Genomic DNA, 57,671 nt, shown 5'->3' with positions numbered 1-57,671 from the left:
AAGGCGCTGTAGGCAGCGTCTAGTGTGAATGCTCGCAAGGCTTGTTCGCGCGAGAGCAATTCTTTAGGACGCCAACCTTGCTCAGGTAAGCCTTGATGGTCTTGACGTGTGATAGCGCTATAAAGACCATGGAAAGGGTTCGCAAGCTCCACGGGAAAGTCTGAACCCGCTGCCACACGAGAGCCTTGCTCTAGAAATGTACGCCACGCATAAGCGCCTGCTAGTTGTGAGTCGCTTAAGCGTTGCTCGGCCATATGCATATCAGAGGTGGCATGAACCGGCTGCATAGAAGGAATAATCTTAAGTGCTTTAAAACGCGGGATATCATCGGTATCAACAATTTGCGCATGCTCAATACGGTTACGTAGCAAAATACCACCTGTGCGTTTAAAGACATTCTCGTATGCGTTAAGCACTATTTGGTTCGCTCTGTCGCCTATAGCGTGGGTATGAGCGGAGAAACCATGCTTAAAGCATAAACTGAAAATATCCTCGAGCTGTTGTTGGTCCTCAAGCATCAGGCCACGATGCCCCTTTCTGTCTGCATAGTCTTGCAGTAGGGCGGCGCCACGAGAGCCTAGCGCGCCATCCGCGTACACTTTCACACTGCGAATAGCCAACATGTCTTCATTATCATCGACTTTACCAGCTTTAAGCATGGTCTCGAGCTTGTCATCGGTGGCCCCGAGCATAGCGTAAATGCGCAGCGGAAGGTTGTTGTTTTTGGCGCGTTGTTTATACAGTTGCCACGTATCAAAATCGATGCCGGCATCATGGGCGCTGGTAATACCTAAGCTTAATAAATGTTGACCGGCTTTATCTAAGGCTGTGGCGAGAGCTTTCTCGCTGCGCTTGGGAATGTGTGCTGTGATCAACTGCTCTGCTTTATCTATAAATACGCCGCTCGGACTCCCTTCGGCAGTGCGTATTATTTCACCTCCGGCCGGGCTTGTTACCTCACTATCAAGACCTGCTAACTCCATGGCTTTGGAGTTGACCCAAATAGCATGACCATCTACGCGACTTAATACCACGGGTCGGTCGCTTACGAACTTGTCTAAATCAGCGGCACTGGCGAAGGTTTTTCCTGGCCAAAGTTCCTGGTTCCAGCCACGACCTATAATCCATGGCTGTTCAGACTGTGCGGCGAACGCTTGAAGACGCTTGCCCACCTCTGCAACCGAGGTTGCACCGCGTAAATCAAGCTGCATTAGGTTTTGCCCTAAGCCAATGATATGACCGTGTGCATCGATAAGGCCAGGAAGTAGCACCTTACCTTGGCCGTCGATGCGCTTTGCATCTGGGTAGCTTTTACTAAGTTGTGCTTTGCCGCGATTGATCACTCGGCCATCTTTAATCACTAAGGTTGCAAAGGTCTCAAGCTCGCCTTTTTGAGTGGGTGTATAGCCTTTTATATTATGAATAACCGTGGTTTGTGCCAATACTGTGCAAGGTATAGAGCACATCATTAATAGTGCAACGAGTTTGTTTTTCATCATTTTTATCCTCTGTTAGCAGCTTTGTGAATGTAGCAAATTTATACGCAAGGGAACAGCCAGGAAGGGGAGGATAATTAGGCAGCAACAAAAAGGGCCGCTAAAGCGGCCCTTATCATCATCAGCACTTGGCTGTTTAAACCTTAAAGCGGTCTACAGACTGGCGCAACTCTTCAGCGAGCTTGGCCACTTCAGTACTTGACTCTGAAGTCTGGTCGGCCCCTTGAGCTGTCTGCTCAGCGATAGAAACAATTTGCTCCAAGCGCTCACTTATTTCTTGCGACACTTGCTGTTGCTCCATCGCTGCCGATGAGATTTGCTCGCTGACATCGTGTGCAGTGGCAACGGCGTGAGTGATTGAGTCTAGTGCAGTGGTCGCATGTTCACTTTGCTCAACACAGGACTCGGCTTGTTGACGGCCTTTTGACATCGCTTCTACAGCAGCTTGAGCGCCGGTTTGTAGCGATTCAATCATGTTTTGAATCTCTTGCGTCGACTCTTGTGTCTTACTTGCCAACGAGCGTACTTCGTCAGCTACAACGGCAAAGCCTCGCCCTTGTTCGCCTGCTCGTGCGGCTTCGATTGCAGCATTCAATGCCAGGAGGTTAGTTTGCTCGGCAATGCCACGAATAACATCCAAGATACCGCCAATTGATGCGCTGTCTTGATGCAGCTGATTAATAACCTGTGAGGCGTTATCAACTTCAATAGCCAACTGTTCGATAGTCTCTTTGTTTTGGTTAGAGATCCCTTTAACACGGCTAGCTTCGCTGTCGGCATTCTTAATCTCGCTCAGTGCTTGTTGAGCACTGTCGTTCACTGCCTGAGAAGTACTACTCATTTCGGTTGTGGCAGTCGCGGCTTGCTCCACCTGAGCGCGCTGCGATTGGATTGCGTGGCTTGACTCAGAGGTGATGGTCGACGTCTGCTCTGATGCTGCAGCAAGTTGTGTTGAACGCGAGATGATGCCTTGAATCAAGGCTCGCAAGCTGTCAATTAGGGTATTACAACTGCGTGCTAGCTCACCGAATTCATCTTGTGCACTGTCGTCTAAGCGTTGCGTCATATCTCCTGAGGCAACAATATTAAGCACGCTGTTTACCTCACTCAATGGTTTAGTAATACGGCTTACGGTGAAATAAGCAACAATCACTGCGATGATGGTGGCTATGATCATGCCCAACCAAGTCCACAGGTTAGCGGCACTGACATCGGCACGTACACCTTCTTGTTGCTTGAAGGCAAGGTTATTCACTTGCTTCACTAAGGTGGTCAGGTTTTTGATCGCCTGCTCAGTGGTTACTTCTGAGTTTTCAAGATTAACCGTGGTTTTATCTAAGGTGTTAAGTAATTCCAACTTGTTTGCGGCAAGTGAACTTGAGCCTTTAACCGCATCGCTAATGGTACTCACATAGGTATTTAAATCACTGTAAAGCGACGCATCTTTAGCGCTTACAGCTTCTTCAATCAGCCCCATTGAGCGTTCAAGCTCGTCCATATAAAACAGTTGGTCGTTCTTAATAATTTCCAGCGTTTGCTTATTCTTAACAGACAGAATGTCGTTGCCTGTGGTGGCAATCGCGGTGAGGTTGTTTTCCAATTGCGTAACTGCCTGGTAAGCACGAGGTGAGTCTTCTTCTAGACCGTCTAAGTCAGAAATATCAAGAACCACAGAAATGGCATCTTCTGCGTTTAAGTCGATATCGTCAAACTGGCTGCGCAGTGTATTGCGAAGTGCCAGCGCTTTCGCTTTGTTGTTAAACAGCTGAGTGACTTGGCCCTCAAACTGGGTGTAAGTTTTTTCTACGGTTTGCGCGAGCTGTTTTAATTCTGGCTCATTAGCAACCACATCCATAAGGTTCGCCATGGACTTATCAAAGCGCTTTTGCTCTTTATTGTAAGCTTGCTTTAGCTCAGCAAGGGACTTTTCATCCTCGCTATTGTAGGCGCCCAATGCTGCTTTACTCATGAGCACAAATTCAACTTGTAGCTCAGAGCTTTTATCTAAAGCAGGTAAAGAAAGTTGGTTAACACTTTGCGTCGAGCTATCAATATTCGCAATGCGAACAAGAGAGTTGCCACCTATAACCAAAAGGAGGAGGGTGATAAAGATGAATCCACCCCAGATACGTTGACTCACAGTAAGCTTCATAGATGTTCCTAACTACATAAAATATCTTAACTTATCGGCAGGATTAAGGATAAATTAAGGTAACTATTGCTAAAATGTAACAACTTTTTGCGTTTTTATCAGCTTATTGCGATAAAAATTCGCATTGCTTTACAACTTTTTTCTTACTCTGCAAGTCCATCAGAGTCATGCTGCCACCCCAAACACATCCTGTGTCCAAAGCATGTACATTATCTCGCCCAGTTTTACCTTCTAGTGCCGCCCAGTGCCCAAATACAATGTCAAAATCATCATGCTGACGATGGCTGTGAGCAAACCAAGGTACAAGCTGATCATCGCACCCTGGTTTACCTTTTTCTTTTAGGTTTAAAGCACCGCTGGGTTCCACAAAGCGCATGCGGGTGAAACTATTGATAGTATAGACAAACTTTTCCATTTCGCTGAGAGAATCGCACCATTTTACAGGCCTGTTTTGATACATGTGCGCGAAATAATAAGCTGCGTCTTTTCCTTGATAACAGCGCTGCGCTTGTTGTGCTTGCTCAAGAGCTTGCGCAAGTGACCAATGTGGAGACAAACCAGCATGGCATACCAGAGTGTTTAGCGGCGCTAACCAAAGAGCTAAGGGTTGGTTACGTAAAAACGCGAGTAGGGAATCAAAATCGTCGGCGGCAAATAAAGGGGCGAGTTTATCTTTTGGGTTGGGTTCTTTATTTAATGCTGCACAAGCCAGTAGGTGTAAATCGTGATTACCTAAGGTGACACTCACACTGCCTTGCAATTGCACAAGTCGGCGCAGACATGACAGCGAGTCGGGACCGCGCGCAACGATATCACCAACACAATAGAGATGATCTTGGCTGGGGTTGAAATCAACACGCCGCAACAGTGCATCAAATTCATGATAACAGCCTTGCAGATCACCTATTGCGTATAACGCCATGAGCTTAGTGTAAAATGTTGGGGCAGTTTAGGCGGAAAACATCAATGGGCGCCTGGAACTCATTGCCAAATTCGCTGCGCATCACGTAGTAGCCTTGCATGGTGCCCACGGGAGTTTCCAACACTGCGCCACTGGTATAACTGTAACTTTCACCCGGGCCGATGGTTGGCTGCTCGCCAACCACGCCTTCACCTTCTACTTCGACTTCTTTGCCATTGGCGTCGGTGATAAGCCAATAACGACTGACGAGCTTGGCGCTACTCAGGCTGTGATTCTTTATCGTGATGTTATAAGCAAATACGTATTTGTCTTGCTCTGGCTCCGATTGACCTTCAACGTAGAAGGTCTCGACATTCACTTTAATCGCTGAATCTGTACTACTGCTTGTTGTCATATAACCAATTCGCAATCTCAATAAATTGTTGTAAACTCAGGCTTTCTGCTCGCAAACTTGGATCGATACCTAGGCCTTTTAGCTGCGATTCATCCAATAAATTGCTCAAGCTATTTCGCAGTGTCTTACGGCGCTGATTAAACGCTTCTAAACACACGGTATTAAGTAACTTAGTATCTTTAGCGCTGCGTTGTGCTTTGTCTTTCGGCACTAAGCGCACCACGGCCGAATCCACCTTAGGTGCTGGTTTAAAGCAATTAGGCGGCACTTCAATAACAGGAATGGCATGGCAGTAATATTGTGTCATTACGCTCAAACGGCCAAAGGCTTTGCTACCAGGACCTGCGACCATGCGATTAACCACCTCTTTTTGCAGCATAAAGTGCATATGCTCTACCTCATCAACGAAGTTGAATAGATGGAATAGCAGTGGTGTTGAAACATTGTAAGGCAGATTACCAAATATTTTTAATTTGGCGTCGTTGCGTAGCAGCGAGGAAAAATCGAATTTCATCGCATCGCCTTGATGTACCGTTAGCTTCGGCGCCATAAAAGGGTGGTGAATCAGGCGCTCGGCTAAGTCTTTATCAAGCTCAACCACGTTAAGGTGGTCGGTCAACTCGCACACCGGTTCGGTGATTGCGCCCAGACCTGGACCAATCTCGACTAGGTTATCGCCCGGACGCGGGTCGATAGCGGTGACTATTTTATCAATGACGGTTTCGTCATGAAGAAAGTTTTGCCCGAATCGCTTTCGAGCATAGTGGCCTAGGTGTAATTTATCTGTCATTGTCTCTTAGCTTTTTTGCTCGCCATTTTGATTGCTTCATTTAAAGCAACGCGAAAACTGCCAGCGTCTGCTTGGCCACTCGCAGCTAAGTCAAGGGCAGTGCCGTGATCGACTGAAGTGCGAATAAAAGGAAGGCCAAGGGTGATATTTACGGAATTTCCAAAACCCTTATATTTTAACACAGGCAACCCCTGATCGTGATACATCGCCAGTACTGCATCCGCCTCATTGAGGTATTTATCTTGGAAAAGGGTGTCGGCAGGAAGGGGGCCCACTAAGTTCATACCTTGTTGATTTAGCGCTTCCAAGGTCGGAGTGATCACTTCAATTTCTTCACGGCCAAGGTGCCCGCCTTCGCCAGCGTGTGGGTTTAAACCACAGACTAAAATGCGCGGTTTGGCAATTGCGAATTTAGTACGTAAATCGTGCTCAAGAATACCAATTACCTTTTTCAAGCGATCTTCTGTGATGGCTTTAGCAACATAGGCCAGCGGGATGTGTGTGGTGACTAACGCAACTCGCAGTCCTTGTGTTGCTAACAGCATCACGACATCCGGAGTATTTGATTGTTGTGCAAAATATTCGGTGTGCCCGCTAAAAGAAATACCCGCTTTATTAATGATACCTTTGTGAACTGGGCCTGTGACGATGGCATCGAACGTGCCATCCATGTTTTTCTCACAGGCTATACGCAGAGTATCAAGCACGTATTCGCCATTTTTCTCATCAAGTTCACCAGCCACCACAGGCGTTGCTAAATCGACTTGATGGATATACAACTCACCCGCTTCGCTGGGCTGGGCAGGAGCTTGCTCATCAAAAGGCGTTAACCGTAGCGGCAGACCCAGCGCTTTGGCTCGTTGTTGCAATAGCTTAGCATCAGCAATAGCGACCAGCTGTGCGGGCCACTGCTGCTGTGCTAATTCAAGCAATAAGTCCGGGCCTATGCCAGCCGGCTCCCCCGGAGTAATGGCGATACGTAAGGTCATAACCATTAATCCTCTGCGAAGATCTCAATGTGCGCTTGCTCGCGGATCTCCTGCTGGAACGCAAAGCTCTCTTCTTTGAACTTACGATTATAGAGCAGCTGCTGAGCACGGTTTTTCTTCGCTAAATCGGTTTTATCGGCGACGCGTTTATCTAACAGCTGCACGATGTGCCAGCCGAAAGTGGAACGGAACGGTTCACTGATCTCGCCTTTTTCTAGCGACATTAACGTATCGCGAAACGCAGGCACATAGGTAGTAGGGTCGGTCCAATCGTACTCACCACCCTTAAGTGCTGAGCCCGGATCTTCAGAGTACTCTTTCGCCAATTCGGCAAAGTCAGCATCACCGGCACGCAAGTCTTTGACAAAGCCTTCAAGCATTGAGCGTGCTTTCTCTTCACTCAATATAATTGAGGGCTTGAGAAGAATGTGACGTGAGCGCATCTCGACAGTTTCCACGACTTGGCGGCCACGCACGTCTTGTACTTTAATGATGTGAAAGCCCGCGCCACTGCGCAGTGGGCCAACAATCGTGTCTTTTTTCTTACCTTTGACTGCCTCGGCAAATAATGAAGGCATTTCATTGGTGCTCATCCACCCTAGCTGTCCACCTTCGAGCGCCTTCGAGCCACTGGATGAGGCGATTGCGATACGTTTAAACTCTCGGCCTTCTTCAAGTAAATCAATAACTTTAGCTGCACGGTCTTGCGCACTGGCAATTTCCTCTGGCGTTGCAGAGCTGGGAATATCGATAAGAATATGGCCAATATCATATTCCTCACTGTTGCCGCCTTGCTGCTCCATAATTTGCAAAAGGTTTTCAATCTCTTGCAAGCTAATGTAGATACGGCGATCGACGTTAGCGCGCAATACCTGCTGAGTGGTGATCTCTTTACGAATATCTTCACGGAATTGGGCGAAGCTTTCACCGGATGCTTCCACTGAGCGACGCATGTCGGCAATCGTACCGCCTTGGTCTTTTGCCATGGTTGCAAGAGTTTGATCAAGCTGGCCATCGGAGATTTCTAAGCCCATACGGTCGGCCATTTGCATCAGTAAGGTTTGATTGACGAGTCGCTCAATAGCTTGCACACGTAAAGCACTGTCAGTGGGAAGATCTTGACCACTTTCTTTGGCTTGTGCTTTTACTCGGTTAACAATGGCATCCACTTCACTTTCAAGGATCACCCCTTCGTTAACGATACCTACGACTTGGTCAATAAGTTGTTCTTGCGCTTGTACACCCTGAGATAACCCTAGGGCAAATAAAGTTGTTGCTAAAAAACGTCTGAATTTCATACTTTTTATTGCTTTAATTGGTAAGGAAATAGGGGCGACGGTAGCCAAAAATGCCTTCTCTAAGTAACTTTTGTGCATCATAACTGCTCTTGCCTCCAAGTCCTTTAAGGACAAATTTGATGCCGATCCCCGAGTCGAAGATGGCTTGCTCTTGGTTTATGCTTTGGTTTAAGTCCGTTTCTATTTGTCTGCGGCCAGTGATCTGCACTGCCCAACAACATGACTCATACTGTAAACCACTGAACACTTCGATGCTACGACCGGTTTCAATATCACGGTGGTAGCTGGCCACGAATTGCCAGTTATCGTCAATTGGGACACTGGTAAACATACCTATTTGCTCAATTGTATTCCCTGAGACATCGTTTGCATAGCGATGGTTCAACTGCACCAACTCATTATCGTCGCCCTTATAATCTAGGGTCACATGGGATTGGATTATTTGCTTGCCATCGGTGTCGTACTGAATGCCGCCAGAGAGATACCAACGACGGTGCCAGTGCCACATGGCTTCACCGGCGAATAACGCGTTGTAATTGTTTTCGCCGGCAAAGTCTTGCTCTGTGGGTTTAGCAGAATCAGAGAGATAGAATATTTGCCCGACACTGAGGTTAAATAATTCCTCATTTTGTTTATCAAAGATACGCGTTGTCGCCCCGAGGGTAATTTGGTTAGCCGCAGCGATGCGGTCTACACCGGAAAAGCGACGATCGCGGAACAGGCCATAAAAGTCGTCTTGGAGCTTGGTGGTATCAAACAGGCCAATGTTATTTTGGTCTTTGTTGGGGGTGTACAAATATTGAATTTGTGGTTCCAGGGTTTGAATACCATCTTCGACGAGTAAGCTGGTGTCGCGCTCGAAGTTAAGTTGGCTGTATAGGCGAACTTTCGGTAGAGTTCTGTTTACCGTTTGCTCATACTGCGTCCCTTCAAGATTACCTTGCTGGTCATAATAAGTGTGCAGCACACTGAACTCGGAGAGAAATGACCAAGCATAACGCTCTTCACTAAAACGCAGTTGCGGTTCTATGTGCACTCGTGTGGCTTCATCAATAGTTCGCGTGCTGTTACGGAAATGGCTCAACTCGCCGCTTACTGAAGCGTCAAACCAACCCAATTTATAGGCATTTGTCTGTGTAAAGCCGATGCGAGGCAAGGTTGTGTAGGACTCAAGGTGGTCGCCCAGGACTTCATAATCTTGCAATTGTATATCGGTGCGCCAACGCTCACCCAAATGGGTAAGAATCCCCGTACGGGCTAAGTGAGTGTCGGTCTTATTGGCGTAATTAGAATTCAAATCCGTGAGGTAGTTATCGTCACTCACATTAGTAATATCAACGCCTGCACGCCAGACATCACTAAAGTAGCTCTGCTGCTGCCAGTGGAATAAATAACGGTTTCCAAGCTCTCGCTCACTTTTATCTGAATCTAAGTATTCAAGCCCCAGCAAGCCTTGGCTGCTCGGGGTTAAATAGCGAAACTCTGACTGCAGCTGAATGCCTTTTTTGGACATATAGCGCGGCGTCAATGTGAGATCGTAATTGGGAGCCAAGTTGATGTAGTAAGGAGTGATAGTCTCCACGCCAAATCGGTTTGAGCTGGAAATCTGTGGTGCTAAAAATCCTGTTTTGCGTTTATCATCAATAGGAAAGGTAAAATAGGGCAGATACAAAACCGGAGTATCATAAATTTTCAGCGTGGCACCGTAAGTCTCGCCCCAACCTTCTTTTTGCGAAAGAATGATTTTATCGGCGCTGATTGCCCAGGTTTCGCTATCAACCGGGCAGGTCGTGAAGCTGGCATTACTCAGCTCTAAGGCGTCCTCATTAACTTGAAGTTGTTCAGCGCCACCACGGCCTTGCTGTTGAGTGAGCTGATAATCGGCACCAAGAAGGCTGATATTAGAGTCGTTTAAGCTTGCATTTAAGCCGCGACTGGTGATTTTTGAAACACCGTCTCGGTAAGTGAGCGGCCCAGTCGCATTTAATAAGCCTTGTTGTTTGTCAATCAGTGCCGACTGCGCTTGTAAGCTCATGGTGCGCGTATTGATGTTGACGTTGCCGTCAAACTGAGCACTATCTTGGCCTATTAATTCAACATCGTCGGAAACAATTTCTACTAGACCCAAGGGTAAGTTAGGGGCTTGCCAAGGCGCAGGGCGTGAAGCAGCTAAGCAGTGCGCTACCTTAATATTTTGTGATAACTGTTTTTTATCGGTATCTGTGTGCTCTTGCGCCGAAGCGGTATTGGCCGCAAGCTCTGCTGTACGCGCAAAAACGGCGCCTGCGCTGGCACCATACAGGGCGAGAATAACCATGCCCCACAATTTATTCATCGACTTCCCTTAAACTTAATGTTGCTTGCCAAGTGCACTGGAAATAAGCATGACATAATAAAGCAATTTTTCCGTAATTACATCCGCTGACAAAGCGATGTCAGCGGATAAGGGTTAAAAATTGTTAGCGATAAAAGCGCTAGGGTATATAACTAGCTGCGCTACTGGGTCATGCTTTCGCTTGTTAGTTCGATGATTTTTCGTCACTATGTGGTGCACATTGGTTTTCAGAGGTATTTTGGTGATGTGGGGCAAGCTTCTTGGTGCCTGCTTTGGCTTTATGTTTGGTAAGTTTCTTGGCGCCTTATTGGGGCTGTTCGTTGGGCACATGTTCGATAGAAGCTTAAAGCAGGACTTTGACCGTGCTGGCGGTTTTCGTGGCTTTTTTAATCACGAGGATGTATCTCAGCGCCAAGCCTTATTTTTCTCTAGTTGCTTTGCTGTCATGGGGCACATTGCGAAGTCCAACGGTCGCGTCAACGAGATGCATATTCGTGCAGCCACACAGTTTATGGATGAAATGGGCTTAAGTGGTGAGGACAAGCGCGAAGCTCAGCATGCATTTCGCGCGGGTAAAGAGGCTGATTTCTCCATGAATGCGACGCTGCGAGAGTTCCGCGAGCATTTTGCCGGGCGCTTCGATATGTTGCAGTTATTTTTGGAAATCCAAATTCAGATGGCCTTCAGTGATGGCCACTTAGCTGAGCAAGAAAAAGCGCTGTTGGAGCAGGTCGCCAAAGGGCTGGGTGTCAGTAAAACCCATTTTAACTTTATCCTCAAACGCTACCAAGCCGAATTTGCTTTTCGCCAACAGCAACAACGCTTTCAACAGCAGCAACGACAACATCATCAAGGGCGCACATCAAGTACCAGCGATGCCGGTATGAATCGTCGTCAGGCGTTGGATATTCTTGGTTTGGAAGAGGGAGCGGATGCGCGCACTGTAAAAAAGGCCTACCGCAAGTTGATGGCGCAGCACCACCCAGATAAGTTGGTATCCCAGGGCCTTCCTGAGCATATGATGAAGTTAGCACAAAAGAAAAGTCAGGATATCCAAGCGGCGTATGAGTACCTAAAGGCTTAGAATAAGCGCCGCAGAAAACCGTCGATTTCCGTTGCTAGGCGGTGTATTTGCTGCTGCTCACTAAGCTCAGCGAACAATGTACGTTGGCGGTAATCAAATTTTCTGTTTTTCTCTGCCCAGAGTTGTCGCTGTGGCCGTTGCTGTGTGGCCCAGCTATGATCAAAAGGGGTGTACACGTCGAGCACTGCAGGGGGCATCACTGATAAATTGGCGCTAATGTGATGGTGGCGAGCAGGGACTGGCAAGTAGGCGCCCACAGCAATAAACGCGTTAATATCCACCTGTAGATTATCGACAAAGTACTCACTGAGTAAGCCGGCGCTACGCCCAGCAGCGAACACACTAACCGCTTTGCCTTGCTCTTGTGCCCGCTCTAGTAGACTAACTAGTTGTGCGCTTAAGCGCTGTTGTTCTTTATCCAACAGCTCAGAGGAGATGGCTTGTTGATAGCCTGGGACATAACTGGGTTGCGGCTGCTCGGTTTCATCAGCAGGTTGTGGAGGCGGCTCCTGAGATTGCTGCGTTTGCTCTTGTTGCTGTTCTTCGTTAGCGTCTTGCTGGGCAGCTTCGCTCTGTTGCTCATCGTCACGTGTTGCTGGGCGGTTAACTAAGAGGTAGCTGCTGTAGCCACGCTCACTGAGCAGTGCCCGTAAAAAAATAAAACCACGTTGATTACCATAGGGGTCGTCGATGCTTGGGATCATAAGCACTACACCGCGATGCTCTGACGCCATATGTGGGCGAAACACCACATGAAACTCTTCCCCTTTGGCGAGCAGCGTTTGTGTCTCATCGAGGCTAGCTAAGTAATGCCTATCGAGGGTCGGGCTGGCATTGGTTGGCCATTGCACGAGCAACCCTATAAATATCAGTATCAATCGCAGCACAGACGTTAAACACCCTCTATTATTTTATATCTACATAGCTATCGGCCAACGCCATAAAAAGTTTAGAACGGGCACGAAGCGGTAAACTCCATCATCTCTTCGTTACTAGGATGGCGTAGTTGTAGCCAAGTGGCGTGTAGTTGTAGCCTATCTGCTCGCGCTTTGGCGCGTTCGTGGGCGTAAAGTCTATCGCCGAGGATCACATGTCCTAGGCTAAGCATATGTACGCGTAACTGGTGACTGCGCCCGGTGATCGGGGTGAGCTCAACGCGAGTGGCATCCTGCTCATAATCAAGCACCTGATAATGAGTGAGTGAGGGTTTCCCTCGGTCATGATCGACCATTTGCTTTGGCCGGTTCGGCCAGTCGCAAATAAGGGGCAAATCGACGCTACCACTTTGCTCTTTTAGGTGACCCTCAACCCGAGCAAGGTAACGCTTGGCCGTTTGCCGCTCTTGGAATTGCATACTTAGGTGGCGGTGTGCGGCTTTATTTAATGCCAGACAAATAACTCCGGAGGTAGCCATATCCAGTCGGTGCACAATTTTGGCGCTAGGAAAAACAAGGTTAGCCCGACGGATCACACAATCAGCATGCTTGGGGTCTTTACCGGGAACGCTGAGTAAACCACTGGGTTTATCCAGTACTAGTAAGTCATCATCTTGGTAAAGAATGCGCAGATAAGGAGTGCGCGGTGGATTATAGTGTAACAGCATGGCCAGCCCCGTTAGATAAGGCCGGCCATTTTAAAGAAATGCTTAGTGGCTGACAACGATTAAGCGAATGGCATCGAGTTTAACCTTGGCTTTGTCGATGTAATCATCCATTTGCTGCTTGTTATCACGATAATAACTGAGCTCCTCGTCACGAATATTCGGATTGATTTCTTTCAGGTTTTGCAGGCGAGTCAGCTCTGTATCCAGAGCCTGATGCATGCTCTGTTTGGCCTGTTCACGTAGCTGCTCCATGTGCACCTGCGCCTGCTCATTACCTTGCTCAATCAGCGGGTGAATGGCACTTTGTAATGCGTTCACGAGTTTCGAAGCCGTTTGTCTGCCAACGGCATTTAATTGCTGATTAAAGGTATCAAAGGCAACATTGGCGCTGAGGTCGTTACCGCCCTTATCCAGTAGTAGTCGTATGGGGGTCGGCGGTAAATAGCGGCCTAATTGTAATGATTTCGGAGCCATGGCTTCGGCGATGTAGACCAATTCAACAAAGAAGGTGCCGGCCGGCAGTTTTTTGTTTTTAAACAGCGCCACCGAAGCGGTGCCAAAATCGTCATCACAGATCATCTCCATCGCCCCTTCGACCATGGGGTGATCCCAACTGATAAAGTGCAAATCTTCTTGCGCAAGCGCCGTGTCTCTATCAAAAGTGACACTGATGCCTTCTTCTTTTAAGCAGGGGAAGGTGGCACCAAGCATGTGCTCAGTGGGTTTGAGGATAATGCTATTTTCGCCTTTGTCTTCTTGGTTTACACCCCAAATATCAAACACATTGATCATGTAGCTGGGCAGCTCAAAACTATGGTCTAAGGCATTGATATCCTGCACTAGGTGCTCAGACTGACCTTGGCCGCTGGAGTGCAGCTCTAATAACCGGTCACGTCCTGATTCCATTTGCGCTTTAAGCGCTAGATAACGCGCATGAACGCGCTGTATCAGTGCTTGCAGCGGTTCATCTTGGTAGCTGCCATCAGCCAGTAACGCAATGAGCTCATCGCCAAACTCTTGATTGAGAATATGCCCAGTGCTGGCAGTGTGTTCAAAGGCATTCAGGCCATGGTGATACCACTGCAGCAGGGTGTCTTGCGCAGTGTGTTGAAAATAAGGCACGTGAATTTTAATGTCTTCGCTTTGGCCGATACGATCTAAGCGGCCAATGCGCTGCTCTAGAAGGTCTGGGTTGAGCGGCAAGTCGAACAGCACGAGGTGGTGAGCGAACTGGAAGTTGCGCCCCTCAGAGCCAATCTCAGAACAAATAAGGACCTGAGCACTGTCTTCAATGTCGGCAAAGAATGCGGCGGCGCGGTCACGTTCAATAATGCTCATGCCTTCATGGAACAGTGCGGCCTTGATCCCCTCGCGTTCACGCAGTGCTTGCTCAAGGCTTAACGCGGTTTCGGCTTTAGCACAAATCACCAACATCTTTTGCGGCTTATTGGCGTTAAGGGTGTCGATAAGCCACTGTACCCGAGGGTCGAACTGTGTCCAGCTGCTGTCTTGACCCTCGAATTCTTGGAACATTTTCTCTGGGAACAGCGCGCGCATGGCGTTGAGCTCAGCCGGCCCTGAGCTGCCTAAACTGCCCATTACGTTCATCGCGGTTTGGTATTGCGACGGCATTGCCATTGGGTAGGTGTGCAAAATACGCTCGGGGTAGCCGCTTATGCCACTGCGGCTGTTACGGAATAAAATGCGCCCTGTGCCATGACGGTCCAGAAGCTGCTCTAACATGCTGGCTTTCGCTTGCTCATCGCCCTTAGCAATACCGGCAAGTAGTGCTTGCGCTTCGCTACCTAGCAGGTTGGTAAGTACTTGCTGTTGGTCAGTGCTCAGATCTTGTTCTTGGAGTACGCTATTGGCTGCGTCGGCAATGTCTTGATAATGTGATTCTTGGGCAACAAAGGCGTCGTAGTCATAGAACCTGTCAGGGTCGAGCAGTTTCAAACGGGCAAAGTGACTTTGGTGGCCAAGCTGATCTGGGGTGGCGGTAAGCAAAATAAGACCGGCAATATCGCGACTAAGCTCTTCAATGCGCTGATACTCGGTGCTGGGTTTATCCACCGACCAGCTTAGGTGATGCGCTTCATCAACCACCATAAGGTCCCAATCCGCCAAGGTTGCTTGTTCAAACCAGCGTTTTTTCTTGGTTAGGAATTCTAAGCTAGTGAGCACCAACTGTTCGGTCTCAAACACATTCGGGCTGTCGGCATAGGCTTCGGCGCAGCGCTCTTCATCAAAAATGGCAAACTGTAAGTTAAAGCGGCGCAGCATTTCTACTAGCCATTGATGTTGTAAATTCTCGGGCACGACTATGAGCACGCGCGCAGCGCGGCCGGTAAGCAACTGTTGGTGCAAAATCATACCGGCTTCAATGGTTTTACCTAGACCCACTTCATCGCTGAGTAACACGCGCGGGGCAAAACGTTGTCCCACCTCACGGGCAATATGCAATTGGTGCTCAATCAGGCTAGCGCGTTGCCCAATTAACCCTTTTAGTGGTGACTGCGCGCGCTGGTAGCGATGTTGCCACGTGTTGTAGCGCAGCGTGTAACGATCGAAGCGGTCTACTTGACCAGCAAAAAGCCTGTCTTGAGGCTTATTAAACTTAATAAAATGATCAAGAAAAGTTTCTTTGAGTTCCACCGGTTCGTCATTATCAAGACGTTTGCCTACGTAGGTATATAAGCCATCGCTTTGTGTTACTTCGCTGACCTCAAGTTCCCATTCATCAGCACTGCGAATAGTATCGCCAGGATTGAACTTTACACGGGTAACGGGGGCTTCACTTTGTGCATAGACCCGGTTTTCCCCGCTTGCAGGAAAAAGAATGCTGACTTGGCGTCCTTCCAATGCAACTACGGTACCTAATCCTAAATCGGACTCGGTATCACTGATCCAACGTTGACCTAAGGAAAAATTCATTACTTGCTCGACTCGACTTTGATTTACCTAGGCTTGAGCGCGTTGGCCCAAGCAAAAAAAGGCGGCTATATTAGCGTGCTCTTGATTGATTATCACCACAAAACGCAGAAAAGTTTCTACGCTTGTGTGTTTTATATACAGCAGCAAAAGAAGGGCATTTTTGCAAACAAAAAAGTGTGATTTTCACCGTCTTTTTTACTGTCATAAAAGCGTCTTTTGTAATCCATAGACTAAACTTGAAGTATGCCGCTACTGATTCAGGCTGTTTATTGAGCTGCGGCGGCATACATACAATAAAAGACAAATAGGAACGCGCTATGGACCAAGACCGCCACGCTACCAGTAGTAAAATGTATGTGCTCGACACCAACGTATTACTCCACGAACCCCTTGCTTTCCTCTCTTTCCAAGAACACGATGTAATTGTGCCAATGACTGTCCTCGAAGAGCTCGACCACATAAAAGACCGCAAACGTGATGTGAGTCGCGATGCACGAGTGGCTATTCGTGCACTCGATGAAGTATTGCGCGATGCCACCCCAGAGCAAATGTTGCAGGGGGTGTTATTGCCCAGTAATAAACGTGCACCAGAAGTGCCTCGGGGTAAGCTCATTATTGTTAATGATCACTTATTTGCAGATAGCATCTCTGGGCTGCCTGGTGATGAAAACGATCACCGCATCATTAACTGCGCGGTGTATCTGCAAAAACAGTACAGCGACGCCAAAGTGGTGCTAGTGACCAAAGATATCAACATGCGCCTTAAAGCCAAAGGTGCGGGTCTGCATTATGTTGAAGATTACCGTACAGACCAACTGATTGATGACATTACGTTACTGACCTCAGGGTATAAAAAAATAGAGGGTGATTTCTGGCAGCATGTCGGAGAGTGTGAAACCGAGCAGCAAGGGCGCGATGCGCTTCATCACGTTGCCAGAGAGTTGGTACCTGATGTATTTGCCAATGAATATTTGCTTGATGACAGTGGCCATTTCGCGGCTCGCGTAGTTGGCTATGATGAAGCACATATAACCCTAAAAGACCTAGGAGTCGAACGGCTATTGGCGCGCAGCGCCTGGGGCGTTAAACCAAAAAATATTTACCAAGGCATGGCCATGGACGCCTTGCTCGACCCAGATATCGAACTGGTGTTACTCACTGGCCCGGCAGGGTGCGGCAAAACTATTTTAGCCTTAGCGGCCGCCCTTGAAATGATCATCGAAAAAGGCATATACGACAAACTAATTGTGACCCGCAATACCCCTGAAATAGCGGAGTCTATAGGTTTTTTGCCGGGCACTGAGGAAGAAAAAATGGCGCCTTGGCTGGCAGCGATCACCGATTCTTTGGAGGTGTTGCACAAAGGCGATGAGAACCCGATTTCCAGTCGCAACTATATTATGGAAAAAGCCAATATTCAGTTTAAATCGGTGAACTTCATGCGTGGGCGTAGTATCCAAAATGCTGTGGTATTGCTTGATGAGAGTCAGAATTTAACAGCCTCACAGTTGAAAACGATCATCACGCGCTGCGGGGCGGGCACTAAATTGATTTGTTCGGGGAATCTGGCGCAAATAGACAGTAACTATCTGACCCCAGTGACATCGGGTTTGACCTATATCGTTGAGCGTTTTAAGCATTTCGAGGGCAGTGCCACCGTAAACCTAAACGGTGTGGTGCGCAGTCGCCTTGCTTCATTTGCTGAAGAAAACCTCTAAGCATACAAGCTGACTCACTGTGTATGTGGCTAATTTCTGCCATATATTCAGTGAATTGTTAGGTATTTATGTCTAAACTGGGTAAATACGTTAAATAGCGGGTTATACGTGATTAAAATCATACTTTATCATTGGTTTTGTGAGCGGTTTAGACAGATGGGACAATTAAATGAGGCCAGCGCGCATTCTTGTTGTCGATGATGACGAGTTAAATCGGGTGATTTTGGAAAAAACACTGAGCCCCAAGCACGACGTAATTTGTGTAGAAAGTGCTGAGGCCATGTTTGAGTGGCTAGCGACTAACAGTGTTGACCTGATCTTGCTGGACATAGTCATGCCCGGTATGGACGGCTACGAGGCGCTGCGTAAACTTAAGCATGATGAGCGCACCCAGCCTATTCCAGTCATTATCATTTCCGCCAATGATTCACTCGTCGATGAAGCTAAAGGCCTTGAGCTCGGTGCCATGGACTACATAACCAAACCCTTTGGTAGTGCCATAGTGCGCGCGCGAGTTAAAAACCAGCTGACTATCAAGCAAAAGAACGACCTGTTAGAGATGCTGGTCAGTATCGATGGCTTAACCGAAATCCCCAATCGCCGCTATTTTGATGAACAGCTCTCGCGGGAGTGGCGGCGTAGTGTCCGCGCTGGGTTGCCGTTATCTGTGGTGCTCATTGATATTGACTTTTTTAAACGCTACAACGATCACTATGGCCACCAACGCGGTGATGAGTGTTTGAAGAAAGTGGCTTCAACCTTGGTGGCCAATTGTCAACGTGGTAGTGACTTCGTCGCTCGCTATGGCGGAGAAGAATTTGCTGCTGTGCTGCCAGGGAGTGAAGAGGGGACAGCCATGGCGTTGGCACAAAAGCTAAAACGCGTTATAGAAGAGCTTAACGTGGCGCATATAGACTCGCCTGTTGCTGACCACGTCACTCTCAGTATAGGGGTGTCCACCTATCCTGGTTTTGGGGACGCGCAATCGGAATCACAGCTTATTGAGCGCGCTGACAGGGGGCTTTATAAAGCCAAGCAACAAGGGCGTAACACCATTGTATTTTTCGCATAAAAAAAGCCACCCCTGTGGGTGGCTGAACGTTTACAGCTTATTGATAAGCGCTTGGTAGGCGCTGTCACCTACACTGACTAAGGCGCCATCAGCAAACACCAAAGGGGTGCATTCGTCCTTTGAGATTTTGCCATCCGACTTTTTACTTTGCGTGGCGTAAAACAACACTTGGTAGTTGTCTTGTTGATGACGGAAAGATTCACTGAAATCTGGCGTTCCCAAAGAGTTTTTCACTTGCGCAAACCCCGTACCTAGCTGCAAGTCAGCAATGTATGTGCGGTTATCTTTTTGTTGCTGCTGCCAATCACTGCCAGCCCAACGAGCATCAGCATCGCCATCATTCACTGAAACAACACAGCCTCCCAATAAAGGAAGGGCGACTAAAGCGGCAATAAGTGTTTTTTTCATTGTTATATCCGTTATTAAGTATTGTTAACACCTAGGTAAGATAACAAATTTAATGCCAATATTTATTTGTCTTTATTATCATTAGGTTATGAAATGATTAAGTTGTCTCTTAGGCCTAGAAACCCATAGTTTAGTGAATCTAACTAACCTGATTGCGGATTTCACCATTGGCAAACCCAATAATATTCTTCGCCAATTGTTCAATGAGGCGGTCGCGGGCTTGGCGAGAGGCCCAAGCAATGTGTGGCGTGAGCAATAAGTTATGGCCTTGATATGCAATTAATGGGTTATCTGTGGTGGCAGGCTCACGTGTGAGCACATCTAACGCCGCACCGGCTATATCGCCTTGCTCTAGGGCCGCAACGAGCGCTTGTTCATCAATAATAGGGCCACGTGCTGTATTGATGAGCACTGCACTTGGTTTCATTAAAGCGAATGCGTCGGCGTTAAATAGTTGCTGAGTTTGTGGCGTTAAAGGACTATGAATAGAGACCACATCAGCGTTTTGCAGTGCCTGTTCAAAGCTAACCCGTCCTTCTCGTACTGGCTGTCCCTTACGCTCCGCAACAATGACCTTCATAGCGAAGGCTTCTGCAACGCGCGCCACCGCCTGACCTAACTCACCATAGCCGATGATAGCAAGGGTTTTATCGGCAAGCTCCTCAATGGCATAATCCAAGCGGCAAAACATATCACTTTGTTGCCAAGCACCTTGATGGCAGTCATTAATGTAGCGATGAATATTACCTAATAAGGCGTTGAGTAGGGCGAAGGTGTGCTGCACCACTGAGGCGGTAGAGTAGCCAGCAACATTACATACTGTGATGCCTTGCTCGGCTGCACCTTGTAAGTCGATATTGTTGGTGCCGGTGGCAGCAACACAAATCAATTTGAGCTTAGGTAGCGATTGCATGTGTTCAGCATTAATCACTACTTTATTGCTAATAATAACCTCGGCATCTTGGCAACGAGTAACAACGGACTGTGGCTCAGTTAGCTCATAAGCATGGAAGTCTCCGAGTTGCTCCAGTGGGGCTAAGCTATTGTCACCTAAAGTTTTTGCATCAAGTAGTACTATGTTCATAACTCTCTTCTTTCATTTGGCCAGTTAGACAAAGTAGGCGTTAAAATACGGTGGTTTAGCACTAGTCTTTCATGGTGACTTGGCGGACGCAAAAAAAATATTGACCTTGGAGTTAACACTAAGGTCTACAATCAGTGACAGTTAAATAACTGCGAGAAAAACTAATGCGAATTTCAGAGTTAGCAAAAAAGGTGGACATGAGTCCCGATACGCTTCGTTACTACGAACAGCAAGGGCTATTACAGTCGCCTAATCGCACTGCAGCAGGATACCGGGATTATACGCACGCCCATTTAGCGCAATTAAACTTTATTCGTCGCGCTAAAGACGTCGGCTTTAGTTTGCAAGAAATCTCTGAGTTATTGAAGATTAACTTTGAGAAACAGCAGCATAGCTGTCATGAAGTGAAGCAACTCACGTTGCGGAAAAAGGCACTTGTGGCAGAGCGTATCGCTGAGTTGCAACGCTTTTATGCCTCTCTTTCACAATTAGCCGAGCAGTGTTGTGGCACAGAATTACCGGCAGAGCATTGTTCAATTTTGACCGCATTGGAGGACATTGATGGACTTACTAACTAATTTTTGGCAACTGTTTGTGCTATCTGCACCTTGGCTGATGCTGGGGCTGTTTTTAGCTGGGCTCATCAATGTATATCTTCCTGCTAACTTTTTGCAACGCCACCTTGGTAAAGAAGGCTTTTGGACAACTGTGAAAGCGGCTTTTATTGGCGCGCCCATGCCGTTGTGTTCTTGTGGCGTGATCCCAGCAGCCGTTGGGCTCAGACGGGCAGGCGCTTCGAAAAGTGCGACTACGTCCTTTTTAGTCTCTACGCCTGAAACTGGTGTCGACTCAGTGTCTGTATCCTATGTCTTATTGGGCCCTTTTATGGCTATTATTCGTCCTATCGCCGCAATTACCAGTGCCATTACCGCAGGTGTGCTAGTAGGTAAAGAGCCTAAGCCCGAGGCAACCCCGACACAGCCATCGTCGCTGAGTTGCTGCGCCGAAAAAACGCCACAGCCGCGCACTTCATGTTGCACCAATAAGCAACAAGCGCCAGTATCTCAAGTTCCCACGCAGGTACAACAGGCTGATAACACAGCGCCGGCCTCATGCTGCAGTAGCCGTTCTAAAGCTACAAAAGAGCCCAGTTTCATGGCTAAGTTTAAGCAAGCGGTGCACTTTAGTACTACGAAACTGTTAAACGATACCGCCATGTGGTTAATGATTGGTCTGTTTTTCGCGGCGTTAGTGCAAACTTATGTGCCCGCTTCTTACTTAAGCCAGTGGGGCAGCGGATTATTGGCGATGACGGTGATGGTGCTTATCAGTATTCCAATGTACATTTGTGCCACGGCATCTACGCCAGTTGCTGCTGGACTGCTCATTGCTGGAGTATCGCCAGGCGCGGTATTGGTATTTATGTTAGCAGGACCTGCGACTAACATTGCCACGCTCGGTGTTGTTGGTAAGGAGTTAGGCAAGCGCGCGATTGTTGCCTATCTCAGTGCTGTCATTGGTGTAGCCTTAGCATTTGGGTATTTAACGAATTGGCTGGTGGCACGGTTCGACTTTGCAGTGAGTCCTTTAGTTGGGCATCAGCATGAGCTTATGGCACCGTGGTTATCGCAAAGTTTAGCCGTGATTTTACTGCTGTTGTTATTACGCTTGGTATGGCTGAAGTTGCGCGCCTGGCAAGCACCTGCGCAGCACCATGATAATGCATAAAGGGTTGTATCCCTTACTGGTAAGAGTTGATAAACTTAGCGAATACGTAAATGGCGCGATACAATAAGCGCCGTTTTTTTGCCTGTGGTAATAAGGTGTAATCGTGGATAAGTATGCAGACATAAGACCCTATAATGACGACGAAGTAGCAGATGCTGTTGCCCGGTTGGTAGCAGATAATGACTTTGTTGATTTGATAGCGAAGCATAATTTGCCCGGTTGGCTTGCCGGTATGCGCTTTCTATCTCGCCCGCTGGTGCGTGCGAGCCTGAAACGTAAATGGGGCCAAGTAAACTCAGTGCGCCAGGTCCAGCTTGAAGTTGTGCATTATCTTGAGCGCATCATCCACAACACCACCTCAGAGGTCACCTATTCAGGGCTAGATAAGCTCGATAAAAACCAAGCATATCTGTTTATCTCCAATCACCGTGATATTGTGCTTGATCCCGCGTTGGTGAATTTTGGCTTGCACCAACATGATATGAATACCGTGCGTATCGCCATTGGAGATAATCTGTTACAGATCCCATACATCACTGAGCTGATGCGCTTAAACAAAAGTTTTATTGTAAAACGCTCGGCAAAAGCACCCAAAGAAATGCTTAAAGCGTTATCACAGCTCTCAGCCTATATTTATGACTCGTTGCAGGATGGCCACAGTATTTGGATAGCCCAGCGCGAAGGGCGTACCAAAGACGGTTTTGATCAAACCGATCCGGCGTTATTAAAAATGCTGCAATTGAATGGGCGCAAGCAAAAGAAAGAGTTTGCTGAGTATGTACGTGAGCTAAAAATTGTGCCGGTGTCCATTTCTTATCAATATGAACCGTGTGCGATATCCAAAGCGAAGGAGCTCTATCATAAAAAGCACCACGGCGAGTATATAAAATCTGCCGGTGAGGATATCAGCAGTATAGTGGAGGGCTTTACGACCAATAAAGGCCATGTCCACCTCGCTTTTGGTCAACCGGTGCAAAGTGGCTGTGATACCCCAGAGGATCTTGCAAAAACCATCGATAAGCAGATTGTTGAATCTTTTTATTTGCACCCAGGCAATTACATTGCCGCTAAGCACGGTGATGCGGTAGTTGATTCCGAGTCCGTGGATGTGAAAGAGTTTGATGAGCGTATGCGTGCTATCCCCGAAGAGCTGCGCGATCTCGTTACGGCCTTGTATGCGCGCCCAGTACTGCGCAAGGAAGAAATGGATACCTAGGCTGGTAATTCAGAGCCTTTGGCATTAACGTTATACCTAGGGTTGGTTTTTAATACCCACCAAGGGTAATAAAGGCTAGGATAGTCAATGCGTTCGGCGTTATGCGCTGCAAACAGCATTGGACCATGGCCTAATCACACTGGGTAGAGCGTACATGCAGCAGCTGGAAATCTTTTCTATTGATAGCCCCTGCAAAGGGGTATGTCAGGTCAATAACCGTGGTTATTGCCTGGGCTGCTTTCGTTCTCGCGATGAGCGCTTTATGTGGAACCAACTCAGTGACGAGCAAAAACGTCACGTTAACCTACTTTGTCATCAGCGCTATAAGCGAGCAATGCAGCGCAAGCAACAACACGGCGACACCAACACACCTAATGCGGGGCAAGGAGAGCTTGATTTATAAGCCGTGCTTTTGTTTTAGGTAGTCAACAACGCCATTTTGTTTAAGGGTGTTTAACACCGCGAGTAACTCAGGGATCAACGCCTCATGGCGTTTATGCACATAGTGGTAGCTGTAGTAATCATTAAGATGCTGGCGATGATAGCTGGGGTTGCTATGGCTGTCGAAAGCCTGTTTGAGGTGAAAGTCTAAGATGGCAATGCCATCAACTTGTCGTTGAGCTAAGAGGTTTAATTGCGCCGACACGCTTTTTAGGCTGAGCCGCCGGCCTTGGTAATTTTGGCTGTCGAGGTATTGTTCGGCTACTGGGTAACCGCTGCGCAGCACCACGCTGTTAAGATCGTTCAGTTGGCACTCGGCGCAGCGCGTAAGCATGATCAACTCAAACTTAAACAATGGAAAATCAACACGAACCAAATTAGCGTAACGAGATTCAATTGCAGCAATGCGCCCTAATTGCCCGTCTAAAGTCCCTTCGTCGGCAGCGCGTAATGCTTGTGGCTGGTCAAACTCTATCAACTCAAGCTGATATCCAAGCTGATCATAGGCTAAATCCATAAGTTCAATAACATAGCGAGCTTGTGGCGTATCAACAGGCTTGTTAAAGGTCATGTTAGACGATGCATAGGCGCTAACAGATGCACTCAGCAGCCATAGCGAAGTAACATAGAGGATGGTGCGTTGTAACAAGGTTGAGTTAAGCATGCTATACCATAGTTTATGCGTGGCACTTCCTTGTTTTGCAATTGGGCTTACTCCGTTACCCATGTAAAATACGCGTTAAATTTCGCCACCATTCTAGGGAAGTTAGTTAGGTTTTTCTAGCACTTGTCGCAACTAAGCAACAAACTATCTACTTTTGCCCTAGGTCGGATTTGGTATAGTATAGTCAGGATATGAACACCAACCTGAGTGTAACTGCGATGAGTTTCAATTTGTGCCTACTGCCTCGCGAAGAAAAGTACCGTATTCAGCTAGACTATGAGGCCTCATTTTGGGCTTACCAAATAGTGCGTGGTAAAAATGCCCGCGACAAAGTTTATGAGGCGATTAATATTCGTCCTGTCTCTGAGCAAAACTATCTTAAGCAACAGTTTGAACATTATTTGGCATTGATGAGTGCATCGCGATGAGCGACGTTGATGTGCAGCGCCTTGCTGACATCGCCACCCCATTAGTTAACAAGTTTTATCAGGCTTATGGGGCTCGAGGTCGTGCCTCTAAGGCAGATCAGGTTTGGGTAGCCAGGGCCGATAGTGGCATCATTGGTGCAGCTCGCTTGTTGCACTTATCGGAAAACTTGCTACTCGTTGGCGTGTTTATTGCCCCACAGTGGCGGCAAAACGGGGTTGCTCGAGAGTTAATCAGTACTGTGTGCCAACACCAAAAGCAGCCCGTTTTTAGTTTTATTTACGCCCATTTAGCCGCTTTTTACCTCAGCTTAGGGTTTCAGCCAGAACCCGACTTGCCCGACGAATTACAACAGCGATTTAATGCCTATCAGCGCCAAGGACGCGATATCTTGGCATATTGCCTGAATCGAGGAAATCATGCTTAGAGCTTTGCTAGTGTGTTGCTGCTTCTTAGCGTGTGCAGTGAGTGCCAAAGTACAACGACTGTCGCCGAATGAAGGGCTGTCGCAAAGCTATGTCAGTAATATGTTGATCGATAAATACGGCTATTTGTGGTTGGGCACCGAAAGCGGTCTGAATCGCTACGATGGTTATCAGGTCATTGCTGTGGCCGGAGACAATGGCGAGCTTGATGAGGCGATGATCGACGCACTCTATCAAGACCAACAAGGTCATATTTGGATAGCCTCATTACTCGCTGGGTTACATCGTTTTGACCCTGATACCGGGCGCACCGAGCAAGTGCTGGGGCCGCCACAGAACGACGACGTTACGTTCGCTAAAGCGGTATTTACTATGTTGGCTATTGGCCCCAATGAGCTTTGGCTTGGTCGTGGTGAGGATGTGGCGAGCCTGAATATAGAGACCGGCGAAGTTACCTCATTGTTCACGCTGGAAAGTGAACATGAGCGCTCTTTGGTAAGGCAAATGTTCAAATTCGGCGAGCAGGTCTATATCGGTACTAGCTCGGGTGCCTATATCTATGATTTACAGACTAAGAAAGTCCGTTCTTTGGCACATCTTCCCGCAGGCATCAGTGGTATCCACCGTAATAATGTGAAGTCTTTCGCGGTGATAGACGCTGAACATTTGTTGGTTGGCACGGTAAAAGGTCTGTATCAGCTTGATATTAACGCCGATGGTTCGCTCGCCGCTGATGTACAGTCACCTGCTAGCGAAATGTTAATAGCTGACTTGAACATATGGCAAATGCAGGTGTTAGGCGAAGACACCGTGCTGTTGGCCACTGATAAAGGCTTATTTGAATTTAATATTTCCACCCGAGCTCTGCGTAAACGTCGCCAACTTATCGACAGCGAGTACAGTTTATCAGACGCCAGTATTATCGCCATACAAGAAACGCCACAAGGGGATTTGTGGGTGGGAACCAAAAGTGATGGCGCCTTCTTTTTACCGAAAAAGCATTTTCAATTTGATAATCTAACAGCACAGAATTTACGTGGCGAGGGCCTGTCGCACCATAATATTTGGGCATCCACTGTGGTCGATAATACCCTTTATTTGGGTACTCACAATGGCCTTACTATTGTCGATACACAGCACAATAGCAGTCAAATTTTGTACAAAAACTATTTGAGCGATCAGCTTGATAATGCCTTTAGTATTTACAGGCTTATTCCTTTTGCTGATCAGTTACTGTTAAATACTACACGAGGCTTATTCTATTTCGATATTGATAGTACTGAGCTACATCGTGTTATTGCTACCAACAGTGAGCAGCAACAGTATTTGCAAGGCTGGTTACATGGCCTATACAAAACCCCAGATAACCGCGTATATGGAGTGAATCAAGACCAAGGATTCTTCTATTTCGACTTAGATACGAAAGTGCTCACGCCACTGCACGGCGATCTTGATGAGTTTGACCCCTTCCTTGCGCTTGGCTTCAACAAACCACTGCCTGATAAGCCGAACCAACCCTTATTTTACAGTGGTGGGCAGTTGTTACGCCTTGATAGCGAGCAGCAAAAATTACAGCTGCTCTACGAAGTACCTCAGTCCCATGAAAACTTGGCGGTGAATCTCAACAGCTATGTCGTCGACCATCAAAATGTTTTGTGGCTATCGTTTTCTAACTTTGGACTAGTGGCGCTGGATGCGCGCACATTCGAGCTGATTAAACGCATCGATTTACAGAAACTAGGGCTGGGGACCTTAATGTATGATTTGGTGCTGGATGAGCATGGCATGATTTGGATGAGTAGCCACAAAGGTATTTGGCGTTTTAATCCATTGACCGAGCACTTTCAGCAATATACCACCGAAGAAGGGTTGGCCACGAATGAGTTTAATGGCGGCTCTTTTAGCCGTTTTGATGATGGTCGAGTGGTGTATGGTTCCGTTAAAGGCGCAACACTTTTTTACCCACAGCAGAACCAGCCGCAGCGAGCGTTACTTAAGCGCGTCAATATTACTTCCGCGCAGCTCGCCTATCGGGAGTTAGATAAACAACTTAGCCCGTTAGAGCAAGTGCATCTAGAGCATGATGATATCGGCTTAGAGGTGTCTTTTGCGGCAATGATATATAACTATCAAGACCGTATTATTTTTCAATATCAGCTTGGCGACAGTCCCAAAGCACATACCAAAGATAATAACCGGGTGGTATTTTCAAAGCTTAACCCAGGTTTGCATACTCTCAAGGTGTGGGCACAGGACCCATTCACAGGCGAATTTACTGATCCCGCGCAGCTGCAAATCAAGGTCGATTATCCGCCTTGGAGCTCACCTTTTTACCTGACTTTATATGTACTGCTGGGGGCGACCCTGGTGGGCTTGTGGCTGTACCGCCGAAATCAGATTCAGCGCATGATTATTGCTGCCCACAATGAGAGCAAAGAATCAGAAGCTCGGCTGAAACTAGCCTTGGACGGCAGTCACTCTGGGGTATGGGATTGGCGGCAAGAGGGTAGCCAAATATACCAACCGCGTCTGCGCGAGGAACTGGGTTATGACTACGATAGCTGCCACTTAGATGATTATCTGGCACTTATTCATCCTGATGAGCGGCAAAAGTTCCGTATTGAGTGGTTAGAGTTCTTGTCTACAGATAAGGGTTACTTCAACTGTGTGTATCGCCTGCGTCACAGCAACGGTTTATGGCGCTGGTATAAGGACTTTGGCAAAGTCATGGCGTGGCAAGACGATTTGCCTATGCAAGTTGCGGGTACCTATACCAATATGACCCGAGAGTTGGTATTTGAAGAAAATGCGCGGCTATTTGGTGCGGCGTTTGAGCAAACCAGTGATTGGGTGATTATTCTTGATCATAAATTGCGTATCCGAGCCACTAACCAAGCGTTACGGGAGCATTTTAACTATTCGCCAAGTACACGCTCAAGTCGACACCTCACTCTTGGGTTGAGTAAAAATACCCGTATTAACTACTTACGTATCTTGAATGACCTCAATGTGGGTGAGCATTATCAGAGTGAGGAAGTTGTCATTATTAAAAGCGGTGAGCAGGTACCGGTACTATTGAAAATGAGTGCGGTGGCAGATGCTGAGCACCACCTCACCAGCTATATCATTATCCTTACCGATATCAGCGCGCCTAAAAATGCCCTCGCCAGTAAGCGTGAGCATGCCCATTACGATAGTTTAACGGGCTTGCCTAATCGGGCTCTTTTTATGGACCGAGTGGAGCATGCGCTGGAGCAATCAGCGCGGCAACAAAACCAGTGTGCATTAGTGCTGATTAATATCGCCAATCTTAATAAAATCAACAGTGCGCGTGGCTTCGAAAGTGGTGATCAGCTGTTACTTAGCCTCGCTTATAGGCTACAGCGTACGGTGCGATCGCAAGACAGCTTAGGGCGTGTGAGTGGCGATGAATTTGCCTTGCTGTTGGAGAATATGGACGATGTCGAACACATCGTCACTGTGTGTAAAAAAGTACGCGATGTATTAACTCAGCCGTTCAAACAACGGGTCATGGAACCGCTGGTTGAGGTTAGCCTTGGGATCGCGCTTTTTCCACAAGACGCGCAACGCAGTGACGAGTTATTAAAGTGTGCTGATTTGGCGATGTATCAGGCGAAGCGTCTAACCGGGAGCCATTGTCAGTTCTTTAAGCCGGAAATGAACGCTTATGTGCAACGGCGTATAGACACCGAAAAAGCAGTGGCATCTGCTTACGAGCAATGTGAGTTCGTCAATCAGTATCAAGCTATTTTTGCAGCGCAGAGTCAGCAAGTTATCGGCTTTGAGGTGTTATTACGCTGGCAAAAGCAGCAGCAACTGCTTGCTCCTGACGAATTTTTAGTTCATGTGCGCAAGCCCGAACTATGGTCTAAGTTGTTTTTACAAACCCTGGAGCGAGCGATACTGGAGAGCCAGCTTTGGTTGCGCCAACGTCACGAGCTGACTATAAACATGAACCTGTCCGGGCGCGAGTTTAGCCAGCCTGGGTGTACCGGCGATATCACTCACCTGCTGCGCAGTTTTAACTTTCCCCTCGCGCAGCTGATGTTGGAAATACATGTCAATGATTGGCTGCAGTTAGACGAGCAAGCCAAACAAGCATTGCAAATGCTTCAACAAGAGGGCGTAAAAATAGCTCTGCAGGTCAATCGTGGTGATGACTTTTGTGTCCCTGAACTGTGTGGGGATACGCTCAGCGCAGTGAAGTTGGGTCCGCAGTTAGTTGCTGAAATTTGTATGGATATGTCGGTGCAAGCTAAAGTCACTCGTTTTCTTAAGGTGGTTAACGCCCTGGAGCTTACCGTGATTGCGGTTGGCGTGGAAACTGAGCGCCAGGCACAGCTGATGCGCGACATCGGCTGTGCTGCGATACAAGGGTTTCACATGCAGCGTCCAGCCTTGGGCGACAGCATTGCTAGTTTGCTTAAGTAAGCGTAGCTAATTTAGGTGGTGCCCACAATGTGGGCAAAAGCGCTTTAAAGGATGCTTTTCTCGCACTTGTTGCTCTATTTGCGCGCACTCTTGCTTGCTCAGCCCCAGCTCGACTCTGAGCGCCTCTAGTTGCTCGCGGTCGTCTCTACAAATCACCCCATCTTCCATTAATTGGTAGGCTGTTTCGCTGTATCTATCACGACGTTGGCGCAGTTGGTCGGAAAAGCTTGATGCCAATAAACCGGTGGGAATGGCCACCATCCCCATACTTAAAATGGTAATGATGCCACCGAATACCTTGCCTAACCCGGTGATCGGCACGACATCGCCATATCCTACGGTCGTCAGGGTGATCAATGCCCACCACATGGCCTTGGGAATAGAGCCAAACTTATCGGGTTGGACATCATGCTCTAGTAAGTAAATGCCACTGGCGGCGACGATTAAAATCACCGCCATAATAGAGAAGGCCGCAAACAAAGAGCCACTTTCTTCTCGAATGGTTTGCAGCAGCAACTGCATGGCCCGCGAGTAGCGTGTGAGTTTGAAGATACGCAGCAGTCGTAAGACCCGCAAAAAGCGCAAGTCGAAGGACACAAAGAACACCAGTAGAGAGGGCAGAATAGCCAACAAATCGATAATCGCCATGGGCGAGCAAAGGTAGCGCAGGCGCCGCTGCGTATCACTCAAAGTGCTGTTCTCAAAGCGCTCCAAATCAACACTGGTCCAAAGCCGAGCTAAATACTCAAGGGTAAAAATGCTCACCGATATAAGCTCAAAATAAGCGAAAAAGCCAATGTGCTGTTTAGCAACACTGGGCACCGACTCAATGACAATAGCAATGACATTGGCGAGGATCAGTGCCACTAAAATAGCGTCAAAGGCGTAGCCGTAATGGCGTACGCGGCCTCGTGATTCAAATACTTGTGCTAAGGTGTTTCTTATTCTTATCATCGTTTCTCATTCATTATTCAGCGCCAAGATCATCTCTATCGTGCCTTCTTCAAAGTCGCGACGCACGGTAAATCCGAGTTTGCGAGCCAGCTCAATCATCCCGGTGTTCTCCCACAAGGTGGTCCCTTGAACGCTGGTAACCCCTTGCTCTTTACAGTAATCAATGGCCGCTTGTAGGAGCAGCCGGCCTAGGCCCAAACCTTGATACTGCGAGCCAATGACAATGGCAAATTCCGCTATGGCATTATCTGGGTCCATAAGTACCCGTGATACACCTAAGGTGCAGTCTTTAGCATGGTGTTTACGGGTGACAATAAACGCCATTTCTCTGTCGTAGTCTATCTGAGTCATTTTCGCTAATTGTTCATGGCTAAAATGGGGCATTTCGCCAAAAAAACGGCGATAACGATCCTCTTTCGACAAAGATTCATCAAACTCACGATGTGCTTGCTCATCTTCGGGGCGGATAGGGCGCAGTAAGGCTTGAGAGCCATCTTTGAGTGTCACCGAGCGCTCCCATTCTTTAGGGTAGGGGCGAATGGCCAAACGCTTACGATGCGCTAGGCGTTGGTAGTGACTGATTTCAATACAAGCATCGAGCACCAAAAACTGGCCTTGGGTGGCAAGCAGTGGGTTTAGCTCCAAGTGATGAATATCCGGTTGATCGATTATCAGCTGTGACACCCGGGTCAATAGTGCACAGAGTCGATATTTATCCACTTTTTCTGGTAGCGTCCGCTCCTTGAGTACGCCTTTATCTTGGGCGCTGGCAATCAGGTACTTGGCCAAATTCATGTTTAACGGTGGCAGAGCGACTGCCGCTTGTGAAAAATCAAGGGCGCTCCCGGCTTCACCTAGCAGGATCACTGGCCCAAATTGGGGATCGGTTTTAATGGCAATGCGCAGCTCATGAGTACCGGCGCGCGGCACCATAGGTTGGATGGAAAAGCCATGAATATTTGCCTGTGGGTAGGTTTGCTTGATACGCAGCAAGATAGCAAACGCGGCTTGCTCTACCTCATGTGCATCATTGAGGTTGAGCAGCACGCCTCCGACCTCAGATTTGCTAGCAATGTCAGGGCTAATCAGCTTTAACACCACCGGAAAGCCACATTCGCTGGCCACCTCAGCAGCTTCGCTGGGAGTGGTGGCGATATGGGTAGTCACCGTATCAATACCATAATAGGCCAATAAGGGCGCCGCTTGGTGGGTGCTGAGGTAGGTTTCACCGCGACTTAAATGAGCATTAATAGCACCTTGGGTATCCTGGGCATTAATTGCTAACTCATCAACGATGGACTCAGGGGTTTGCGTTAAGTGCTTTTGGTTACGGCGATAGTTAATTAAGTGCATATATGCACCTACTGCGCCCTCTGGTGTGCGGTAGGTGGGAATGCCCCCTTGGGCGCATATCTTGCGCGCTTCATAAGCGGCATTTTCGCCCATAAAATTGGTCATCACAAAAGGACGACGACGGCTATCGACTTGGGCCACGGTATCGACAATGATTTTTGCATACTCGGTACTCGGCGCCAGTGCAGAAGGAGTGTGAATAATTAATAAGTTCTCCACTTCTTTGGCTTCGAGCAATATTTTCAAGGCTTGTTGATAGCGTCCCGGGTCGGAGTCGCCGAAAATATCCACCGGGTTAGCGGCTGCCTCTGATTGTGGGATCACCGCATTGAGCGCCGCCAAGGTTTGGTCACTGAGCTCACAGAGTTTACCGGAGCTCTGTAGCAGGCTGTCCACAGCCATCACCGCCGGGCCGCCGCCATTGGTAAGGATACACAGCGGTTCGACTTTGAGCAGTTTAGGGTGCAGCGCCAGGGTTTGTGTGGCGGCAAATAGCTCGCGTAAATCAGCAACTCTGAGCATACCGGCACGCTGAATAAGGGCATCGTATACCGCATCTGAACTAGTGTTGCCGCCGGTGTGAGCGAAAGCAGCTTGGGCGCCGGCCTCGGTACGTCCGGTTTTGATAACAATCACCGGTTTACTAAAAGCGGCAGCACGGGCCGCAGAAATAAAGCCACGAATGTCTTTGAGGTTATCAATGTAAAGTAATACCGCTTTAGTGCGCGCGTCGCGACCGAGAAAATCAAGCAGCTCGCCAAAATCGATATCGAGGCAATCCCCGACAGAGACAAAATAAGAAAAGCCAATATCTTTATGTTCGGCCCAGTCTAAAATGGTTGAGCACACCGCTGCCGACTGGGAGATAAAAGCGAGCTTCCCCGGGCGGGTGACCGTGTGTGAAAAGCTGGCGTTAACGCCTAAATGGGGGATCATCAACCCCAAGCAGTTGGGGCCCAGTAAATTCATTCCCAGCGCCTTACAATGCTGCGTGAGGCTGTGCTTTTGCTCGCTGCTAAGCCCGGCGGCGATAACAATAACATTGCGGCATTGGCGAGCGGCTAATTCACTAAGTAAGCTCGCAATGGTCTGCTTATTGGTGCAAATCACCGCGAGACTAGGAGTCTGTGGCAGACTGGCAATATCGGCATAGGCCAGTACCCCATGTACCGCTTCATATTTCGGTGTGACTGGCATAATGGGGCCATTGAAGCCCCCTTGTAGCAAGTTACGCATCACGATGTAACCAGGGCGCGAGGGGTTATTAGAGGCGCCAATAACGGCAATCGATTGGGGGTTGAAGAACTGACTAATGCGTTTTACGCTCATAGCTCACTCTTTTTGGTACACTGATCACTGAAATATACTCTCACACTTGCTGCAAAAGGAAAGCACCAATGCACAAAAGTATAACGCACATCAATATATTACCGGCATTTTTGTTAGCTTTGGGGCTGGCCTCAATTGGCTTTTTGCTACACAGCGCCATAGTGCAATTTAAAGCCATGGACAGAACGGTCACGGTTAAAGGTTTGGCTGAGCAGCAAGTGCCTGCAGATACCGCCATTTGGCCCATTGCCTTTACCGAGGCGGGGGATAAACTCGATGATGTGATGGCGGCGGTGGAGAAAAAGCAAGCGGCAGTGGTGGCCTTTTTAAAACTGCACGGTTTCAGTGATGAAGAAATATCCCTCGGCCAGGTTGCGGTGGTAGACAAGAAAGCTCAACAATATGGTCCAGAGCAAGTGGGGTTAAGGTATCTAGTTACCGCGAATATGTCGGTGTACAGCCAAGACCCCGAAAAAGTTCGTCATGCGAGCAGTCAGATAAGCGAACTGGCAAAACAAGGAATTGCTGTCAGTGGCGATAGCTACAGCAATCGTATTGAGTATTTATTCACGAGCTTGAATGACTTAAAACCGCAGATGATTGAACAGGCAACTCATAATGCCCGTGAAGTGGCGACCAAGTTTGCCCATGATTCGCAATCAACGCTGGGCAAAATTAAGTCGGCGCGCCAAGGTCAATTTAGCATTAGCAGCCGCGATTCCAACTCGCCGCATTTAAAAAAGGTCAGGGTGGTGAGCACCATTGAGTATTACTTGGTGGATTAGCGGCCTATGAATTGGTTTTAGTCGTTAGGGCTGAGCGACCAACTAAGGGGCGCTTTTATGGAAAAATATAAGCGTTCTACACGAGAACGCTTATTGTAAAAACAGATAAATATTATTTTTTGAAAGAGCTAGATTTCAAAGCTAGACAGGTAAGATTCAGTTGTTGCCTTTTGCTCGAATGATTAGCTTTTTAGCTGCTTGTAAATGGTCATCACATCGCTCAGGAGACAGTAGCTGTTCGTCTACAGGCTTCGACTTTTCAATATGAGCAAATGAGTCAATAAATAATACTTGGCCTTCGATATAATGCTTCTCATTCTCGCCTGATAGTGAGAAAAGGTTATTTAATTCCCTCTCAAATTTTATGTATTTAGAAATCTGTTCTTGCTTTACTTGAGTGTTTAGCTGAGAGCATAATATCAACGCTGCCGAAGTTTTTCCCGCTAGCTCATATTCAGAAGCTGTAAAGGATAGCAAAATTGCAAACGTAATCGTAATCATGGACACTTCCTTGAGCGAAAGCTAACTAACAGCCATATTAATTCTAAAAAGAATACAATTAGCAGGATAAGTAAACCTGATAGGAGCGATAGGCTGAAGTAGATATCTAAAAGTAGAATTACGCCTGTTGCTAAGGCTGCTGCGCAGTGTATAGCATAGAGAGCAAGCGTTTTCATAGGTGAATTACAGCGCAGGTTTTTTCTCTTCCATTTTACCTTAAAGTAATATATTAAAAAAAATACTGCAATAATTCCTTGGGCTATCATTATGGTTCAACCATTCCTCTTAAGTACATCTCCTTGAGAGCCTCTTCCTCGTTTACTAGAGCCATTGTGCGAACCCCACTTGCAAGTATTGTGACGAGTGCTGCAAAGTGTCCAATTCTTACTACGGTTGAAGGCTTGGCATCAACTTCCTCGGCTAGTTCACTAGCTAAATTGTAGTTAGATGAAGACTTTATGGTCTCTTTTGCACCTGCCTTGAGCCCACTTTTTGATGCTTCTAGTATAGCTGCCCCGATTGCAGCGACAGACGCTCCATAAGTTCTCAAGTCAATACCTAGGTAACGAAGTGCAGAAGAAACCCCAGTACTGCTTTCGTAATGGCGTTTTAACTCGGTATCGCTTAAAGACCATTTAAATTTGTACTTATCAGCAACGATTAAGGGTGGTAGAGAGAAGAGTTTTCCGTGCAATCTAGGGTTGATTTTGCGAACTTTTTGAATTTCACGCATAACTTTCTGACGAGAAAGATGATCTAACTGTCTATAGACTACTATACCCGTTAATATGTAATAGACATTAGTTAGATTTCTGAGGTCTTTCTCATATGCTTTCAAGTCTAACAGCTTGATATAGAATCCCAACGGGTCTGATTTCGCCATGTTAGTGGCGTAGCTTCTTGTGCTCATAATTTATCATCCTTGATTTTTATACTCAAAAAAAATATAGCTTGAATTTTTATTGAAGTCAATTTAAAAGCGAGTTGTTGATTATTAATTTATTTTAATGGTTAAAGAGGGCTCTAGTTATTAATCTATTTTATCATTGGTCGGTGATAGAACCATCCTATATTTCAAATGTCAATTCAGTTATACATATAGAAGCGTTCTCTAAAATATAGTATTTATATGATAAAAGTTTATATATATAAAAAGGTGGTGAGCACCATTGAGTATTACTTGGTGGATTAGCCCTAAGACAGCGGATTTTAGTGCGAACATAAAAAAGCCGTAACAAACCTTTTGCTTGTTACGGCTGCTGTTTTGCTGGCCTTATGCCTGCTTGCTAGCGACCCATTCGGCAACCATTTCTTCAAGTAAGTTCAATGGTACTGGGCCATTTTTAAGCACGATATTGTGGTATTCACGAATATCGAATTTATCACCTAGCGCCTTTTTAGCTTGCTCGCGCAGCTCAACGATTTTCAGCATACCAATCTTATAAGCGGTGGCTTGTGATGGCATAACGATATGACGCTCAACCATTTTCACTGCGTCCGATGTCGCGTTAGGGGTGTTATTGACGTAGTAGTCGATACCCTGTTGACGCGTCCAACGTTTAGCATGGATACCGGTATCTACAACCAAGCGGCATGCGCGCCAAAGTTCCATCGCTAAACGGCCAAAGTCAGAGTAAGGGTCTTGATACAGCCCCATTTCTTTTGGCAACAGCTCTGAGTACAGTCCCCAGCCTTCGGTGTAAGCGGTAAAACGCCCGTATTTACGGAAGTTAGGCACGCCTTCGAGCTCTTGGGCAATGGCGATTTGCATGTGGTGGCCTGGGATCCCCTCGTGATAAGCCAAGGCTTCCAATTGATAGGTGGGCATGGCTTCCATGTCATACAAGTTAGCGTAGTAGACACCTGGGCGTGAGCCATCGGGAGCTGGCTGTTGATAGAAGGCTTTACCCGCTGACTTCTCGCGGAATGCTTCAACACGTTTTACTTTTAGTCCGGCTTCAGGTTTTACTAAGAACAGCTCATCGAGGCGTCCCTTCATGTCATCAATCACACGGATAGCTTCATTTAGGTATGCTTCGCGACCGGCTTCGGTATCAGGGTAATAGAACTGCTCATCGGTTTTCATAAACTCCATGAACGCTTTTAAATCGCCCTCGAAGCCCACTTTTTCTTTGATGGCGCGCATTTCATCATGAATACGCTGTACTTCCGCAAGGCCGATGGCGTGGATTTGTTCCGCACTTAAATCGGTGGTGGTGGTGCGCTCCAGCATGGTGTTATAAAAGGCTTTGCCATCAGGAAACTTCCAAGCACCGTCACGGTTATCGGCGCGTTTTTCAAGTTGCTGTAGGTAGCTGATTAAGCCGTTATATGCTGGCTTGACTGAGACTTGTAGCGCTTCGGTGGCTTCGGCAATTAAGGCGCTCTTATCGCCATTGTCGATATCTAGCTTGTCGACTTTGCGTTTAAAGTCGGCCAATAAGGTAGAGTCTTTATCACCACCGAAGGGGGCACCTTTAATGATGTTTTGGCTGGCTTCAATGACGTGTGGGAATACAAATTTCGGGGCAATGATGCCTTTGTCTGCGCGAGTTTGTAAATTGGTTTGTAGCTGTGTAAATAGCTTAGGCACCCCATTTAAACGAGCAATATAGGCTTTGGCATCCTCAACACTGCTGATTTGGTGTTGGTTGATAAGGAATGCTGCCACCATAGAGTGGGTGCCAAACATTTGGTTAACCGGGTAGTTATGGTAGCGCCATTGGTAATCAGCGATGCTTTGCTCTAGGTTTTGTTGCATTAGGTCATAGCTGATCTGGGTATTTGCATCGAGCTTAGCGCGATCTATGGTCGCCAGCGTGGCGAGATCTTTTTTCGCTAACGCTAAATCCTCTTTAGCGCGTGCTTCGCTTTCATCGTCCCATTTGTCATAGTCTTTTTTAATGCCCATGTAGGTTTGATACACAGGGCTGCGCATCACATTTCGGTTAAAGACTTCTTCGAAAAATGCATTGGCCTTTGCTACTTCCGATTGCACCACTTGCTGCTGTACTGGCGCACTGTTAGCAGTGCTGTTATTTGCTGGGGTGCCTTGGCAGCCAGCCAGTAGTGCGGCACTGACAGTGGCCGCGATTAGAGTGAGCTTACGCATAGTTAGATACCTATTTCACTTGTTGTTTTAATATTGCACATAGCGCCCAGTATCACAGTTGTTAGGCTAAATGCAGGACTGCGCTATTGGCTGCTATATCGCTAAAATGGATTCAGTGTATACCCTTGTTGTTGTAATTGTGCATGGGCGGTCATGGCAGAAAGGGCCATGCGGACCCCAGGCAACAACTGCTTAGCATTGATGTTGTTGTGCTTTGCCGATTGGCCGCACACATACACTTGGGTATTATTTGCGAGCAGTTGGCGAATTAACGAAGCGTTGGCATTATCAGCGGCAAATCGCGCTTTATATTCACTGCTTTTGAGTACATCTTGGGTCGCATCGCCATGAACCACCAGTGCCAATGCGATATTTTTTGGATTCACGCCATGGGCCACATGCATGTTTATAAACCGGGCTAATGAGTTGATGTGGTTATTTTGCTCACCAACCGGTGCCCCGGAGGCCACGTCAAAGGCAATTTTAAAGCGCACGTCCTGGCCAATAGGGTCACTGTCGGGTACCGGATAAAAGAGCCCAAAGTCTTTAATGACCGGCTCATTAGTGGCGCTGTGCGCCGTACCAGCCAACAGTGTTATTAGCAAAAACACCCACCTCATTGTGCTTATCCTTCTGTGTTTGTGGCTACTCTATAAGCCGAAGTTTAATCGTCAACAAAGAGCGCAAGTAACTCATTAAGGTAACGATGACCCTGAGCTGTGACTGTTAGTTGGGTATTATCTAATGCCACTAACCCTAGGTGCTGCGCTCGTTGCAGCTGCGGCTCAATATGCGATAACGCCAAGCCGGTCAGCTGGGCAAATTCAGCGATAGGGCAAGACTCCATTAACCGCAAGCGATTCATCATAAACTCAAATGGCCGCTCTTGTTCGCTGACTGACCAGTCGCGATATAAATATGGCTTGGTTAAATCCATATAGCCGCGCGGGTGCTTGACCTTCTCGGTGCGCACAATCTGCCCATCAGGCTTGGTTATTTTGCCATGAGCGCCACAGCCTATGCCTAAATAATCGCCGAATCGCCAATAATTTAAGTTGTGTTGGCACTGATGTCCCGGCTTTGCATAGCCGGAAATTTCATACTGCTGGTAACCCGCTTCGGCCAACAGTGCTTGCCCCCTTTCTTGGATTTGCCATAAGGTGTCGTCCTCTGGCAGGGCCGGGGGTTTGGAGTAAAATTGCGTGTTAGGCTCAATAGTAAGCTGATACCAAGAAATATGCGGGGGTTGCAGCGCGATGATTTGTGTTAAGTCTGCCAATGCATCATCAATAGACTGGCCGGGGAGGCCGTGCATCAAGTCGAGGTTAAAGCTGCGAAGGCCAACATCATGGGCTTGTTTTGCCGCATTGATGGCTTCTTCTTGGCTATGAATACGGCCCAAGGCTTTCAGCTTATCTTGTTGCATTGATTGCACCCCGATGGAGATGCGATTGACGCCGGCTTGGACATACTCACTGAAACGCCCCGCCTCAACTGTGCCTGGGTTTGCCTCCAAGGTCACTTCGGCATTTTCCTGTAAAGGAATGAGCGCTCTTACACCGTCAAGCAATTGTTGCATAGCCTGACCGGAGAGCAAGCTTGGCGTACCACCGCCAATGAAAATACTGTGAATAGGGCGTCCGCAGGCGAGCGGCGCGTCATTGCGCAGGTCGCCAAGCAGATGCTGGACATATTCTTGCTCAGGGATTTGTTGGCCTTTTTGCGCATGGCTATTAAAGTCGCAATAAGGGCATTTTTGGACACACCATGGGATGTGAATATATAAGCTCAAAGGTGGAAGGTGTTGCACTGCTTAGCCTTTTAACGCGCTGAGTAAGTGGCGTAATGCTTGTCCACGATGGCTCAGACGATTTTTTTCTTCCTTGCTTAGCTCGGCGCTGGTTTTTTCCAAACCGTTTACTTTGAATACCGGGTCATAGCCAAAACCTTGGGCACCGCTGCGCGCTGAGGTAATTTCTCCTTCCCAAGAGGCCTGGCAGATTAATGGCAGTGGGTCGTGTTGGTGGCGCACCAGCACCAACACAGAGCAAAAGCGGGCACTGCGTTGGTTTTTACCTTGCATGGCCGCGAGTAATTTATCTATGTTGTCGTCATCGTTGGCATTTGCCCCAGCATAGCGAGCGCTATACACACCGGGAGCACCGTCAAGGGCATCAACAATCAATCCGGAGTCATCGGCGATTGCAGGCAGACCCGTTTCGGCGCTGGCGTGGCGAGCCTTAATAATGGCGTTTTCAACGAAGGTAGTGCCAGTTTCTGCAACATCGCTTACCTGGAACTCACTTTGTGGTTTTATTTCAATACTTAGCTCGCTTAACAGCGCACTGAGCTCAGCAACTTTGCCTTTGTTACCTGTGGCTAGCACCCAAGTGGTCATGTATTCTCTCTTAGTGTTCGTACAACTTTTGATGGAAACGCAGCACTTCAACTGTATTTCCTTGCGTTAAGGTTATTTCAAAGCGATAAACTTCTTCGTTATCAAAGCGCATTTGGGCTATGTAATAGATGCTCTCGCCTTCTTTAATTTCTTTAAAGGTTAACTGTTCTGTTTGGCCAATGAGGTTTTTGGCGCTGCCTTGAATGTCGACGGCTTGGGCTTGGTCATTTTGTAATACCGAAATATTGATCAGGGCTCTATCGCCAGCCCGCTCTAGGTCATAGTTACGCGCAACTTCTGCGGGAACGGATGTTGAGGGAAAGGCAATATAGTGTACTTGCCAGTGACCCAAATTTTTAAATTGACCCCCTTGAGCTTCGGCTTGCTCGCCATAGCTGGGGGAGATGCTGAGTATGCATAACAGCAATGCAGTGAACAGGGTTTTCATAATATGACTCCTGTGGTTAGGCGTTGGCCTTAGCTCGACCAACGCACTCTTTACCCTTAAGTGTACCAGAGAACAGCAAAGCCGGGGTTTGCTGCGAGTTCAGGTTAGCCGATAAAGTCCATAAACAAAATTTGTAAGAACTGTAAGGCGATAATCAAGACAAGGATAGAAAGATCCAAGCCACCAAGGGGGGGGATCACCTTGCGTATCGGTCTTAGCATGGGTTCAGTAAGTTGATGGAAAATTGCTTCTATGGGATTGTAACCTTGGCTGACCCAGCTCAAAATGGCACGAATAATGAGTACCCAGAACAGTAAGTTAAGACCTTCTTTAACTACCGTTAGAGCGCCGGAGATAAGCACCGTAGGGGCACTCCAGCCGCCGTGGAACATCATCAGAAGCACGCTGACCTTGGCAAAGGCAACAATGAATGCCAGCACCAGTGAAGCGATATCCAAACCGCCAAAACCGGGGATGATTTTACGTAATGGGTTCACTGCAAAACTGGTGGCCTTCACCACAAATTGACTCAGCGGATTATAGAAATCCGCTCGCACAGCCTGCAGCCAAAAGCGCAACAGCACCACCATTAAAAATAGATCGAATACGATCCCAACAAGAAATTGCATGGCATTCATGAGCTTAGTCTCTTCGCAAGTTAAATTTCTTTTTCCATCTCTTGGGCACGGGCAATACAGGCATCCATGGCTCCGGCAACAGTCTGTACTAGGCCTTGGTCTTTTAGGTGCTCAACGGCAGCGTGGGTGGTACCGCCTTTAGAGGTGACGTTAGCGCGCAGTTGCGAAATGCTAATATCGTCCTGCGACAAGGCCATCTCCGCTGCACCCAAAGCTGTTTGTTGTACTAGTGCTCGAGCTTGTTGCTCATCAAAGCCTAGTGCCTTAGCTTTTTCTTCAATGGCTTCCATAAACAAGAAGAAGTATGCAGGTGAAGAGCCAGTTACAGCAATAATGTTGTTAATTTGCGTCTCTTCATCAACCCATACAGCGATACCGGTGCATTCAAATACACTTTGAATAAAGTCGCGTTCTTGCTCATTGATACCTTCGGCATACAGGCCTGATACACCACGGCCCAATAATGAAGGCGTGTTTGGCATGCAGCGCACCATTTTCACTGGTTGGCCGAGCATTTCTTGTAAGCGCGCAACAGTAATGCCCGCCGCCACGGAAATAAACACTTTGCCGCTAAAATCAACACCAGCATCAATAAAACTTTGCGCTAAATCCGCCATCATTTGCGGCTTAACCGACAACACGATGACATCGGCCTTTTTAATCGCTTCAACGTTATCCGAGGTGGTTTGTACACCAAAGTCAGCGGCGACCTTCGCGAGTTTTTCCTGATTACGGTTGGTAGCAATAATGCGCTCTTTCGCAAAACCGTTTTTCACCATGCCGCCAATAATGGCGTAGCTCATGTTTCCAGTACCAATAAACGCGATGGTTTTTTGTGACATATAAACCTCAACTTGTTGTGTTATTAGAATATACGATTCAACGTCCTAGCTGCGCTCTCCAAATATAGCAGTGCCCACTCGGACCATGGTTGAACCGGCGGCGATGGCCGCATCCACATCAGCACTCATGCCCATGGACAAGGTATCTAGCTGTGGATATTGGGTCTGTAGTTTATCAAAGCAAGCCTTTAATTTCTCGAAAGATTGCAGTTGCGCATCGAAACTATCGGTTTTTGCTGGGATTGCCATTAATCCACGCAGGTGCAGCTGTCGACTATTGTCAACGAGCTCAGCCAACTGCGGCAATTGTGCTACTGCACAGCCAGACTTATTGTCGTCGTTATCAATATTCACTTGAATGAGAATATTGAGCGGTTTCATATTCGTGGGGCGCTGCTCATTTAAACGCCGAGCAATTTTTTCCCTATCAACGCTTTGCACCCAGTGGAAGTGCTCGGCAATCGCTTTGGTTTTATTACTCTGAATGGGGCCTATAAAATGCCATACTATTGTCTTATGGTCGTTAAGTGCCTGCACCTTCTCAACACCTTCTTGGACATAGGATTCAGCAAATTCTCGGTGACCATGATCAAAAGCCGCTAAAATATCTTCTAAGGGTTTTTTCTTAGAAACGGCGATTAAAGTGATGTCTTTTTCATCGCGATTGCATTTTTTTGCCGCCGTAGCGATTCGGGCGTAGGCGGCATCGAGTCGTTCTGCTATTGTAACCATAAAGTTATCAGTTAGTTGTGGAGTCCTGTTATGGATATTACTGAATTATTGGCCTTTAGTGTGCAACACAAGGCCTCGGATTTACACCTTTCAGCCGGTGTATCGCCGATGATTCGTGTCGACGGCGACGTGCGCCGTATTAACATTCCCGTGCTTGAAGCCAAGGAAGTCAGCGGCCTTGTCTACGACATTATGAACGATAAACAGCGCAAAGAATACGAAGAAAACCTAGAAGTGGATTTCTCGTTCGAGGTTCCTGACTTGGCGCGTTTTCGTGTTAACGCCTTTAATTCTAACCGAGGCCCAGCAGCGGTGTTTCGTACCATCCCCAATGAGGTGCTGACCTTAGATGATTTGGGCGCGCCGGAGATATTTAAAACTATCTCGGAAAACCCGCGTGGTCTGGTATTGGTGACTGGGCCAACAGGTTCGGGTAAATCAACCACCTTGGCAGCGATGATTGATTACATCAATAAATCACGCCACGACCATATCCTCACCATTGAGGACCCGATAGAATTCGTACACCAAAACAAGCTAAGCTTGATTAACCAGCGGGAAGTTCACCGTGATACGCACAGCTTTAACAATGCCTTGCGCAGTGCGTTGCGTGAAGACCCCGACGTTATCTTGGTCGGTGAGCTGCGGGACTTAGAAACCATTCGCCTAGCGATGACCGCAGCAGAAACAGGTCACTTAGTGTTTGGCACCTTGCACACCACCTCAGCACCAAAAACCATTGACCGTATCATCGACGTCTTCCCCGGTGAAGAAAAAGACATGGTGCGTTCGATGCTTTCAGAGTCACTGCGCGCGGTTATCTCGCAAACACTGTTGAAAAAAGTGTCGGGCGGGCGGATTGCGGCGCATGAGATTATGATAGGTATCCCCGCGATACGAAACCTTATTCGTGAAGATAAAATCGCGCAGATGTACTCGTCGATTCAAACTGGCGCTGCGCATGGTATGCAGACCATGGACCAGTGCTTACAAAACTTGCTAAACCGTGGCCTTATCAGCACACAGGCAGCGCAGGCGAAAGCCCATGATAAGACCCAATTCGGCATGTCGGGTCAGTAGTAGGATTAACACCATGATACAACCTTTAGCGCATTATTTGCAGAAGATGATCGCCTTGCAGGCATCGGATTTATTTGTTTCTACGCATTTGCCGGTCAGTGCCAAAGTGAATGGCGAGCTCACCCCCCTTGATGACTATGTGCTCAGTGATGATGAGGCATTGACCTTGGTAGAGTCGGCAATGTCCGATAAACAAATCAATGAGTTTCATAACTCTAAAGAATGTAACTTTGCCATTGCCACCGATGAGGGACGTTTCCGTATTTCGGCATTTTGGCAACGTGATCAGGCGGGGATGGTTATTCGTCGTATCGTTACCACCATACCCGACGTTAATGAACTCGGTCTGCCTTCAGTGCTTACCGATGTGATCATGAAAAAACGTGGTCTAGTGCTGTTCGTCGGTGGTACCGGCACCGGTAAGTCGACCTCATTGGCGGCGCTACTGGGTTATCGTAACCGCAACCAAAAAGGCCATATCCTTACCATTGAGGATCCAATTGAATTCGTACACGAGCATAACAAAAGTATCATTACCCAACGTGAGGTTGGACTTGATACCGAGAGTTTTGAGGCTGCACTGAAGAGCTCGCTGCGTCAGGCGCCGGATGTAATTCTCATTGGTGAGATCCGCTCGCAAGAAACCATGGAATATGCGTTAAGCTTCGCTGAGACTGGTCACCTGTGTGTTGCTACCTTGCACGCCAACAATGCCAACCAAGCCATTGACCGTATTATGCACTTGGTGCCCAAGGAAAAGCACGACAAGCTCAAATATGATTTAGCCCTTAACTTGCGCGCCATTATTGCTCAGCAGCTGATCCCTACCACAGATGGTAATGGTCGTGTGGCAGCGATTGAGGTGTTACTAAACTCACCGATGATTGCCGAACTGATCAAAAAAGGCGAAATCGGCTCCATCAAAGAGGTGATGGCTAAGTCCAAAGAAATGGGCATGCAAACCTTCGACCAAGCGCTGTTTGATCTGTACAAGCAAAACCTTATCAACTACGCCGATGCGCTACACCACGCTGACTCACCGAACGATCTTCGTTTGATGATTAAGCTTCGTAACAACGAACAACAAGGTGCAGGCTTCCTACAAGGGGTAACGGTGGACGGCCTTGGCGACGATAGCGATAGCTAAACGCTCAAGCGTAAAAAGTATCAGGGCGTTTTTTTACGCGCTGATACTCACCGTGCTACTGCCTGCTCAGGGCAGAGAGCAAAGCATTGACATCTATTTGCGTGATGATGTTTATACCGATTATATGGCCTTTCTGGCTGGGCGCTCGCCCTTAGCCGTTAGCGACTTTAGCGGTAAGCGTGTGCGTCGGGATGTGGTCGATATGATAGTGGCGCAGCAAGCGCTGCGCCTAGGCGGCTTCGAGTACACTTTTAACTACCGTGTCGGCAAGATTAATTTTCGTAATACGCGGTTGCTGGAACAAGGTAAATTATTAATTAGTTTTGATACCTACTGGCGTGCTGATGCGCTGATACTCAGCGAGGCGGTTTTTGTCAGCGATGCAGTGATCCGTCAAGGTGAGTATTATGCGGGTATTTATAGTCACCCAGATAACACGCGGGTGCAGAGTATAACATCGCTGGCCGATATGACCGCACTCACCGCTGTATCCACGCCGCGCTGGCGCAGTGATTGGCGGACCTTGCAGGCACTGCCGTTAAAACGCATCATTAAAGAAGATGAATGGTTATCGCAAGCGCGCATGGTGTCGATGCAGTGGGTCGACTTTATGTTGATGCCACTGATGCCTCAGTATAATAACCATTACCAACTGGATAATATATCACTGAAGGCGCATCCGCACTTTGTTGTGCAAATAAAAGACAGTCGCCACTTCGTAGTGTCTCGTAATCACCCCCAAGGTCAGCAGGCCTTTAAAGCACTCCAAAAAGGGCTGGCCAAACTGCGCGAGCAGGGCCGAATTCGAGCAGCTTACGAGCAAGCGGGGTTTATACCTGATTTAGCGCAGATGGCAGTGCTTAATAGCCCCCTTGAACGGCAAAAAAGCTCTCCAGAATAAGCACCGCAGAGGCATTATCAATATTGCCTTTACTTAGGTTTCGGTAGCCGCCCTCGGCGAATAGCTGCTCCTTGGCGGCGGCCGTGGTTAGTCGTTCATCTTGGGTTTGTACTGGCAACCCCGTTTGATTGTGTAGGCGATTGGCAAACTTACGTGCCCGGCGCGTGAGCTCTTGCTCGCTGCCATCCATATTCAGTGGTAAACCTACCACTAACAAGTCTGGCTGCCATTCATCGACCAGCGTGCGAACATCATCCCAATTAGGAATACCATCTCGAGCCTTAATAGCGCGCAGGCCATTAGCAGTACCTGTTAACTCTTGGCCGATGGCGGCGCCAATACTCTTGGTACCAAAATCAAAGCCCATTACACTGCGCTGGCCCATTTTAGAGCTTGAGGACTCACTCATGCGTGACCCGCCTCCAAACTAAGCTTATTAGCATCAATACCCATAAGTTCTAAGGCTTTATGCCAGCGCTCGTTGATGGGGGTATTGAAAATAACCTCGGGGTCGGCTTCCATAATTAGCCACGAGTTTTCCAACAGCTCTTGCTCTAACTGACCCTCAGACCAACCGGCATAACCTAAGGTGATGATAAATTGCTCCGGCGCATCCTCGGTGGTGAGACTCGCAAGGACGTCTTTGGAGGTGGTGATCATTATCTCGGAGCTTAAACTTTGCGATGACGCGTAGCCCGGCTTAGGTGTGTGCAGCACAAAGCCTCGGTCAGTTTTCACCGGTCCGCCAGCAAACACCTGGCGCCCAGCGGCTTGTTGGTTTTTATCGTTGTCGATGTCTATTTTGTCTAATAACTCACCCACCGTGACATCAATAGGTTGGTTAATCACCAAACCCATGGCGCCTTCGTCGTTATGCTCGCAAATATAGGCCACTGCGTGTTTGAAAAATGGCTCTTGTAACGAGGGCATGGCGACCAAAAAGTGGTTGGTTAATGACTGCATAGACATCTCCACGATTAAGAAGTTGTTAAATTGCGCTCAAGCGCGTCAAAAAACAATGCGGTGACAGAAAAGTTGCTCTCAGCCTCTATTTCTTTAACGCATGTTGGCGCGGTAACGTTCACTTCAGTGAGTTTGTCACCAATAATATCCAGACCCACAAATAATAGTCCCTTGGCCTTTAGCGTTGGCGCCAGTGTCTCAGCGATACGGCGCTCATCATCGGTCAGAGGGCGCACCTCACCGCGACCACCAGCGGCAAGATTGCCTCGCGTTTCGCCTTTTTGAGGAATACGCGCTAGGCAGTAGGGAACCACTTCGCCATCAACGACTAGTACTCGTTTGTCGCCGTCTTTAATGGCGGGAATATAGTTTTGGATCATAGCATAACGCTTGCCATGCTCAGTCAGGGTCTCGATGATCACACCGATATTGGCGTCGTCTTCTTTGACTCGAAATATAGAGGCGCCGCCCATGCCATCGAGTGGCTTCATAATGATGTCACCATGTTCAGCCAAAAAGGCGCGGATTTGCTTCGCCGAGCGGGTCACTAAGGTGTCTGGGGTAAATTCGCTAAACCATGCGGTATAAAGCTTTTCGTTGGCATCACGCAGGCTTTGCGGTTTATTAACGACTAAGGCGCCGGCCAGTTCTGCGCGCTCTAAGATATAGGTGGCGTAAATGTATTCGGTATCAAAAGGTGGGTCTTTGCGCATTAAAATAATATCGAGATCGCCCAAGGCAATGTCCTGTTGCGGCGCTAAGTCATACCACTTCTCGGCATTATCAAACACATTGGCGCGAGCGGCGTGAGCAAAAGCTTCACCTTGGCGCAGAAACAGATCGTCCATTTCCATATAATACAATTCATAGCCGCGCTTTTCGGCTTCCAGCATCATTGCAAAGCCGGTGTCTTTTTTAATATTAAACCCAGAAATTGGGTCGCTGATAATGCCCAGTTTAATTGCCATTGCTCTACTCGTTTAATCAATCTTATTATTTTATGGGGTTGGCGCGCAGTAAATTCAATTCGCTAAATCACCAAACTGCATCTGTAACGCACTTAAGACCGTTAAAGCCGCCGTTTCTGTGCGCAAGACGCGTGGACCTATGCGAATATCCATAAAGCCATGCTCATGACTGCTGTGGATCTCTGCATCGGTAAAGCCGCCTTCAGGGCCAACTAAAAAGCGCACACCCGCACTTGGCGCCGGCATAGTTTTAATGCTGTGCTGCGCGCGAGGATGTAACGTAAGCTTAGTGGCGTCGCTCGGCTGGGTTAGCCATTGCTCCAGAGCGATTGGCGGGTGAATGGTGGTAATACGATTACGACCACATTGCTCGGCTGCGGCGATAGCGATTTTCTGCCACTGTTGATGCTTCTTTGCTAAGCGTTCGCCATTGAGCTTAACCCCACAGCGCTCACTAAAAAGCGGGGTAATTTCGCTCACCCCGAGTTCCACCGACTTTTGAATGGTAAAGTCCATCTTATCGCCACGGGAGATCACTTGCCCAAGATGGATAGCAAGGGGAGATTCACATTCACTATCGATAAACTCTATACAGCGAACAGTCACGTATTTTTTGCTGCTATCAACGATTTCACAGTGATATTCACCGCCGTGGCCGTTAAACAGCCGCAGTTGATCGCCAACTTGCATGCGCAACACACGGCCTACGTGCCCAGCTGCATCGTCACTTAAATTAAAGTCTGTACCTAAAGCGCCTATGGTCGGCTCGAAAATATGCGGAATTCTCATTACGCTGTCCATCATCAGGATTTTGCGACAGTCTAAACTAGTCGCCTAAATGCGCAAGTATATCAGGATCCTGATTACAGCTGAGGTGATTTTGGTGATAGGGCGTAGTCAGCGGTGTAAGGTGGTAGTCAGCGCCTTGTTTATTAATTAATAACCGGTTTTCATGTAACGAATCAATGACCCATTTAAAGGAATTGCTAGCACTTTCATAGGCGCAGGCAAACACCAGCACGCCAGCAACGCTATGGTGTCGCGAGGCGTAACTTGATAATTCAGCTACACTGATTTCGTTATCAAAGTCACAATAACAATAATCCTTTACCTGCTGGTCAAACATAAGCTTAACCATATGACGGGTGTTCGCTCCAGCAACTATCACTGCGTGCGCATCGGGATTGGCGCAAAAGGCTCGGCTCAACAGCGGATCGCTGTCGATGAGTAAATAGTTGCTAAGATCCTTATCCATTCATTCTCTCCGTTGCCACTAGGCGAAAAACTGAATCAGCAAATAGCCCATGGCACAGTATACAGAAAACACCACTGCAGCAATGCCAACATTGTCTTGGTGATCAACCTCGACCCCGGTGTCGACACGATAAAGTACGATCAACAACACGGCGCGAGCCATGGCATTGACCAATAACCACATCAGACCGCAGTGCACAGCCAATGTAAAGACATTTTCTACCATCTTGCCGCTGTAGTAATTGGCGCTGGCTAGACCTGCGTAAAGGGCCAGAGCCATACCTACAGATTTGCCTGCGTAACGAATACCGATTGAGGTATTTTCCAAGTTAAAGTTACTTTGCAGCGATGCGCCTTGGTTTACCTTAGCAAAGCGAGCTTCGCGCACTTTGCTATCGAGGGCAAATAAGCCCTGCAAAAATAAGAAGTTTACAAACACCACAAGCAAAGAATACATGCTGTTAGTTTGAGACCAACTGACCAAACCTATAACCACAATGCTATTTCCTAATAACATTCCCGAGTCGACTAAGGCAGCGCACACGTTCTGCTTTAAAATAGCCTTCTCTTCATTAAAACGACTGAGAATCCATTTTCGATGAATAGCTTGACCAACTTTTGTAAAAAGTAGCATCAGTATTAGCAAAAGCGGCACTTTCCACGGCTCTTCGCGCATCACCGTCAGTGAAAAGTCATCCACTAGGTAGCCGATAATCAGCACTAACGAGAGCAGGTAACTGGCATAGCTAATTCCCAGCGCAAAGTTATCACGCTGGGCGAGCTCTTCTTTTAAGGCCTGCCGCGCTCTGACTTGGGTGTAAATACGCAGTGCAAACAGCACCGCAGCAATAGCTACGAAGCTAATAGCAAAGGTATATAAGGACTCGTTTGACAAAGAAAAATACGTCATACTGGCAGCCGAAAAGGAACTTTGTTTTCATTCTAGTACGGTTGGCCCTAACTTAAAAGAGAGCGGTATCTATGACTGCACCTTCTGGTTTTAATTCGCAATTACAGCAACTTGGTAAAGATCGCTATGAACAGATATATGGCGACACGGAAATAGATAACGATTTGTTGCAACTGCTAGCGCTTAGCGACTTTGCCTACGATGTACTCAGTACACATAAACAGTGGGGAGCGTGGCTTGTTGACCCCGAGCAACAGCAGTGTCGTGCGGTGCCGGATCCTTTGCCGCAGCAGTTAGGCGATGTGTCAGAAACTCAGGCATTGACCATGTTGCGTCGTTACCGCCAGCAGTATTGGCTAAAGGTTGCTTATCTCGATTTGGTATGCGGCAACGACATCGCTGACTCCATGGCTTATGTGTCTGCTTTAAGTGATACGCTGATAGACGCAGCCAATCGATGGGCCTTCGCTCAGGTAGCCAAAGTTAATGGCGCGCCTGTGGACGAACACGGCCACCCGATCGCCATGATGATTTTAGGTATGGGCAAGCTGGGCGGAAAGGAGCTTAATTACTCGTCCGATATCGACCTTATCTTCACTTACCCCCTTAACACCCCCACCCAAGGTGGGCGGCGCAGTATTGAAGCACAGGTGTTTTACACTAAGGTGGCGCAAAAAGTGATTGCTGCCTTAGACCAACATACCGTAGATGGCCGAGTTTTCCGCGTCGATATGCGTCTGCGTCCCTTTGGTGACAGTGGTCCTTTAGTCATGAGCTTTTCGGCTATGGAGGCGTACTATCAAGAGCAAGGCCGAGAGTGGGAGCGCTACGCTATGCTCAAAGGCCGACTCATTCACGCGCCATGTAACTATGTGCACGAGTTTAACGAGATGCTAAGGCCGTTCGTTTATCGCCGATATATTGATTTCTCAGTGATTGAGTCATTGCGCAAGATGAAATCACTGATTGCCCAAGAGGTGCGCCGTAAAGGCTTACAAGACAATATCAAGTTGGGCGCTGGTGGTATTCGAGAAGTAGAATTTATTGTTCAGGCACTGCAGCTGATCCGAGGAGGTCGAGAGCCGCAACTACAAACTCAAAGCTTAGCTAAAGCGTTGGCAGCACTGACAGAGCTCGGGGTTTTTACTGACGAGCAACAGCAGCAACTATGGCAAGACTATGCGTTGCTGCGCCAGGTAGAACAATATCTGCAAGCCTTTAATGATGAGCAGACCCAGCAATTACCGCAGTCACAACGTGATTGGCTGCGATTAAATACATTGCTCAATCAAGCTCACGAAGAACACAGTCGTGCAGTTATTGAGGCGGCGATGGGGCGCATACGCGATGAGTTTGAACAAGTCATTGGCTTTGAGCCAGAGCAGGGTGATGACTTGGATGACAGCTATACCCTGGCGTGGGAGCATAACGATACCGAGGCCCTCAGTGATGTGATTGCCAATGCCCAGCAGCGTATGAGCTGGCAGGGACCCCTGAATCACTTTCATGAGCGCGTAAGCAAACAGCCTATAGGTAAACGTGGCAGAGACACACTGGATAAATTAATGCCCCATGTGTTGCAACAGCTGCAGCATGCTCATGCATGTGGTGAAGTCGTGGCCTTGGTCACCAATGTGCTCGATAAAATTATGTCGCGCACCGCCTATTTAGAGTTACTACTTGAAAACCCAGGGGCTCTCCAGCAATTAGTACGCTTGTGTGCGCACAGTCGTTGGATTGGCGAACATATTGCTCATTATCCGATTCTGTTGGATGAGCTTATTGACCCTGCGGAGCTTTACAATCCTTTCCCTTTGGATACCTATAGTAACGAGATCCGCCAATATTTTTTACGCATTGATGAGCATGACTTAGAAATGCAGATGGAGGCGCTCAGGCAGTTTAAGCAAACCCAGCAATTACGTATCGCTGCGGCGGATGCGACCGGTGCGTTGCCAGTAATGAAGGTCAGCGACCACCTCAGCGCGTTAGCGGAGGCGATTATAGAGCAAGCCGTTAACCTTGCCTGGCAGCAAATGGTGGCGCGCTTTGGCAAAGTCCCCGGCACCGATGAGCAACATAAAGGCTTTGCCGTAATAGCCTACGGAAAGGCGGGCGGATTGGAGTTAGGTTATGACTCTGACCTCGATTTAGTTTTTGTTCACAACCACGATGGCGACAGCAGCACCGACGGTGATAAGTCGATTTCCGCACGGCAGTTTTATTTAAAACTAGCGCAGCGCTTGATGCACCTGTTTAACACGCGCACCAGCTCCGGCATTTTATATGAACTCGATACCCGCTTACGCCCTGAAGGGTCATCAGGCTTGTTAGCCATCAATATCGAGAGCTTTCTTCACTACCAGCAAACTCAAGCTTGGACTTGGGAGCATCAGGCTTTGGTGCGTGCCCGCATGGTGTATGGAATCAGCGCGCTACGCCAACGATTTAGTGAAATCCGTATAGAGATATTAGCGCAAGCGCGGCAGATAGCATCGCTTCGCGATGACGTGACCGCCATGCGGGAAAAAATGCGGCGGCATTTAAACCGGGAAAACGAATTTATGCTTGATTTGAAGCAGGGTGTTGGTGGGATGACCGATATTGAATTCATCACTCAATTTTTGGTTTTGGCCCATGCGCACCACCATCCCGCATTACTCGAGTATTCAGATAATATCCGTATTTTGGAAGCGGCGGCGCACTGCGGCTGTATCAGCGAAGGTCAGACACAGCAGCTTATACACGCTTATTGCCACTATCGGGGCTTATATCATGTACTGAGCTTACGCAATCAAGAGAAAATGGTTGCCAAAATAGAGCTGCAAGATGAAATTGCCTCGGTCAGCCAAATTTGGGAGCAACTTTTTGCTGCTCCCAAATGAGGAGCATTAAGCGCGAGACATCTTTTTACAGTTTTCGCGAATATAAGGTGAGGGGCGCTCAGTGATCACGGCCGCGCGCTCGCGGTGACAATAGAAGGTCTGTACCTCGTATTCAAAATCACTGTCAATCGCTTTGCCTACTTGGTAAAGCGTTGATACAAAAGTGTCGTCCACGCGAAAAGGATGCTTCACTACGTAGTCTTTATTTAAGTACCAGTAAAAGGCGATACCCTCTTCCTTGGCGAAGTCGGACATCACCTTGCGCAGTGTAGCCCCAGCGGCAAAGCGACGACTTTTAACTTGCCCTTGCCAGCGAATATCGGTGGGTTGCACCACACCGACACGTTGCTCCAGCATGCGCGTGATGTCGTCTTTAGGCTCGCCCAGTTCGATAACATACTTTTCACGTTCAGTGGCATTGCGCACGGTGTTTTTGATGTTAGCGTAAAATTGTGACAACCCTTTGGCGGCTGGGTTGCTGTCTTCTCTTACTTGAAATACAGGGCCATCGCCGAGTAAAAAATAGGCGGCGGCTAAAATAAGAATAAAAGCCAGTGATAAATGTTTAATCCAAAACCACATAGCTACTCCTGATGATGTTGTTATTGTTAAGCATAGTTGGTCATTGTTGTTATTGACTAGCGATAATAAGACGGTGCATGCTCGTCAGGGCGCGTTTTAAAGCGCCGGTGTAGCCACATATATTGCTCAGGTGCATTATTAATGGCTTGCTCCATACGCTGGTTTACTTGCGTGACATCATGCACATCATCGCCACTGGGGAAGTTCTCTAGCGGAGGTTGCACCGCGAGGTGGTATTTTCCCTGTGCGTCTCGGCGAGTCATGATGCTCAGTGTTCGGCAATGGCGACTATTTGCAAATAATAGTGTACCTGTGGTGGTTGCTGCTTCTTTGACGGCAAAAAAAGGCGCAAAGACACTGCGATTGCGGCCATAATCTTGGTCCGGCAGGTAGTAGCAAAACTTTTTATCTTTTAGCGCTTTAAGTAAAGACTTAACATCACGCTTTCCAACTAAATACTCGTTCGAACGCAAACGTCCCTTGGCGGTAAAGTAATCCATTAAGGCATTGTTATGGGGGCGATAAAAAGCCACGCCTTGGCGCTCTAATCCCATTACGCGAGAGGCCATTTCTAAATGCAGAATATGAGGCACCAATAACAGCACACCTTTACCGTCTTTATTGGCTTGATCGACATGCTCTAATCCGGTGATGGACCCCATCACTCGTTTTACTCGCCATGCAGGCCACCACCATGCCATGGCACTTTCAAAAATGGCCATGCCGGTGTTTTCCATATTCTTGAGCACCAACTCGGCGCGCTCGGCTTCTGTTAACTCTGGGTAGCATAAGGCAATATTGACTTCAGCAATTTTTCGGCGTTTTTTTACAAACCGATGCACTAAACGACCTAATGCACGCCCTAAGGCTAATTGCCAGGATTGTGGTAGCCAGCTAAGGGTGTAAAGTAAAAAAATGGAGAGCCAGCTTGGCCAATACTTGGGGGTTAAGAAGGCAAGTTGGAAAGTTGCTTTGTTGACCACTGTAGTTGTTATTCACCGTTGTAGATGGCGGACAGTATACGTTATTCATATAACAAAGCCAGTGCTGGGCACTGGCTTTATCTTGACGCGTTAGCTTTGTGGCTTCAGGCCTTGGTTTATTGCCTGTAGGTCCTCAGCGGTAAGCGTGCCCGCAGCTTGTTTCAGTGCCAGAGTCGATACCACATAGCGGTAACGCACATCGGCTAAGTTACGTTTGGCATTGTAAAGGTTCTGGGTGCTAATCAACACATCAACAATGGTCCGCGTACCCACTTCAAAACCAGCTTCCGTGGCCTGTAAGGCACTTTCTGCGGAAACCACGGCTTGTTCTAATGCTCTGTAGGTAGCGATATCAGACACCACTTGGTTATACGAGGTAATCGTGGTTCGCGTTACCCCGCGCAGGGTCGCTTCTAAGTCTTCACTGGCAACAACATAAAGGGCACGTGCCTGGTCGGTTGAAGCCACTGTTGCTCCACCCGAATAAAGCGGAAGTTCGAAGTTTAAGCCCACTGACGCTGTGTCGCCACGCGGAACATGGTCATTAACAACGGTTTGGCCCATGATAGTACGCTCACTATCAACTAATGAATCGCCGTAGGCTGCATTGAGGGTCAGCTTCGGATAGTGACCTGTTTGCGCCAAATCGATTTGTTGTTTGGCAATATCAACCGATGCTTTAGCAACTTGCAGCTCTAAGTTGTTCGCTTTGGCCAGAGTAACAAAATCCTCAGTGGCTTTATTCGGCTTCACCGTTGAGAAAGTTTCAGTATCAAGCTGGTCAAGTTTGGCGTGGTACTTACCGGTAATTTCACGGAGTTTTTCGCGCGCTGTTTCAACATCGTTTTTGGCGACGATTTCGCGAGCGACTGAGTTATCGAATTGCGCTTGCGCTTCGTGTACATCGGTAATGGCTGTTAGGCCTACCGCGAAACGTTGCTTGGTTTGCTCGAGCTGGCGTTCGATAGCGCGTTTTTCTGCTTGCACAAATTCTAAGGTATCAATGGCCGCTAATACTTCAAAATAGCCCTGTGCGACACGCACAATCAGCGCTTGTTGCGCTTGGTCGTATACGGTCTTTTGTTGCAGAGCTTGCTTCTCGGCAATATCCAATGAGCGCCATGCGTTGAGGTCGAATATGGCTTGGCTTAAGCCAATCTCACGAGAAAAGGTATCGCGCTCGCTGTCAACCTTGACCAGTTGTAGCAAGTCGTCATCAAACTCGTAGCTATCACTTTCTGATTTAGTATAGCCCATGCTGAAACCAAGCTGAGGCAACAACGCGCTCAGTGCACGGTCTGTGTTATGCTCTTGTGCTTCGGCGTTAGCTTTAGCTTTTAAAACAACGGGATCGTTCTCAAGTGCAATTTCGTACACCTGCATTAGGTCTTCAGCATGACTGTAAGTGCTAAAGCTGCAGCTCAATGCAATCAGCGTGGTCAGTAGTGTCTTTTTCATTATCAGTACAGTCCTTAGAATATTCAGCGAATTAGGAGCATGTTATCGTGTTTCTCGCGATTTGCGAAAAGCAAAAACGTAAATTGACTGCGCTTAAGTGTAACAGAATATAATTTTCGCGGAAGGGTAAACGCGACCGTTGACTTATAAACTTTTTGGCCAAGTGGGGTGGCGAGTATAAAATGAATAAAATCAATCAGTTCGATAAAGGTGACGTGACCATTGAGAGCACCGAAGAAGTGTTTAAAGGTTTTTTCAAAATCGATAAGTACCGTTTCAAACATGCATTATTTGCCGGTGGCACCAGTGCAATCATTGAGCGTGAAATATTTGAACGCGGTCATGCTGTGGCCGTGTTGCCTTATGATCCAGCAACGCGTTCGGTGTTACTTGTCGAGCAAATTCGCATAGGCGCCTTGGCAACCAAAGACAACCCTTGGCTATTAGAATGTATTGCTGGCATGGCTGATGGCAGTCAAGATTACCCGGCGGTAGTGCGTAAAGAAGCGCAAGAAGAAGCGGGTTTGGAATTGCAGCAATTGGACTTCATGCTGTCATACCTTTCAAGCCCCGGCGGGACAACAGAGCGGTTGTACTTGTACTTAGCACAAACTGATTTATCAGGAATCGGCGGTACGGTACATGGACTGGATGATGAAGGTGAAGATATTAAAGTACATGTAATGGCTGTTGATGAGGCAATGGCGCGCCTAAACAACGGGGAAATTGATAACGCCGCAACAGTGATTAGTCTACAATGGTTAGCACTCAATGAGCAGCGAATTCTACAGCAATGGGGCGCTGAGTGACAGTACAAAGAAAAGCAGGATACATTCAATCCCTGCCTAAATACCTCACTTTGTGTGAGCGCAACTATGCCAACGTGATGCGCATTTTGCCCAGCGCTGGCACAACGGGCGCATCGCAGTTACTCACTATCGCCAACGAGCAATATGAGGTTGTGATTGAGCAGGCTGCCAAATACACCACTGATATTTGTATCACTCAAGTGCAAGGAGCAGTGGAGGGCCTATTCACACCGCCAATGAATGTCCGTATTTATCACGACGCCAAGGTCGCAGAGGTAGTGCATCCAAACTACCACACGCGCATTAAGCCATCTTATGGTTACCCGAACCCAAAAATGCATCATAAAGACGAAAAATACCAAGTTAATGCGTTTTTGCATGACTGGTTGAGTTTTTGTATGTCACATGGTGAAGCGGTTTTAGATTGGGATTGTAACAGTGGCTTGGTTTGACCCCCCTTATTTTTGCCCTGCCAGCACTGAGCTAAACTTCGCGCATTTTACCGATGCGCATTTATTTGCGCAGCCGCAAGAGCAGTACTTTGGTGTGCGTACAGCGCAGCATTTGCAACAAACGCTCGCGGCCATGGCCGCTGAGGCATTTGATTTTGTGGTCTTCGGTGGCGATCTTACCCAAGATCACAGCCCTGAATCTTATCAACTGTTTGCTGAGCTGGTGGCCAATAGCGCGTTGCAGTGCCCGGTATTTTGGGTACCGGGAAACCATGATGAGCTGAGCCAACTCACTGCGATGACAGAGGGGCAAATTCGTCCTGAAAAGCGCATTGAACATGCTTGCGGCCAGGTTTTGCTCGTTAATAGTAAGGGGGATACACCAGCAGGGTGGGTGGCAGAGCATCATTTGGCTGAGCTTGGTGATGCCATTGATACAGCCGCTCCTCAGCAGGTGTTTATTACCCATCACCACCCCCTACCGATTCACGGTTATTTAGATAAGCATATTCTTGAAAATGGTGATGCGTTATTGCAATGCATCGAGACGCGTAGT

The 57,671-nt window shown here is 47.8% G+C and carries 53 protein-coding genes (2 of these 53 cut by a window edge); 18 read left to right on the top strand and 35 right to left on the bottom strand.

From position 1 onward, the window contains the following. The 8 genes from MHM93_RS10315 to lptD form a co-directional block, all read right to left on the bottom strand. Positions 1-1,499, bottom strand: the 5' portion of a protein-coding gene (locus tag MHM93_RS10315; protein ID WP_239449087.1) for an amidohydrolase. 163 nt of this gene lie to the left of the window's left edge; only the first 1,499 of its 1,662 coding nucleotides appear in the window; the start codon lies at positions 1,497-1,499; its stop codon lies beyond the left edge, outside the window. 133 nt (positions 1,500-1,632) lie between these two features. Next, positions 1,633-3,648, bottom strand: a complete 2,016-nt coding sequence (locus MHM93_RS10310) for a methyl-accepting chemotaxis protein (protein WP_053911390.1) — start codon at positions 3,646-3,648, stop codon at positions 1,633-1,635. A gap of 103 nt (positions 3,649-3,751) precedes the next feature. Beyond that, positions 3,752-4,570 (bottom strand): symmetrical bis(5'-nucleosyl)-tetraphosphatase, encoded by an 819-nt coding sequence (locus tag MHM93_RS10305; RefSeq protein ID WP_239449086.1) that lies wholly within the window; start codon positions 4,568-4,570, stop codon positions 3,752-3,754. 4 nt (positions 4,571-4,574) lie between these two features. Then, the gene (apaG, locus tag MHM93_RS10300; RefSeq protein ID WP_022946351.1) at positions 4,575-4,964 is read right to left on the bottom strand and encodes a Co2+/Mg2+ efflux protein ApaG; all 390 of its coding nucleotides are present in this window, start codon (positions 4,962-4,964) and stop codon (positions 4,575-4,577) included. Beyond that, positions 4,948-5,754, bottom strand: a complete 807-nt coding sequence (gene rsmA / locus MHM93_RS10295) for a 16S rRNA (adenine(1518)-N(6)/adenine(1519)-N(6))-dimethyltransferase RsmA (RefSeq protein WP_022946350.1) — start codon at positions 5,752-5,754, stop codon at positions 4,948-4,950. The genes apaG and rsmA overlap by 17 nt, the downstream gene beginning before the upstream one ends. Beyond that, a complete protein-coding gene (gene pdxA, locus MHM93_RS10290) occupies positions 5,751-6,743 on the bottom strand; it encodes a 4-hydroxythreonine-4-phosphate dehydrogenase PdxA (protein WP_130148555.1) in 993 nt (330 codons plus the stop codon). The genes rsmA and pdxA overlap by 4 nt, the downstream gene beginning before the upstream one ends. A 5-nt stretch (positions 6,744-6,748) precedes the next feature. Continuing rightward, positions 6,749-8,041 (bottom strand): peptidylprolyl isomerase SurA, encoded by a 1,293-nt coding sequence (gene surA, locus MHM93_RS10285; RefSeq protein ID WP_239449084.1) that lies wholly within the window; start codon positions 8,039-8,041, stop codon positions 6,749-6,751. 13 nt (positions 8,042-8,054) lie between these two features. Next, entirely contained in the window at positions 8,055-10,376 is a 2,322-nt protein-coding gene (gene lptD, locus MHM93_RS10280) for an LPS assembly protein LptD (RefSeq protein WP_239449083.1), read from the bottom strand. A gap of 244 nt (positions 10,377-10,620) precedes the next feature. On the opposite strand from lptD, the gene djlA reads away from it, so the two are divergent. Continuing rightward, a complete protein-coding gene (djlA, locus tag MHM93_RS10275) occupies positions 10,621-11,460 on the top strand; it encodes a co-chaperone DjlA (RefSeq protein ID WP_053911385.1) in 840 nt (279 codons plus the stop codon). On the opposite strand, the gene MHM93_RS10270 is transcribed toward djlA, so the two are convergent. From MHM93_RS10270 to rapA, 3 genes are all read right to left on the bottom strand, one after another. After that, positions 11,457-12,311 carry a DUF3530 family protein gene (locus MHM93_RS10270; RefSeq protein ID WP_239449081.1) on the bottom strand — a complete coding sequence of 285 codons (855 nt, stop codon included), beginning with the start codon at positions 12,309-12,311 and terminating at the stop codon, positions 11,457-11,459. The two genes, djlA and MHM93_RS10270, sit on opposite strands and share 4 nt — an antisense overlap. Before the next feature lie 98 nt (positions 12,312-12,409). Beyond that, on the bottom strand, positions 12,410-13,063 hold the full coding sequence (gene rluA / locus MHM93_RS10265; protein WP_045979615.1) for a bifunctional tRNA pseudouridine(32) synthase/23S rRNA pseudouridine(746) synthase RluA: 654 nt from the start codon (positions 13,061-13,063) through the stop codon (positions 12,410-12,412). A 42-nt stretch (positions 13,064-13,105) separates the two neighbouring features. Further along, positions 13,106-15,997 carry an RNA polymerase-associated protein RapA gene (gene rapA / locus MHM93_RS10260; RefSeq protein WP_239449080.1) on the bottom strand — a complete coding sequence of 964 codons (2,892 nt, stop codon included), beginning with the start codon at positions 15,995-15,997 and terminating at the stop codon, positions 13,106-13,108. A gap of 317 nt (positions 15,998-16,314) precedes the next feature. Here rapA and MHM93_RS10255 point away from each other — a divergent pair, with 317 nt between their 5' ends. Further along, on the top strand, positions 16,315-17,715 hold the full coding sequence (locus MHM93_RS10255) for a PhoH family protein (RefSeq protein ID WP_239449079.1): 1,401 nt from the start codon (positions 16,315-16,317) through the stop codon (positions 17,713-17,715). Positions 17,716-17,884: 169 nt separating this feature from the next. Next, positions 17,885-18,787, top strand: coding sequence for a diguanylate cyclase (locus MHM93_RS10250; RefSeq protein ID WP_239449078.1), 903 nt, complete (start codon positions 17,885-17,887; stop codon positions 18,785-18,787). Between the two features lie 30 nt (positions 18,788-18,817). Here the strand turns inward: MHM93_RS10250 and MHM93_RS10245 are convergent, their stop codons facing one another. Further along, complete coding sequence (locus MHM93_RS10245; RefSeq protein WP_022946339.1) at positions 18,818-19,195, bottom strand: DUF3192 domain-containing protein; 378 nt, start codon at positions 19,193-19,195, stop codon at positions 18,818-18,820. A gap of 139 nt (positions 19,196-19,334) precedes the next feature. Beyond that, positions 19,335-20,279, bottom strand: a complete 945-nt coding sequence (locus tag MHM93_RS10240) for a D-2-hydroxyacid dehydrogenase (RefSeq protein WP_239449077.1) — start codon at positions 20,277-20,279, stop codon at positions 19,335-19,337. Positions 20,280-20,443: 164 nt separating this feature from the next. On the opposite strand from MHM93_RS10240, the gene zntR reads away from it, so the two are divergent. The 4 genes from zntR to MHM93_RS10220 all read left to right on the top strand — a co-directional run bounded on the left by zntR (position 20,444) and on the right by MHM93_RS10220 (position 23,626). Next, positions 20,444-20,857 carry a Zn(2+)-responsive transcriptional regulator gene (zntR, locus tag MHM93_RS10235; protein ID WP_239449076.1) on the top strand — a complete coding sequence of 138 codons (414 nt, stop codon included), beginning with the start codon at positions 20,444-20,446 and terminating at the stop codon, positions 20,855-20,857. Continuing rightward, a complete protein-coding gene (locus MHM93_RS10230; RefSeq protein WP_239449075.1) occupies positions 20,841-22,007 on the top strand; it encodes an SO_0444 family Cu/Zn efflux transporter in 1,167 nt (388 codons plus the stop codon). The genes zntR and MHM93_RS10230 overlap by 17 nt, the downstream gene beginning before the upstream one ends. 103 nt (positions 22,008-22,110) lie before the next feature. Further along, the gene (locus MHM93_RS10225; protein ID WP_022946335.1) at positions 22,111-23,223 is read left to right on the top strand and encodes a 1-acyl-sn-glycerol-3-phosphate acyltransferase; all 1,113 of its coding nucleotides are present in this window, start codon (positions 22,111-22,113) and stop codon (positions 23,221-23,223) included. 154 nt (positions 23,224-23,377) lie between these two features. Then, positions 23,378-23,626, top strand: coding sequence for a DUF1289 domain-containing protein (locus MHM93_RS10220; RefSeq protein WP_239449074.1), 249 nt, complete (start codon positions 23,378-23,380; stop codon positions 23,624-23,626). Here MHM93_RS10220 and MHM93_RS10215 read toward each other — a convergent pair. Beyond that, the gene (locus MHM93_RS10215; protein WP_157795521.1) at positions 23,621-24,328 is read right to left on the bottom strand and encodes a transporter substrate-binding domain-containing protein; all 708 of its coding nucleotides are present in this window, start codon (positions 24,326-24,328) and stop codon (positions 23,621-23,623) included. The two genes, MHM93_RS10220 and MHM93_RS10215, sit on opposite strands and share 6 nt — an antisense overlap. A 218-nt stretch (positions 24,329-24,546) precedes the next feature. Here MHM93_RS10215 and MHM93_RS10210 point away from each other — a divergent pair, with 218 nt between their 5' ends. Genes MHM93_RS10210 through MHM93_RS10200 form a run of 3 tightly spaced genes read left to right on the top strand, consistent with a single transcriptional unit; the run spans position 24,547 to position 29,631 of the window. Further along, positions 24,547-24,756 carry a DUF3283 family protein gene (locus MHM93_RS10210; RefSeq protein ID WP_026111308.1) on the top strand — a complete coding sequence of 70 codons (210 nt, stop codon included), beginning with the start codon at positions 24,547-24,549 and terminating at the stop codon, positions 24,754-24,756. Further along, positions 24,753-25,181 carry a GNAT family N-acetyltransferase gene (locus MHM93_RS10205; RefSeq protein ID WP_138590309.1) on the top strand — a complete coding sequence of 143 codons (429 nt, stop codon included), beginning with the start codon at positions 24,753-24,755 and terminating at the stop codon, positions 25,179-25,181. The genes MHM93_RS10210 and MHM93_RS10205 overlap by 4 nt, the downstream gene beginning before the upstream one ends. Then, positions 25,174-29,631: an EAL domain-containing protein gene (locus tag MHM93_RS10200; protein ID WP_239449073.1), complete on the top strand. Its 4,458-nt coding sequence runs from the start codon at positions 25,174-25,176 to the stop codon at positions 29,629-29,631. Before MHM93_RS10205 ends, MHM93_RS10200 begins: the two co-directional genes overlap by 8 nt. 6 nt (positions 29,632-29,637) lie before the next feature. On the opposite strand, the gene MHM93_RS10195 is transcribed toward MHM93_RS10200, so the two are convergent. Continuing rightward, complete coding sequence (locus tag MHM93_RS10195) at positions 29,638-30,585, bottom strand: ion transporter (RefSeq protein ID WP_239449072.1); 948 nt, start codon at positions 30,583-30,585, stop codon at positions 29,638-29,640. Positions 30,586-30,591: 6 nt separating this feature from the next. Then, on the bottom strand, positions 30,592-33,267 hold the full coding sequence (locus tag MHM93_RS10190) for a bifunctional acetate--CoA ligase family protein/GNAT family N-acetyltransferase (RefSeq protein ID WP_239449071.1): 2,676 nt from the start codon (positions 33,265-33,267) through the stop codon (positions 30,592-30,594). Between the two features lie 68 nt (positions 33,268-33,335). Between MHM93_RS10190 and MHM93_RS10185 the strand changes: the two genes are divergently transcribed. Next, positions 33,336-34,052 (top strand): SIMPL domain-containing protein, encoded by a 717-nt coding sequence (locus MHM93_RS10185; protein WP_045979577.1) that lies wholly within the window; start codon positions 33,336-33,338, stop codon positions 34,050-34,052. 156 nt (positions 34,053-34,208) lie between these two features. Here the strand turns inward: MHM93_RS10185 and MHM93_RS10180 are convergent, their stop codons facing one another. The 10 genes from MHM93_RS10180 to MHM93_RS10135 all read right to left on the bottom strand — a co-directional run bounded on the left by MHM93_RS10180 (position 34,209) and on the right by MHM93_RS10135 (position 42,723). After that, entirely contained in the window at positions 34,209-34,553 is a 345-nt protein-coding gene (locus MHM93_RS10180) for a hypothetical protein (RefSeq protein ID WP_239449070.1), read from the bottom strand. A 265-nt stretch (positions 34,554-34,818) separates the two neighbouring features. Further along, positions 34,819-35,463 carry a hypothetical protein gene (locus MHM93_RS10175; protein ID WP_239449069.1) on the bottom strand — a complete coding sequence of 215 codons (645 nt, stop codon included), beginning with the start codon at positions 35,461-35,463 and terminating at the stop codon, positions 34,819-34,821. A 363-nt stretch (positions 35,464-35,826) separates the two neighbouring features. Then, on the bottom strand, positions 35,827-37,665 hold the full coding sequence (locus MHM93_RS10170; RefSeq protein WP_138588405.1) for a DUF885 domain-containing protein: 1,839 nt from the start codon (positions 37,663-37,665) through the stop codon (positions 35,827-35,829). A gap of 101 nt (positions 37,666-37,766) precedes the next feature. After that, positions 37,767-38,285 carry a DsrE family protein gene (locus MHM93_RS10165; RefSeq protein WP_239449068.1) on the bottom strand — a complete coding sequence of 173 codons (519 nt, stop codon included), beginning with the start codon at positions 38,283-38,285 and terminating at the stop codon, positions 37,767-37,769. Between the two features lie 44 nt (positions 38,286-38,329). Beyond that, on the bottom strand, positions 38,330-39,475 hold the full coding sequence (gene hemW / locus MHM93_RS10160; protein ID WP_239449067.1) for a radical SAM family heme chaperone HemW: 1,146 nt from the start codon (positions 39,473-39,475) through the stop codon (positions 38,330-38,332). A gap of 3 nt (positions 39,476-39,478) precedes the next feature. Next, positions 39,479-40,063, bottom strand: coding sequence for an RdgB/HAM1 family non-canonical purine NTP pyrophosphatase (gene rdgB / locus MHM93_RS10155; protein ID WP_239449066.1), 585 nt, complete (start codon positions 40,061-40,063; stop codon positions 39,479-39,481). A 10-nt stretch (positions 40,064-40,073) separates the two neighbouring features. After that, entirely contained in the window at positions 40,074-40,511 is a 438-nt protein-coding gene (locus MHM93_RS10150) for a DUF4426 domain-containing protein (RefSeq protein WP_239449065.1), read from the bottom strand. A 104-nt stretch (positions 40,512-40,615) separates the two neighbouring features. Continuing rightward, positions 40,616-41,149: a YggT family protein gene (locus tag MHM93_RS10145; RefSeq protein ID WP_022946320.1), complete on the bottom strand. Its 534-nt coding sequence runs from the start codon at positions 41,147-41,149 to the stop codon at positions 40,616-40,618. Between the two features lie 20 nt (positions 41,150-41,169). Then, a complete protein-coding gene (proC, locus tag MHM93_RS10140; RefSeq protein ID WP_152440327.1) occupies positions 41,170-41,991 on the bottom strand; it encodes a pyrroline-5-carboxylate reductase in 822 nt (273 codons plus the stop codon). Between the two features lie 45 nt (positions 41,992-42,036). After that, a complete protein-coding gene (locus tag MHM93_RS10135) occupies positions 42,037-42,723 on the bottom strand; it encodes a YggS family pyridoxal phosphate-dependent enzyme (protein ID WP_138588410.1) in 687 nt (228 codons plus the stop codon). Between the two features lie 30 nt (positions 42,724-42,753). On the opposite strand from MHM93_RS10135, the gene MHM93_RS10130 reads away from it, so the two are divergent. The 3 genes from MHM93_RS10130 to MHM93_RS10120 are packed head-to-tail and all read left to right on the top strand — an operon-like array spanning position 42,754 to position 45,851. Further along, a complete protein-coding gene (locus tag MHM93_RS10130) occupies positions 42,754-43,803 on the top strand; it encodes a type IV pilus twitching motility protein PilT (protein ID WP_022946317.1) in 1,050 nt (349 codons plus the stop codon). A gap of 13 nt (positions 43,804-43,816) precedes the next feature. Beyond that, on the top strand, positions 43,817-44,950 hold the full coding sequence (locus MHM93_RS10125) for a PilT/PilU family type 4a pilus ATPase (protein ID WP_022946316.1): 1,134 nt from the start codon (positions 43,817-43,819) through the stop codon (positions 44,948-44,950). Beyond that, positions 44,928-45,851, top strand: coding sequence for a hypothetical protein (locus MHM93_RS10120; RefSeq protein ID WP_239449064.1), 924 nt, complete (start codon positions 44,928-44,930; stop codon positions 45,849-45,851). Before MHM93_RS10125 ends, MHM93_RS10120 begins: the two co-directional genes overlap by 23 nt. Here the strand turns inward: MHM93_RS10120 and ruvX are convergent. From ruvX to MHM93_RS10090, 6 genes are read right to left on the bottom strand one after another with little or no spacing between them, the layout of a single operon-like run. Then, a complete protein-coding gene (gene ruvX / locus MHM93_RS10115; protein WP_239449063.1) occupies positions 45,811-46,260 on the bottom strand; it encodes a Holliday junction resolvase RuvX in 450 nt (149 codons plus the stop codon). The genes MHM93_RS10120 and ruvX overlap by 41 nt on opposite strands. Beyond that, positions 46,257-46,814: a YqgE/AlgH family protein gene (locus MHM93_RS10110; protein WP_022946313.1), complete on the bottom strand. Its 558-nt coding sequence runs from the start codon at positions 46,812-46,814 to the stop codon at positions 46,257-46,259. The genes ruvX and MHM93_RS10110 overlap by 4 nt, the downstream gene beginning before the upstream one ends. Before the next feature lie 14 nt (positions 46,815-46,828). Next, entirely contained in the window at positions 46,829-47,782 is a 954-nt protein-coding gene (gene gshB, locus MHM93_RS10105) for a glutathione synthase (protein WP_239449062.1), read from the bottom strand. A gap of 54 nt (positions 47,783-47,836) precedes the next feature. Then, positions 47,837-48,571, bottom strand: coding sequence for a 16S rRNA (uracil(1498)-N(3))-methyltransferase (gene rsmE / locus MHM93_RS10100; RefSeq protein ID WP_026111304.1), 735 nt, complete (start codon positions 48,569-48,571; stop codon positions 47,837-47,839). A gap of 37 nt (positions 48,572-48,608) precedes the next feature. Then, positions 48,609-49,037 carry a hypothetical protein gene (locus MHM93_RS10095; protein WP_239449061.1) on the bottom strand — a complete coding sequence of 143 codons (429 nt, stop codon included), beginning with the start codon at positions 49,035-49,037 and terminating at the stop codon, positions 48,609-48,611. An 18-nt stretch (positions 49,038-49,055) separates the two neighbouring features. Continuing rightward, positions 49,056-49,946 carry a hypothetical protein gene (locus tag MHM93_RS10090; protein WP_022946309.1) on the bottom strand — a complete coding sequence of 297 codons (891 nt, stop codon included), beginning with the start codon at positions 49,944-49,946 and terminating at the stop codon, positions 49,056-49,058. A 71-nt stretch (positions 49,947-50,017) separates the two neighbouring features. Between MHM93_RS10090 and glnE the strand changes: the two genes are divergently transcribed. After that, on the top strand, positions 50,018-52,831 hold the full coding sequence (glnE, locus tag MHM93_RS10085; protein ID WP_239449060.1) for a bifunctional [glutamate--ammonia ligase]-adenylyl-L-tyrosine phosphorylase/[glutamate--ammonia-ligase] adenylyltransferase: 2,814 nt from the start codon (positions 50,018-50,020) through the stop codon (positions 52,829-52,831). A 6-nt stretch (positions 52,832-52,837) separates the two neighbouring features. On the opposite strand, the gene MHM93_RS10080 is transcribed toward glnE, so the two are convergent. The 3 genes from MHM93_RS10080 to tolC form a co-directional block, all read right to left on the bottom strand. Next, positions 52,838-53,413, bottom strand: a complete 576-nt coding sequence (locus MHM93_RS10080; RefSeq protein WP_022946307.1) for a TcpQ domain-containing protein — start codon at positions 53,411-53,413, stop codon at positions 52,838-52,840. Positions 53,414-53,469: 56 nt separating this feature from the next. Then, positions 53,470-54,396: an LpxL/LpxP family Kdo(2)-lipid IV(A) lauroyl/palmitoleoyl acyltransferase gene (lpxL, locus tag MHM93_RS10075; protein ID WP_138508506.1), complete on the bottom strand. Its 927-nt coding sequence runs from the start codon at positions 54,394-54,396 to the stop codon at positions 53,470-53,472. 90 nt (positions 54,397-54,486) lie between these two features. Further along, entirely contained in the window at positions 54,487-55,854 is a 1,368-nt protein-coding gene (gene tolC / locus MHM93_RS10070) for an outer membrane channel protein TolC (protein ID WP_022946305.1), read from the bottom strand. Between the two features lie 182 nt (positions 55,855-56,036). Here tolC and MHM93_RS10065 point away from each other — a divergent pair, with 182 nt between their 5' ends. The 3 genes from MHM93_RS10065 to MHM93_RS10055 form a co-directional block, all read left to right on the top strand. Beyond that, positions 56,037-56,663 (top strand): NUDIX domain-containing protein, encoded by a 627-nt coding sequence (locus MHM93_RS10065; RefSeq protein WP_239449059.1) that lies wholly within the window; start codon positions 56,037-56,039, stop codon positions 56,661-56,663. 77 nt (positions 56,664-56,740) lie between these two features. After that, positions 56,741-57,115 carry a DUF1249 domain-containing protein gene (locus tag MHM93_RS10060; RefSeq protein WP_081604455.1) on the top strand — a complete coding sequence of 125 codons (375 nt, stop codon included), beginning with the start codon at positions 56,741-56,743 and terminating at the stop codon, positions 57,113-57,115. Continuing rightward, on the top strand, positions 57,102-57,671 hold the 5' portion of the coding sequence (locus MHM93_RS10055) for a metallophosphoesterase (protein ID WP_239449058.1). It continues 210 nt past the right edge of the window; 570 of the gene's 780 nt are visible here — the first part of the coding sequence; the start codon lies at positions 57,102-57,104; its stop codon lies beyond the right edge, outside the window. The genes MHM93_RS10060 and MHM93_RS10055 overlap by 14 nt, the downstream gene beginning before the upstream one ends.

Source organism: Pseudoalteromonas sp. MM17-2 (assembly GCF_022347945.1).
Taxonomy (GTDB): Bacteria; Pseudomonadota; Gammaproteobacteria; order Enterobacterales; family Alteromonadaceae; genus Pseudoalteromonas; species Pseudoalteromonas ruthenica.
Note: the sequence above shows the minus strand (reverse complement) of the source record. Positions and strands in the feature narration are given on the sequence as shown.

Coding starts and splice junctions, on each gene's coding strand:
- zntR (WP_239449076.1), top strand. CDS start 20,444: ATGCGAATTTCAGAGTTAGCAAAAAAGGTGGACATGAGTCCCGATACG.
- glnE (WP_239449060.1), top strand. CDS start 50,018: ATGACTGCACCTTCTGGTTTTAATTCGCAATTACAGCAACTTGGTAAA.
- rsmE (WP_026111304.1), bottom strand. CDS start 48,571: ATGAGAATTCCGCATATTTTCGAGCCGACCATAGGCGCTTTAGGTACA.
- MHM93_RS10175 (WP_239449069.1), bottom strand. CDS start 35,463: ATGAGCACAAGAAGCTACGCCACTAACATGGCGAAATCAGACCCGTTG.
- rluA (WP_045979615.1), bottom strand. CDS start 13,063: ATGCTGTTACACTATAATCCACCGCGCACTCCTTATCTGCGCATTCTT.
- MHM93_RS10130 (WP_022946317.1), top strand. CDS start 42,754: ATGGATATTACTGAATTATTGGCCTTTAGTGTGCAACACAAGGCCTCG.
- MHM93_RS10205 (WP_138590309.1), top strand. CDS start 24,753: ATGAGCGACGTTGATGTGCAGCGCCTTGCTGACATCGCCACCCCATTA.
- MHM93_RS10255 (WP_239449079.1), top strand. CDS start 16,315: ATGGACCAAGACCGCCACGCTACCAGTAGTAAAATGTATGTGCTCGAC.
- tolC (WP_022946305.1), bottom strand. CDS start 55,854: ATGAAAAAGACACTACTGACCACGCTGATTGCATTGAGCTGCAGCTTT.
- MHM93_RS10200 (WP_239449073.1), top strand. CDS start 25,174: ATGCTTAGAGCTTTGCTAGTGTGTTGCTGCTTCTTAGCGTGTGCAGTG.
- ruvX (WP_239449063.1), bottom strand. CDS start 46,260: ATGAGTGAGTCCTCAAGCTCTAAAATGGGCCAGCGCAGTGTAATGGGC.
- MHM93_RS10195 (WP_239449072.1), bottom strand. CDS start 30,585: ATGATAAGAATAAGAAACACCTTAGCACAAGTATTTGAATCACGAGGC.
- MHM93_RS10080 (WP_022946307.1), bottom strand. CDS start 53,413: ATGTGGTTTTGGATTAAACATTTATCACTGGCTTTTATTCTTATTTTA.
- MHM93_RS10210 (WP_026111308.1), top strand. CDS start 24,547: ATGAGTTTCAATTTGTGCCTACTGCCTCGCGAAGAAAAGTACCGTATT.
- lptD (WP_239449083.1), bottom strand. CDS start 10,376: ATGAATAAATTGTGGGGCATGGTTATTCTCGCCCTGTATGGTGCCAGC.
- rsmA (WP_022946350.1), bottom strand. CDS start 5,754: ATGACAGATAAATTACACCTAGGCCACTATGCTCGAAAGCGATTCGGG.
- MHM93_RS10095 (WP_239449061.1), bottom strand. CDS start 49,037: ATGGATAAGGATCTTAGCAACTATTTACTCATCGACAGCGATCCGCTG.
- MHM93_RS10190 (WP_239449071.1), bottom strand. CDS start 33,267: ATGAGCGTAAAACGCATTAGTCAGTTCTTCAACCCCCAATCGATTGCC.
- gshB (WP_239449062.1), bottom strand. CDS start 47,782: ATGGCAATTAAACTGGGCATTATCAGCGACCCAATTTCTGGGTTTAAT.
- proC (WP_152440327.1), bottom strand. CDS start 41,991: ATGTCACAAAAAACCATCGCGTTTATTGGTACTGGAAACATGAGCTAC.
- MHM93_RS10310 (WP_053911390.1), bottom strand. CDS start 3,648: ATGAAGCTTACTGTGAGTCAACGTATCTGGGGTGGATTCATCTTTATC.
- MHM93_RS10090 (WP_022946309.1), bottom strand. CDS start 49,946: ATGACGTATTTTTCTTTGTCAAACGAGTCCTTATATACCTTTGCTATT.
- djlA (WP_053911385.1), top strand. CDS start 10,621: ATGTGGGGCAAGCTTCTTGGTGCCTGCTTTGGCTTTATGTTTGGTAAG.
- MHM93_RS10250 (WP_239449078.1), top strand. CDS start 17,885: ATGAGGCCAGCGCGCATTCTTGTTGTCGATGATGACGAGTTAAATCGG.
- apaG (WP_022946351.1), bottom strand. CDS start 4,964: ATGACAACAAGCAGTAGTACAGATTCAGCGATTAAAGTGAATGTCGAG.
- MHM93_RS10060 (WP_081604455.1), top strand. CDS start 56,741: ATGCGCATTTTGCCCAGCGCTGGCACAACGGGCGCATCGCAGTTACTC.
- MHM93_RS10150 (WP_239449065.1), bottom strand. CDS start 40,511: ATGAAAACCCTGTTCACTGCATTGCTGTTATGCATACTCAGCATCTCC.
- MHM93_RS10170 (WP_138588405.1), bottom strand. CDS start 37,665: ATGCGTAAGCTCACTCTAATCGCGGCCACTGTCAGTGCCGCACTACTG.
- MHM93_RS10110 (WP_022946313.1), bottom strand. CDS start 46,814: ATGCAGTCATTAACCAACCACTTTTTGGTCGCCATGCCCTCGTTACAA.
- surA (WP_239449084.1), bottom strand. CDS start 8,041: ATGAAATTCAGACGTTTTTTAGCAACAACTTTATTTGCCCTAGGGTTA.
- MHM93_RS10230 (WP_239449075.1), top strand. CDS start 20,841: ATGGACTTACTAACTAATTTTTGGCAACTGTTTGTGCTATCTGCACCT.
- rapA (WP_239449080.1), bottom strand. CDS start 15,997: ATGAATTTTTCCTTAGGTCAACGTTGGATCAGTGATACCGAGTCCGAT.
- MHM93_RS10125 (WP_022946316.1), top strand. CDS start 43,817: ATGATACAACCTTTAGCGCATTATTTGCAGAAGATGATCGCCTTGCAG.
- MHM93_RS10185 (WP_045979577.1), top strand. CDS start 33,336: ATGCACAAAAGTATAACGCACATCAATATATTACCGGCATTTTTGTTA.
- MHM93_RS10180 (WP_239449070.1), bottom strand. CDS start 34,553: ATGATTACGATTACGTTTGCAATTTTGCTATCCTTTACAGCTTCTGAA.
- MHM93_RS10215 (WP_157795521.1), bottom strand. CDS start 24,328: ATGCTTAACTCAACCTTGTTACAACGCACCATCCTCTATGTTACTTCG.
- rdgB (WP_239449066.1), bottom strand. CDS start 40,063: ATGACCACTTGGGTGCTAGCCACAGGTAACAAAGGCAAAGTTGCTGAG.
- MHM93_RS10245 (WP_022946339.1), bottom strand. CDS start 19,195: ATGAAAAAAACACTTATTGCCGCTTTAGTCGCCCTTCCTTTATTGGGA.
- MHM93_RS10220 (WP_239449074.1), top strand. CDS start 23,378: ATGCAGCAGCTGGAAATCTTTTCTATTGATAGCCCCTGCAAAGGGGTA.
- MHM93_RS10240 (WP_239449077.1), bottom strand. CDS start 20,279: ATGAACATAGTACTACTTGATGCAAAAACTTTAGGTGACAATAGCTTA.
- MHM93_RS10145 (WP_022946320.1), bottom strand. CDS start 41,149: ATGAATGCCATGCAATTTCTTGTTGGGATCGTATTCGATCTATTTTTA.
- MHM93_RS10135 (WP_138588410.1), bottom strand. CDS start 42,723: ATGGTTACAATAGCAGAACGACTCGATGCCGCCTACGCCCGAATCGCT.
- pdxA (WP_130148555.1), bottom strand. CDS start 6,743: ATGACCTTACGTATCGCCATTACTCCGGGGGAGCCGGCTGGCATAGGC.
- MHM93_RS10305 (WP_239449086.1), bottom strand. CDS start 4,570: ATGGCGTTATACGCAATAGGTGATCTGCAAGGCTGTTATCATGAATTT.
- MHM93_RS10065 (WP_239449059.1), top strand. CDS start 56,037: ATGAATAAAATCAATCAGTTCGATAAAGGTGACGTGACCATTGAGAGC.
- MHM93_RS10165 (WP_239449068.1), bottom strand. CDS start 38,285: ATGAGGTGGGTGTTTTTGCTAATAACACTGTTGGCTGGTACGGCGCAC.